This window comes from Shewanella sp. KT0246 (assembly GCF_019654955.1).
Lineage (GTDB): Bacteria > Pseudomonadota > Gammaproteobacteria > Enterobacterales > Shewanellaceae > Shewanella > Shewanella goraebulensis.
The window spans coordinates 115,344-167,106 of the sequence record NZ_BPEV01000005.1 but is presented as its reverse complement, the minus strand read 5'-3'; the positions used below and the strand labels follow the sequence as shown (position 1 = coordinate 167,106).

General features: G+C 39.8%; 43 protein-coding genes and 1 rRNA gene (1 of these 44 running past the window's edge). 13 read left to right on the top strand and 31 right to left on the bottom strand.

Going from position 1 to position 51,763, the window contains the following annotated elements:
- Positions 1 to 238 precede the first annotated feature (238 nt).
- Positions 239 to 354: ribosomal RNA gene (gene rrf / locus K5Q58_RS04210) — 5S ribosomal RNA — on the top strand.
- 941 nt (positions 355 to 1,295) lie between these two features.
- Entirely contained in the window at positions 1,296 to 3,797 is a 2,502-nt protein-coding gene (locus K5Q58_RS04205; protein ID WP_220752614.1) for a bifunctional diguanylate cyclase/phosphodiesterase, read from the top strand.
- A gap of 39 nt (positions 3,798 to 3,836) precedes the next feature.
- On the opposite strand, the gene K5Q58_RS04200 is transcribed toward K5Q58_RS04205, so the two are convergent.
- A complete protein-coding gene (locus K5Q58_RS04200; RefSeq protein ID WP_259651229.1) occupies positions 3,837 to 4,781 on the bottom strand; it encodes an alpha/beta fold hydrolase in 945 nt (314 codons plus the stop codon).
- 171 nt (positions 4,782 to 4,952) lie between these two features.
- Positions 4,953 to 6,782: a DUF885 family protein gene (locus K5Q58_RS04195; protein WP_220752612.1), complete on the bottom strand. Its 1,830-nt coding sequence runs from the start codon at positions 6,780 to 6,782 to the stop codon at positions 4,953 to 4,955.
- 223 nt (positions 6,783 to 7,005) lie between these two features.
- Here K5Q58_RS04195 and add point away from each other — a divergent pair, with 223 nt between their 5' ends.
- Positions 7,006 to 8,001 (top strand): adenosine deaminase, encoded by a 996-nt coding sequence (gene add, locus K5Q58_RS04190; protein ID WP_220752611.1) that lies wholly within the window; start codon positions 7,006 to 7,008, stop codon positions 7,999 to 8,001.
- A 100-nt stretch (positions 8,002 to 8,101) separates the two neighbouring features.
- Here the strand turns inward: add and hemN are convergent, their stop codons facing one another.
- The 5 genes from hemN to K5Q58_RS04165 form a co-directional block, all read right to left on the bottom strand.
- Positions 8,102 to 9,478, bottom strand: coding sequence for an oxygen-independent coproporphyrinogen III oxidase (hemN, locus tag K5Q58_RS04185; protein ID WP_259651228.1), 1,377 nt, complete (start codon positions 9,476 to 9,478; stop codon positions 8,102 to 8,104).
- A gap of 255 nt (positions 9,479 to 9,733) precedes the next feature.
- A complete protein-coding gene (locus tag K5Q58_RS04180; protein ID WP_220752609.1) occupies positions 9,734 to 10,195 on the bottom strand; it encodes a DUF2489 domain-containing protein in 462 nt (153 codons plus the stop codon).
- 85 nt (positions 10,196 to 10,280) lie between these two features.
- Positions 10,281 to 10,838: a Der GTPase-activating protein YihI gene (yihI, locus tag K5Q58_RS04175; RefSeq protein WP_220752608.1), complete on the bottom strand. Its 558-nt coding sequence runs from the start codon at positions 10,836 to 10,838 to the stop codon at positions 10,281 to 10,283.
- 56 nt (positions 10,839 to 10,894) lie between these two features.
- The gene (locus K5Q58_RS04170; protein WP_220752607.1) at positions 10,895 to 11,557 is read right to left on the bottom strand and encodes a methyltransferase domain-containing protein; all 663 of its coding nucleotides are present in this window, start codon (positions 11,555 to 11,557) and stop codon (positions 10,895 to 10,897) included.
- A gap of 810 nt (positions 11,558 to 12,367) precedes the next feature.
- Complete coding sequence (locus K5Q58_RS04165) at positions 12,368 to 12,988, bottom strand: cytochrome c (RefSeq protein WP_220752606.1); 621 nt, start codon at positions 12,986 to 12,988, stop codon at positions 12,368 to 12,370.
- 167 nt (positions 12,989 to 13,155) lie between these two features.
- Between K5Q58_RS04165 and yihA the strand changes: the two genes are divergently transcribed.
- Positions 13,156 to 13,818, top strand: coding sequence for a ribosome biogenesis GTP-binding protein YihA/YsxC (yihA, locus tag K5Q58_RS04160; protein WP_220752605.1), 663 nt, complete (start codon positions 13,156 to 13,158; stop codon positions 13,816 to 13,818).
- Between the two features lie 620 nt (positions 13,819 to 14,438).
- On the opposite strand, the gene polA is transcribed toward yihA, so the two are convergent.
- Positions 14,439 to 17,201 (bottom strand): DNA polymerase I, encoded by a 2,763-nt coding sequence (gene polA / locus K5Q58_RS04155; protein WP_220752604.1) that lies wholly within the window; start codon positions 17,199 to 17,201, stop codon positions 14,439 to 14,441.
- Positions 17,202 to 17,586: 385 nt separating this feature from the next.
- Between polA and elbB the strand changes: the two genes are divergently transcribed.
- Positions 17,587 to 18,243 carry an isoprenoid biosynthesis glyoxalase ElbB gene (gene elbB, locus K5Q58_RS04150; RefSeq protein WP_220752603.1) on the top strand — a complete coding sequence of 219 codons (657 nt, stop codon included), beginning with the start codon at positions 17,587 to 17,589 and terminating at the stop codon, positions 18,241 to 18,243.
- Positions 18,244 to 18,314: 71 nt separating this feature from the next.
- Here the strand turns inward: elbB and glpG are convergent, their stop codons facing one another.
- From glpG to K5Q58_RS04125, 5 genes are all read right to left on the bottom strand, one after another.
- Positions 18,315 to 19,154: a rhomboid family intramembrane serine protease GlpG gene (gene glpG / locus K5Q58_RS04145; RefSeq protein WP_220752602.1), complete on the bottom strand. Its 840-nt coding sequence runs from the start codon at positions 19,152 to 19,154 to the stop codon at positions 18,315 to 18,317.
- Complete coding sequence (gene glpE, locus K5Q58_RS04140) at positions 19,151 to 19,459, bottom strand: thiosulfate sulfurtransferase GlpE (RefSeq protein WP_220752601.1); 309 nt, start codon at positions 19,457 to 19,459, stop codon at positions 19,151 to 19,153. Before glpE ends, glpG begins: the two co-directional genes overlap by 4 nt.
- A 106-nt stretch (positions 19,460 to 19,565) precedes the next feature.
- Positions 19,566 to 20,591, bottom strand: coding sequence for an L-threonine 3-dehydrogenase (gene tdh, locus K5Q58_RS04135; RefSeq protein WP_065110303.1), 1,026 nt, complete (start codon positions 20,589 to 20,591; stop codon positions 19,566 to 19,568).
- Between the two features lie 34 nt (positions 20,592 to 20,625).
- Positions 20,626 to 21,819: a glycine C-acetyltransferase gene (locus tag K5Q58_RS04130; protein ID WP_220752600.1), complete on the bottom strand. Its 1,194-nt coding sequence runs from the start codon at positions 21,817 to 21,819 to the stop codon at positions 20,626 to 20,628.
- Positions 21,820 to 22,106: 287 nt separating this feature from the next.
- Positions 22,107 to 22,763 carry a TetR/AcrR family transcriptional regulator gene (locus K5Q58_RS04125; RefSeq protein ID WP_220752599.1) on the bottom strand — a complete coding sequence of 219 codons (657 nt, stop codon included), beginning with the start codon at positions 22,761 to 22,763 and terminating at the stop codon, positions 22,107 to 22,109.
- Between the two features lie 323 nt (positions 22,764 to 23,086).
- Between K5Q58_RS04125 and waaA the strand changes: the two genes are divergently transcribed.
- Complete coding sequence (gene waaA, locus K5Q58_RS04120) at positions 23,087 to 24,382, top strand: lipid IV(A) 3-deoxy-D-manno-octulosonic acid transferase (protein ID WP_220752598.1); 1,296 nt, start codon at positions 23,087 to 23,089, stop codon at positions 24,380 to 24,382.
- A gap of 10 nt (positions 24,383 to 24,392) precedes the next feature.
- On the opposite strand, the gene K5Q58_RS04115 is transcribed toward waaA, so the two are convergent.
- Positions 24,393 to 25,106: a 3-deoxy-D-manno-octulosonic acid kinase gene (locus K5Q58_RS04115; protein WP_220752597.1), complete on the bottom strand. Its 714-nt coding sequence runs from the start codon at positions 25,104 to 25,106 to the stop codon at positions 24,393 to 24,395.
- Positions 25,107 to 25,198: 92 nt separating this feature from the next.
- Between K5Q58_RS04115 and K5Q58_RS04110 the strand changes: the two genes are divergently transcribed.
- Positions 25,199 to 26,230, top strand: coding sequence for a glycosyltransferase family 9 protein (locus K5Q58_RS04110; RefSeq protein ID WP_220752596.1), 1,032 nt, complete (start codon positions 25,199 to 25,201; stop codon positions 26,228 to 26,230).
- 38 nt (positions 26,231 to 26,268) lie between these two features.
- Here the strand turns inward: K5Q58_RS04110 and K5Q58_RS04105 are convergent, their stop codons facing one another.
- From K5Q58_RS04105 to K5Q58_RS04090, 4 genes are all read right to left on the bottom strand, one after another.
- Entirely contained in the window at positions 26,269 to 27,120 is an 852-nt protein-coding gene (locus tag K5Q58_RS04105) for a glycosyltransferase family 8 protein (protein WP_220752595.1), read from the bottom strand.
- A gap of 243 nt (positions 27,121 to 27,363) precedes the next feature.
- The gene (locus K5Q58_RS04100; protein ID WP_220752594.1) at positions 27,364 to 28,212 is read right to left on the bottom strand and encodes a glycosyltransferase; all 849 of its coding nucleotides are present in this window, start codon (positions 28,210 to 28,212) and stop codon (positions 27,364 to 27,366) included.
- 26 nt (positions 28,213 to 28,238) lie between these two features.
- The gene (locus K5Q58_RS04095; RefSeq protein ID WP_220752593.1) at positions 28,239 to 29,345 is read right to left on the bottom strand and encodes a glycosyltransferase family 9 protein; all 1,107 of its coding nucleotides are present in this window, start codon (positions 29,343 to 29,345) and stop codon (positions 28,239 to 28,241) included.
- A 138-nt stretch (positions 29,346 to 29,483) separates the two neighbouring features.
- A complete protein-coding gene (locus K5Q58_RS04090; RefSeq protein WP_220752592.1) occupies positions 29,484 to 30,551 on the bottom strand; it encodes a CDP-glycerol glycerophosphotransferase family protein in 1,068 nt (355 codons plus the stop codon).
- A gap of 409 nt (positions 30,552 to 30,960) precedes the next feature.
- On the opposite strand from K5Q58_RS04090, the gene K5Q58_RS21080 reads away from it, so the two are divergent.
- Both K5Q58_RS21080 and K5Q58_RS04080 read left to right on the top strand, forming a co-directional pair.
- Positions 30,961 to 31,827, top strand: a complete 867-nt coding sequence (locus tag K5Q58_RS21080; RefSeq protein WP_259651227.1) for an adenylyltransferase/cytidyltransferase family protein — start codon at positions 30,961 to 30,963, stop codon at positions 31,825 to 31,827.
- 232 nt (positions 31,828 to 32,059) lie between these two features.
- Positions 32,060 to 32,812 carry a glycosyltransferase family 25 protein gene (locus tag K5Q58_RS04080; RefSeq protein WP_220752591.1) on the top strand — a complete coding sequence of 251 codons (753 nt, stop codon included), beginning with the start codon at positions 32,060 to 32,062 and terminating at the stop codon, positions 32,810 to 32,812.
- Positions 32,813 to 32,887: 75 nt separating this feature from the next.
- Here the strand turns inward: K5Q58_RS04080 and K5Q58_RS04075 are convergent, their stop codons facing one another.
- Both K5Q58_RS04075 and wecB read right to left on the bottom strand, forming a co-directional pair.
- On the bottom strand, positions 32,888 to 34,015 hold the full coding sequence (locus K5Q58_RS04075; protein ID WP_220752590.1) for a glycosyltransferase family 4 protein: 1,128 nt from the start codon (positions 34,013 to 34,015) through the stop codon (positions 32,888 to 32,890).
- A gap of 2 nt (positions 34,016 to 34,017) precedes the next feature.
- Positions 34,018 to 35,148 carry a non-hydrolyzing UDP-N-acetylglucosamine 2-epimerase gene (gene wecB / locus K5Q58_RS04070; protein ID WP_259651226.1) on the bottom strand — a complete coding sequence of 377 codons (1,131 nt, stop codon included), beginning with the start codon at positions 35,146 to 35,148 and terminating at the stop codon, positions 34,018 to 34,020.
- 252 nt (positions 35,149 to 35,400) lie between these two features.
- On the opposite strand from wecB, the gene coaD reads away from it, so the two are divergent.
- Positions 35,401 to 35,895, top strand: coding sequence for a pantetheine-phosphate adenylyltransferase (coaD, locus tag K5Q58_RS04065; protein WP_220752589.1), 495 nt, complete (start codon positions 35,401 to 35,403; stop codon positions 35,893 to 35,895).
- A gap of 83 nt (positions 35,896 to 35,978) precedes the next feature.
- On the opposite strand, the gene mutM is transcribed toward coaD, so the two are convergent.
- The 8 genes from mutM to K5Q58_RS04025 all read right to left on the bottom strand — a co-directional run bounded on the left by mutM (position 35,979) and on the right by K5Q58_RS04025 (position 43,136).
- On the bottom strand, positions 35,979 to 36,794 hold the full coding sequence (mutM, locus tag K5Q58_RS04060) for a bifunctional DNA-formamidopyrimidine glycosylase/DNA-(apurinic or apyrimidinic site) lyase (protein ID WP_220752588.1): 816 nt from the start codon (positions 36,792 to 36,794) through the stop codon (positions 35,979 to 35,981).
- A 42-nt stretch (positions 36,795 to 36,836) separates the two neighbouring features.
- Positions 36,837 to 37,292, bottom strand: coding sequence for a hypothetical protein (locus K5Q58_RS04055; protein WP_220752587.1), 456 nt, complete (start codon positions 37,290 to 37,292; stop codon positions 36,837 to 36,839).
- Positions 37,293 to 37,468: 176 nt separating this feature from the next.
- Positions 37,469 to 38,455 (bottom strand): GTP 3',8-cyclase MoaA, encoded by a 987-nt coding sequence (moaA, locus tag K5Q58_RS04050; protein ID WP_220752586.1) that lies wholly within the window; start codon positions 38,453 to 38,455, stop codon positions 37,469 to 37,471.
- 23 nt (positions 38,456 to 38,478) lie between these two features.
- Positions 38,479 to 40,293: a bifunctional molybdopterin-guanine dinucleotide biosynthesis adaptor protein MobB/molybdopterin molybdotransferase MoeA gene (locus K5Q58_RS04045; RefSeq protein ID WP_220752585.1), complete on the bottom strand. Its 1,815-nt coding sequence runs from the start codon at positions 40,291 to 40,293 to the stop codon at positions 38,479 to 38,481.
- A 39-nt stretch (positions 40,294 to 40,332) separates the two neighbouring features.
- Positions 40,333 to 40,917, bottom strand: a complete 585-nt coding sequence (gene mobA, locus K5Q58_RS04040) for a molybdenum cofactor guanylyltransferase MobA (protein ID WP_220752584.1) — start codon at positions 40,915 to 40,917, stop codon at positions 40,333 to 40,335.
- The gene (locus K5Q58_RS04035) at positions 40,901 to 41,611 is read right to left on the bottom strand and encodes an energy-coupling factor ABC transporter ATP-binding protein (RefSeq protein WP_220752627.1); all 711 of its coding nucleotides are present in this window, start codon (positions 41,609 to 41,611) and stop codon (positions 40,901 to 40,903) included. Before K5Q58_RS04035 ends, mobA begins: the two co-directional genes overlap by 17 nt.
- Positions 41,608 to 42,315, bottom strand: a complete 708-nt coding sequence (locus tag K5Q58_RS04030; RefSeq protein WP_220752583.1) for an ABC transporter permease — start codon at positions 42,313 to 42,315, stop codon at positions 41,608 to 41,610. Before K5Q58_RS04030 ends, K5Q58_RS04035 begins: the two co-directional genes overlap by 4 nt.
- Positions 42,315 to 43,136, bottom strand: a complete 822-nt coding sequence (locus K5Q58_RS04025) for a substrate-binding domain-containing protein (RefSeq protein WP_220752582.1) — start codon at positions 43,134 to 43,136, stop codon at positions 42,315 to 42,317. Before K5Q58_RS04025 ends, K5Q58_RS04030 begins: the two co-directional genes overlap by 1 nt.
- Before the next feature lie 300 nt (positions 43,137 to 43,436).
- Here K5Q58_RS04025 and K5Q58_RS04020 point away from each other — a divergent pair, with 300 nt between their 5' ends.
- On the top strand, positions 43,437 to 44,819 hold the full coding sequence (locus K5Q58_RS04020) for a sigma-54 dependent transcriptional regulator (protein WP_220752581.1): 1,383 nt from the start codon (positions 43,437 to 43,439) through the stop codon (positions 44,817 to 44,819).
- Between the two features lie 3 nt (positions 44,820 to 44,822).
- On the top strand, positions 44,823 to 46,952 hold the full coding sequence (locus K5Q58_RS04015) for a HAMP domain-containing sensor histidine kinase (protein WP_220752580.1): 2,130 nt from the start codon (positions 44,823 to 44,825) through the stop codon (positions 46,950 to 46,952).
- A gap of 890 nt (positions 46,953 to 47,842) precedes the next feature.
- On the opposite strand, the gene K5Q58_RS04010 is transcribed toward K5Q58_RS04015, so the two are convergent.
- The 3 genes from K5Q58_RS04010 to K5Q58_RS04000 form a co-directional block, all read right to left on the bottom strand.
- On the bottom strand, positions 47,843 to 48,298 hold the full coding sequence (locus tag K5Q58_RS04010) for a GNAT family N-acetyltransferase (protein ID WP_220752579.1): 456 nt from the start codon (positions 48,296 to 48,298) through the stop codon (positions 47,843 to 47,845).
- Between the two features lie 185 nt (positions 48,299 to 48,483).
- A complete protein-coding gene (locus tag K5Q58_RS04005) occupies positions 48,484 to 49,167 on the bottom strand; it encodes a 7-cyano-7-deazaguanine/7-aminomethyl-7-deazaguanine transporter (RefSeq protein WP_220752578.1) in 684 nt (227 codons plus the stop codon).
- Positions 49,168 to 49,453: 286 nt separating this feature from the next.
- Positions 49,454 to 50,812 carry an isochorismate synthase MenF gene (locus K5Q58_RS04000; RefSeq protein ID WP_374758475.1) on the bottom strand — a complete coding sequence of 453 codons (1,359 nt, stop codon included), beginning with the start codon at positions 50,810 to 50,812 and terminating at the stop codon, positions 49,454 to 49,456.
- 339 nt (positions 50,813 to 51,151) lie between these two features.
- Between K5Q58_RS04000 and K5Q58_RS03995 the strand changes: the two genes are divergently transcribed.
- On the top strand, positions 51,152 to 51,763 hold the 5' portion of the coding sequence (locus K5Q58_RS03995) for an HD-GYP domain-containing protein (RefSeq protein ID WP_220752577.1). Its footprint extends 567 nt past the window's final position; the window shows 612 of its 1,179 coding nt (coding positions 1–612); its start codon is at positions 51,152 to 51,154; the stop codon falls past the right edge of the window.

Below are 51,763 nucleotides of genomic sequence, written 5' to 3'. Positions count from 1 at the left end.
ATAGGCAGGGTGTGTAAGCGTTGTGAGGCGTTGAGCTAACCTGTACTAATGACTCGTGAGGCTTAACCATACAACCCAGATGAGTTTTTATCTGAGTTGATGGTAACTAGATTTATTACTTACTGTTAAAGGTAAGACTTAGTGAAGAATTTAAAGCACTTAATAAAGTAGAAAACTCAAAAAAACAAACAGCTTTCCGAATTTAGTTAATTGCGATAAGCGATTAACACCGAATTTGCTTGGTGACAATAGCATTGTGGTACCACCTGATCCCATCCCGAACTCAGTAGTGAAACGCAATAGCGCCGATGATAGTGTGGGGTCTCCCCATGTGAAAGTAGGTCATTGCCAAGCGCCTAATTTCTCTTTTTAGAGAGTCGAGAAAGCCCTGACTTAATAGTCAGGGCTTTTTTCGTATATAGCGAGTAAGAATTTAGTGCAGCGAAAGACAGTGTGATTGATATGCCCACGTGAAAGTCAGTCATTGCCTAGCGCCTAATTTCTCTTTTTAAGAGAGCAGATAGCCCGTTACTCACGTAACGGGCTTTTTTGTGTCTGTCATTTAAGATAAACATGTTCAGAAACGAAGCTAAAGCTCAAGTTTAGACACATCAACAGCTGATATTGTGATTGATATGCCCATGTAAAAGTAGGTTATTGTCTAGCGCCTAATTTCTCTTTTTAGAGAGTCGAGAAAGCCCTGACTTAATAGTCAGGGCTTTTTTCGTTTATAGCGAGTAAGAATTTAGTGCCGCGAAAGACAGTGTGATTGATATGCCCATGCAAAAGTAGGTCATAGCCTAGCGCCTAATTTCTCTTTTTATGAGCTCAGATAGCCCGTTACTCACGTAACGGACTTTTTTGTGCTTGAAATTTGAGAGGCTGGAGTGTCAGATTAGATAATTAGCAATGATTTAGTAGCCGATATGTGTTCTTACAAGGTTAAATAAGCAGTCCATTTCAAGTGTTTTACTTCTCTTAACGGAGAGTAGATAGCTCTTTACTCACGTTACAGTCCATTTAACGTTTGTAAAATATAATGAATTGACGATTTATATTTACTAGCCACATCATTTAGTAAATCTGCCAGTGTGAAAGTAAGCCAACTAATTGCTTAATTAAGGAATTGGAAGATCGTTATTCATGAAGCGATTTTGAAGGCTGTAATTTATAGATGTGATATTCATTAAAATGGATTATGTTTCCTGAGAAAAGCCTTTTATGGTTGTTGATTGTTGTGGTCTTTAGTATGTTACGTAAGCGGTATATTTTTATTAACAATTAGTGGTGTAATCTTGCCAAAGCGACCTTCTTTTTCACTATCTTTTTTAGTGCCTTTTTTCTTATGTTCACTGTACTTATTATTAGTTAGCGGTGAGTTTTATTATGAAAAAGAGGCACTGCGTTCTGAGCTAGCTGAAAATGAATCTGATCAAATTCAAAAAGATTTATTTAGAATGATTCATGTTGTTGAATCAGCTTTAGCAATTCAAGATATCTCTAGAATTGAGCAAGAAGTTTCTTTAATTTCTACAGACAGCAATATGATGGTATATGTCATATTGGATGCATCTAGCCGAATAAAGTTTGCTAATCACGTTATATGGCGTGAGAGTGATGCTAAGAATGTGATTGAAGGATACTCTGATGCGCGACATCAAGAGGTGGTTGCAGCTGAAGCAGCATTTTTCAATATCAATTATGATCGCCTTTCCATCCAAGCTTATTATCCCGTCAATACCGCAGCAAAATACAGTTACTCCAGTGCCGTTGATGTTATCTATCTCGAATATGATATTTCTTCATTAATTGCAGACGCTTCTGATCAGCTTCAAAAAAGGTTTATCTATATTTGGGGGATTGGCGGCATACTGGTTGTTTTTTTTTGTTGGGCTCTATATTGGCTACTCATAAGACCAATTAAACAACTCACTAAAAGAGCTAATAATGTACTTCAGTTTAAGCCTGATAAAACCAGAATCAATTGTTTAGTTGAAGAAGTATATTGCCTAGGCGAGTCACTACTTAAGGTTGAGAAACACCTTATAGAAAGTAATATGAAGGTTACTAACTCCGAGCAAAGATGGTTATATTCGATTAGCGGTAATAGTAGCGGGATCTGGGATTGGAATACTGAAACCAATGATGTGTTTATGTCTGATAACTGGAAAGAAATATTAGGCTACAGACCAAATGAAATAACTAATTGTTATGAATCTTGGGAGACGCGATTACACCCAGATGAAAAAAATACCGTGCTGAGAGAAATAGAAGACTGTTTAGCAGGAAATACTTCCCATTATGAAAGTGTTCATCAGTTACAAAACAAATCAAAAGAATTTATTTGGGTGCTAGATAGAGGGCAAATCATCCAGTGGGATGAGGAAGGAAAACCTATTAGGATGATTGGGTCTATTACAGATGTCACTCTAGAACTTAAGAATCAGAAAATCACCGTTGAAAGGCAAAGCCATGTAGGGGTGTCAGATATTATTGATAGAGAGGCTTTGGCAAATGAGCTATTTGATTTGCAAGCATATGCTCGTAAATCTAATCAATATAGCACTATGTTGCTGATTAATCTCAGTAATATTAAATTGGTAAATGAAGCCGTTGGTGAACAGCTAGGCGATCGATTATTGATGCAAATATCAGCAAGACTTGCCGGTGCATTTTCTGCTAGTTGTCTACTGAGCCGTTTAGGTGATGATGAATTTGTAATTGCTGCCAAGAATCTGGGTACGAGTCTAGAGCATGCCAATAAACGGGCTTTATCACTTGCCAGCGAAGTGCGTCAAGTTGTAGGTAGAAGTTTTACTTTATCAGGGCAAACTGTATCTGTGTTCACCAAAGTAGGTATGGTCGTATTTGACGGTAAAGAGTCTTTAGAGCCTAGTCAGTTATTGTCTCGTGCTGACAAAGCTCTCGGCAAAGCCATAGAAAGCCAAACTAATACTTGTGTTTTACATAGTTTACAGCTTGATGGGAGTCATCATGAACCTCAAAAACTTCAACAAGAATTGAAGAAAGCGATTAAACAGAAACAATTGTCGTTAGTGTATCAACCGGTAGTCGATATCGAGGGGAATACTGAAAGCGTTGAAGTATTAATGCGTTGGTATCACCCAGAGTTTGGTTTTATTAGTCCTAAACAATTTATCCCCGTAGCAGAATTATCAAACTCTATTTTTGAGTTAGAGTTATGGGTGTTAGACGAGGTTTGTTCATTCATAGAGAGTTTACAAAGAACGGAAATCAACTGTCCGTGCTTTTCAATTAACATATCCTCAAGACACTTCCATCAGGATATGTTTGTACAAGTTATACAAGCCAAAATTAAACAGCATAATATTAGCCCTGAGTTTATTCAGTTTGAGTTATCAGAAGATGTATTTTCGATTAATGCGGTTACAGCAAAAGATAAAATATTGACCTTACAACGTGAGGGAATCCGTATTGCCTTAGATAACTTTGGTTCTGGCCTATGCCCATTGCATCGACTGCATGGCATCCACTTTTCTCAAGTAAAATTTGCTGCTAATTATATTAAAGATATTACTACCTCTGAAGAGTCTCGGAATATATTTAAAGCGTTGATTAATCTAACTAATCAGCTTAAATATCCTGTGGTGGTAAAACAAATTGAAGATCGTCAACAACTCACGACCTTAACCCAATTAAAAAGTAATTTATTCCAAGGGTATGTTATTAGTCGTCCATTGACTCAACAAGATATCAGGCACTTGTTAGAGTCTGAATTGACCTTAAGTGTGGTTTGGAAAGTGCCTTTTAATTAAACGCTAGCCATTAACGAATGTCTTAGCATCAATATAAGCTTAATATTTATCTAAAAAACTAACTAAGGTTCGTAAAGCTTGATTACGGGCTTTATCAGCTTCAACAAATACCTCATGCTGACAGTTTGCTATTCGGCGGATCTGACAGTGTATATTTTCAGCTCTATTTTGTGCAGCATTATCTACAATTTCATCATCAAGTGCCTGTAAAACCATTATTGGTTTGATGCTTAATGCAGCAGCTTTTGTCGCTCTATCTGCTGCATCCATTGCTTCTAATAACCAACGGTTCGTTGGTGAACCTAACTGGATGTTTGGATTTTGATGAAAGACATCTAGGAATTGTTGATATCGACTAGGGCTGTTAGTGAGGTGATTTTTTTCAAACTCAACAGGCTCATAATCCGTTCCTCCTAAGACATAGTTGGGCTGTTTATGAGGTTGTTTGTCATTACATGTATCAAGTAAACCTGCTAATGAGCGGATAAAGGTTTTATTAAATGGTAGTTTTATTCCATACATTGGCGCTGAGAATACTGCAGCATTAAAGGTTGTTGGGTATTGCTCCATGTATAAGGTGCCAATAGTTCCGCCCATTGAATGCCCAACAAGGTATAAATTATCATGCTTGTTAGGGTTTACTATCTGTTCAACAAAGTCATTTAAGTCATCGATGTAGGTTTGAAATTTATCAATATGCCCTTGATGAGGATTCGTGGTAATTCTTGATGACAAACCCTGACCACGATGATCCAAAATATAAATGCTGTAACCATGCTGATATAGGTCAAACATCAACTCTTTATATTTAAGATAACTTTCAACTCGACCACTACTGATGACAATGGCTTTTGAGCTATCAGAGTGCTGAATGTAAGCATAAGCTAGTGAAACGTCATTTTTTTCGAGTGTAGATTGGGTAACTGATTGCCAGAATTTTTGTTGTTCATCATTATTTAGTTGTTGTTCTGACGAAAAAAGCACTATATACACCTCTAGTTTATGACGTATTAATTGAGATCGTATCTTGAAGACTGGGGCAGTGTAGCAAACTAATGAGACCAGTTTTAGATAAAGCGTTAGATGGAGTGATTTGATTGAGTAATGTTGACTGCAAACAATTTCAGTCAACATTACTGATAGAGATATTTATGATTAGGCGGCTTTTTGCTCTTCAATAAATTCATCGACTTTTTGTTCGAGAATGTCCATGGTCACTGAGCCATTTTGCAATAAAGCATCATGGAACAACCGAATATCAAACCTCTCACCTAGCTCTGACTCTGCTTTATCACGTAATCGTTTTATGGTCAGTTCGCCGATTTTGTATGATAGCGCTTGTCCTGGCCATGAGATATAACGGTCGATTTCAGTTGTGACATTGTGCATTGATAAAGCGGTGTTACTTGCCATAAATTCAATGGCTTCATCTCGACTCCAACCTTTAGTGTGCATTCCAGTATCGACGACTAGTCGCGCTGCTCGCCACATTTCATATGTTAACCGACCAAAGTTACTATAGGGATCTTGATAAAAGCCTGCTTCAAGTCCTAAATATTCAGAATATAATCCCCAACCTTCACCGAAAGCCGAAATATAGCTATAACGCCTGAAGTTGGGTAAATCGGTTAATTCTTTATTGATTGATATTTGCAAGTGATGCCCTGGTACAGCTTCGTGTAGAGTCAGTGCTTCCATTTCGTAAAGTGGGCGTTTATTTAATGCATAAGTGTTGACCCAGTAGTAACCCGCTTCATCATCACGATTGGAGCCTGAGTAACGACCAGTGGTGTATTTAGGGGCTATTTCAGCTGGAACTGGTTTAATTCCATAAGGAGTACGAGGAAGAGTGGCAAAGTATTGTGGCAAAACCGCATCCGCTTTTTTGGCGATATATGCGGCTTCTTTTAATAACTCTTCTGCTGTTTTCGGATAAAATTGCGGATCGGTTCTTAAAAAGTGCAAGAATTCTGCAAACGTACCTTTAAATTCCACATCAGCAATGACCTGTTCCATCTCGGCTCGAATACGGGCAACTTCTTGTAAGCCAAGTTGATGAACTTCATCTGCAGTCATATTCAAAGTGGTGTAGTACTCCACTCTATTTTGATAAAAAGCTTTGCCATTGGGCATATCTTTAGCTGCAATAGATGTGCGTGCATTAGGGATATATTCCTGAGTCATATAATCAAAAAACTGTTGATACAGTGGCAATACCTTCTCTTTGACGACTTTTTTCCCTTCGGCTGCTAACTCTGCTTTCTGCGCATCGGAAAAGTGTTCCGGAAAATCAGTAAAAGGCTTGTAATAGCCACTGTCTTCGACATCAACAATATAAGCACTAATGCTGTCTTCGAAGCCATTTAAGGTTACTTTTGCTGGAGTGATACCACTGCTTGAACCTTGTTGTAACCAAAAGGTTTGCTGGGCAAAATACTTGGGCAATGCATTCAGTTTTGCTAAATAGTTTTGGTAGTCTGCTTCACTATGAAGTCTGCCATTAGCTATCGACGCAATATAAGCATGAAAACCACTTTCTGCAGTTATTGGCAGATAGTGATCTTTATAAGTATACATATCAACATCGTTTTGTAGCTGATATTGCAAGATTTGAGCGTTGATTTTATCTGTTTTAGATAGCTTATCTATATCTAGTTGCTTTAAAGAGGACAATAACGTTTTTAGGCGTAAGTTTTTTTCCGCTAGGGTTTCCGGCGATAAGTCAGGTAGCAATGCGGCTTTAGCTTCGTCACCCAATGAATATGCCATCTGAGGTGAGTAATCTAAGTTAATTTGCCATGCGCTATCTATAATTGCTTTTAGGCTCATATCCTCAACGGTTGCACTTTGGGGTTGCTTTGGTGTGCTGGTATTTGTCTCAGCTTTTTGAGTTTCACCGAGATAATATTGAGCTTTTGAACCTGTTGTCATTTTACAGCCAGTCACAGCCAGCATGATTATCGCAGGCAAGATGAGCTTACGCATGATGAATTCCTTTATTGCCAATAAATTACAAATTAATTACTAGCTACAACATACCAATTCAACCTAAAGCACGCTAGCTGTATCAATGGAAATATTTGTTACCGATTATGCTATTCAGGCGATAAAAACGTCACCTTTTTGTGGATGCATGTTAAACTTCGACCTGCTAGGTGTTCATTATATAAAAAACACATTTAGCTCAAAAAATTAATAGGGGTAAATAATGATCAATACATCCATTCCATTAGTTGATTTACACCGTCATTTAGATGGCAATGTTAGAGTCAAAACCATTTGGGAACTCGGACATCAGCATGGAATTAAGCTGCCAGCAGACTCATTAGATGCACTGGCGCCTTTCGTTCAAATCCAAGGTAAAGAAAACAGCTTAGTGGCTTTTTTAAAAAAGCTTGATTGGATGGTTGCAGTATTGGCTGACTTAGATGCCGTTAAACGTGTTGCATATGAAAACGTAGCAGATGCTGCTATTTCAGGTTTAGATTATGCTGAATTACGCTTTAGCCCTTATTACATGGCAATGAACCATAATTTACCTATTGAAGGTGTCGTTGAAGCCGTAATTGATGGCGTTAAAGCTGGTATGAAAGAGCACGCGGTTAAAATTAACCTTATTGGGATTATGTCTCGCTCATTTGGCCAGGAAAAATGCCGCTTGGAACTTGAAGGTTTATTAGCTCACCGTGACGCGTTAGTGGGTATGGATTTGGCTGGTGATGAGTTAGGGTTCCCTGGTGATTTATTTAATGAGCATTTTAAACGTGTGCGCGATGCTGGTTTACATATTACAGCTCATGCAGGTGAAGCGGCAGGCTCTGAGAGCATGTGGCAGGCGATTCAAGAGTTAGGTGCAACACGTATTGGTCACGGTGTGAATGCAATTCATGACCCTAAAATGATGGAATATTTGGTAAAGCACGCTATTGGAATTGAGTCATGCCCAACCAGTAACTTACATACCTCAACAGTTGCTGATTACGCCTCACATCCATTTAATCAGTTTCTAGATGCTGGTGTGTTAATTGGCTTAAATACTGATGATCCTGGTGTGAGCAATATTGATATTCAGCATGAGTATCGCATTGCTAAGTCTGAACTTAAATTATCAGATGACCAAATTAGCCAAGTACAACGTAATGGCGTAGAAATGGCATTTTTATCAGATAGTGAGCGCAAGGCTTTATACGCATCAAAGTTATAAATGATTGGTTAAGTTGTTTATAAGCATAAAAAAACCGCTGAATATCAGCGGTTTTTTATTGGATGAAACTAATCATTTAGAAATGATTAGTTTCAGGCAGTTAAATCACACGAGAGAACTGTTGTTGACGCGCTTTTTGACGGTAATAAACATCAAAACACATACAAATATTACGAATTAACAAACGGCCTGTTGGGCTAATTGTTAGTTTACGGTCAGTAATATCAACAAGTTTGTCATCAATGAATGTTTGAAGCAGTTTTAAATCTTCAGCAAAGTATTCTTCAAAGTTAAGGTCAAATTGTTGTTCAATCTTAGTGAGATCTAAATCGAAATGACAAATCATCTGCTTGATAACAACGCGACGAATTTCATCATCACGATTTAAGCTACAACCCTTCCATAAGGCATGACCTGTTTCATCAATTGACTCATAGTAAGGACGAATGTCTTTTTGGTTTTGCGCGTAGCAATCACCAATTTGGCTGATTGAAGATACGCCTAAACCAAGTAAGTCACACTCTTCTTGGGTCGTGTAACCTTGGAAATTACGATGTAGCTTACCAGCATTTTGTAACTTCGATAGCTCATCATCTGGCTTAGCAAAGTGATCCATACCGATGAATTGATAACCAGCACCAGTAAGAGATTCAATAGTTTGGTGCAACATATCAAGCTTTTGTTGCGGAGAAGCCATATCTTCATCTTTAATTTTACGCTGAGCGGCAAAGCGCGATGGTAAGTGAGCGTAGTTAAAGATAGATAAACGATCTGGCGACAACTCAATCACACGCTTAATTGTTTCAGCAAATGTTTCAGGAGTTTGATGCGGTAAGCCGTAAATCAAATCGGCATTAGTCGATACAAAGCCCATATCTTTTGCTTTCGCCATTAAGTCGAAAATGAACTGTTCGTCTTGTTCGCGGTTAACAGCAACTTGAACTTTTTTATTAAAGTCCTGAACACCAATAGAAATACGGTTAAATCCAGCTTCTTTTAAGGTGTCAAGCATGGTTAGTTCGATTTCACGAGGGTCAACCTCAATCGAAAACTCACCTTCGTCAGCAAAGTTAAAGTGGCTTTTGATTAACTTAGATAAAGTTAAAATTTGCTCAGGGTTTAGGAAGGTTGGTGTACCGCCGCCCCAATGCATTTGAGTCACAGTGTAGTTTTTGAATAACGGAGCACGTTTTACAATTTCACTCGCAAGGTATTCAATGTACTGATCTGCTTTATGTGCATGACGAGTAATGACTTTATTACAGCCACAGTAATAACAAAGCTTGGCACAGAAAGGAATGTGAATATATAAAGACAGTTTGTCACTTTTACTGGTTTCAATCGCAGAAAGTAGGTTTTGCTCAGTGAAACTATCGTCAAACTCTAGCGCCGTTGGGTACGACGTATAGCGTGGACCACTGTAGTTATATTTTTCGATCATTGACTGATCCCAACTTATTTGTGTGGGCTGCTTCAAGGCACGTTCTCCGAGTAAATTAGCAATAGACGAAGTATGCAGTCATATTAGACAAAAAACCTTGAACTACGTTGTAAATTTGAAATTTGATGTTGCTAGAAAGGCGGTATTTAGTCTGAAAGCTGTGAAGTTTTGTGAAATTGTGGGATGGCTCACAGCCTTAGTTACTCACTTGGGGCAGAAACAAGTCTCATATTAACCTATTGATAATAATGAGACTTGTTATCAAATAGAAGTCTTAGTAGTTACTAAACTCTAATGCACGAAATGAAATTCTGTAATTTTTTTTGCATCATCCAGTAAGCCTTGTTCCAGCTTAGCTTCAGACTTCATCCGTGCTAAATCTAGCTTCATTCGCTGTTGTTTGGCTAATGCTTTACGTTCGTCTTTAATCGGATGTGCTTTGATGCAGTCGTAATGCTCAAAAATGCTTGGGAACTCAACAGCCATTTGTTCAGACATTGATAATGCTTCAAATAATTTAGCGATACGCATGACACCTTCTGAAGGCTCACATCGCTCCTCTAACATCGCTGCAGCAATATATTTTATATCATCCAGTATCTGCTGCTTTTTAGCTTTTGCTTCATTTAAGCGCTGTTGATTAGCTTCAGTGGTTCGCTGTTGCTGTTTCTTAACCTTTAATAGGAGATAACCTGCATAACAAGCTAAAAGTACTATAACGATGACGGCGAGGGCAATAACAAGGCTAGACACAAATTATCCTTAATCAGAGGTTTAAATATAGAGCATAAAACATAGAAAAATGGCACACCAAATTGGCATGCCATTTATTAATGATTTAAGACTGGTAGTCTTTTAATACATCTGCACCTGTTTCAAAGCGCTCGTATAAATCATCATCAGAAGCTGGCTTCTTGCCAGTATTAGCATTTTGTACTGGAAGTTCTTCGGCATCAGAAATGCCTAGTTTTTCCATTAATGCTTCCATTTTAGCAAGTTGACCATTCAACCATTTTTGATCGTCAGCTGAGAGGTCTTTACCTTCTTCTAAAAGGTCCAATAAATTATTGAATCTAGGATCGTCTTCTAGTTTCAGTAATTTTTGCTCATCAGTTAGCTTAGGCTGTTTAACTTTAGCTACAGGTGCAGCAGTCGTTTCGGCTGATTTAATCATTAATGGCACAGGCTTTTTGCTGCCATGACGAGGGTCATTACTTTTACTGGTCGTAACATGCGGTGATTGTTGCTCAATCAAGGCTTCATTATGACGACTACCAGACTTATGACCGTTGTCTTTCTTTCTGCTGCCTGTGACTTTACGATCAGCCTTTTTGACTCTTGGTGCTTGTGTAGGGCCGTTTTCGCCGCCCTTGCGCGATTTTTTACTACGAGCCATCAGTGATCTCATGTGGTTGTAAAAAGTTGGCTAGATAGATAATCATCCACCTTGCACTAAATAAGGATGCGCTTTATATCAGACTTTGATGTTTTTTGCATCAATACGAGCTCTTTTGCTGCAAATAATAGCTTAAAATCGCTGTTTTGTGCTAAATACTCAAAAGTTTGCTGTTGATAAAAGCTGACATGGGTCGGGTTGTTCTTAAAGTGCCATTTAGAAAAATGAGTTAAGTCGGTCAGTAGCGAGGTGCTTATTGCTAACCAACCATTATCTTTTAATAAACTTGATATCAATGACCATTCTTTGAAAGGTTGTTGAAAATGTTCTAAAACGCGATAACAACAAACAAAGTCATATTGCTGATTGAACACTTGTTGATCTGTCTTGATAAAGGGGTCGTATTGAAAAAGACGATGCCCAGCCGATTCAATTTTTTCTAAACTGCTCTTATCTAATACCCTACCAAAGTTAAGGCCTGTTAGCGGTCCATCTTGGTGCCAGCTGATTTGGCTCAGTAAAGGTTGAATGAATTGGACAAGTTGTTTTTGTTTGGTGGCTTTATTTGCACGACCATATCGCTGTAGTTGAGCGGCAGGTATCATATGTGATTGAGGGTTAGCGAATACCAGTTGGCATTGAGGACAGCTGTAGAAAGCTCTTTTTTTATCTTGAATAAAAAACTCAGCAGTATGACTGCACAACGGGCATTTAATCATTGAAGTCAGATGTGATCCAAACCAAGATGAAGATTATCAATCAATAACAGATTTCTTGAAAAGAAGAAATAAAAAAAGGTGGCAGTAAACTGCCACCTTACAAAATAGTGTTAATACACCAAATTTATATTCCAAGTATCCATACTTGCTATGTGACTATCCCGGTCAATATCCATCTTATTTTTAGAGCTTTCCGTGCATTTTTTATTGTTATCGGTCATCAATGACCATTTTTCTTAATCCTGTTGCCGTCCTGACCACAGCTTCCGTAGATGGTCTTCAATGACTCATCAATATCCTAGTTGTCTTCAATGACATTAGTAAACAATCCATGTTTAAAAGTACCTTCCAGTGATAACAAGCCTCCGCAAGTGCATCCTAAGCAATTAGCTTCCTATGCCGCTACTTTAATCCTTAAAGTAGGTTCCTTATGGGGTTTTATCTCTGTTGCGTAAGGGAGTGCTATTTAAGCGAGTCGACCAATTGGTCTGTTCCTTACAAATTCTATATGACCTGGATTTCAAGCTGAAATCACGACTCTTATTATTATTAGCGAGTGGTCTTATTTATATTATTGTTATTTATTAATTTTATTCTTATATCTTAAATGTAAACGTATCCGAAATCTGTAAGTTGGAATTAATATTTTTGTTCTTACAGCTGGGTTCATCTCGGTACGGGGCTATTTAACCCTAAATCCGTGATCTCTGTCAAGCATGAATGTTATAAAGTTTACGTAAACGTCAACTTTCGGTTGTAAAAAAGGGTGAATAATCACCCTTTTAGCTTCATTTAAATGTGAAGAAAAAATTACTTAAGGCTTGAAATATATTGAGATAACGCTTCAATATCACTGTCAGATAACTTTTTAGACACATCTTGCATCATGCCATTCAAATCATTGTTACGCTTTGTATCACGGAACATATTGAGTTGGATTTTGATATAATCAGCATGCTGACCACCAATAGCTGGGAAGCCTGCAAGCTCGCCACCTTTACCATCTGGTCCATGACATGCCATACAAGATGTAATACCACGAGCCATGTCACCACCTTTATAAAGGGCTTCACCTTCGGCAGGTACATTGGTAACATCTGCGACATTTAATGTTTGACTAGCATAATATGCAGAAACATCTTTAATATCTTGTTCTGATAAAGTCGCTGACATACCAATCATGGTAGGATCACTACGACCTTCTTTGCCGCCGCTTTTAGCCGCCGCTTGGAAATCATGTAATTGTTTTTCTAGATAAGATGCGTGCTGTCCGGCCAATTTAGGCCAAATAGGAGCAATGCTGTTACCGTCAACACCGTGACAGGCAGAACACATAACTGATTTAGTTTTACCCGCTTCCACATCACCTTCAGCGATTGCAGGCGTTGATATAGCGGCAAATACAGACAGCGCAAGAGCTAACTTTTTCATGGCGTTCCAACTTCTTATTTAATTTATTGTCCTGAGCTTACTAGGATGACCCGCAAGCGTGGTAAAATCTACAAACTGTGATCAGGCTAATATTTTACACGAAAATGTGGAAAAGTAAGCAAATCTTACATAATTAAGGTATTACCCCAAATTTATTGGAGCAAATCGTGTCAGAAACGCGTATAGATTTTCGAAAAACCAAGTTTTTAATAAGTGCGCCAGATATTGCACATCTTGATGAGTATTTACCTGGTGATACCGGAGTAGAAATTGCGTTTGCTGGCCGCTCTAATGCAGGTAAGTCAAGTGCATTGAACGCTTTGACTGAGCAAAAAGGCTTAGCAAGAACCAGTAAAACTCCGGGCCGTACCCAGTTAATCAATGTGTTTGAATTAGATGAAAACCGTCGTTTAGTGGATTTACCAGGCTATGGTTTTGCTAAAGTGCCATTAGCATTAAAAAATAAATGGCAAAAAGCCCTAGGTGAATATTTGCAGGAACGCGCTTGTTTAAGTGGTGTTGTGGTATTGATGGATATTCGTCATCCGTTAAAAGATTTAGACATGCAAATGATCGAATGGGCTGTTTTGAGCGAAATCCCAGTGTTAGCTTTATTAACTAAATCAGATAAGCTTGCGCAAAATGTGAAAATGAAAACCGTTAATGCTGTGCGTAAAGAGTTAGCTGAATTCGGGGATTGGGTAAAAGTAGAACCATTTTCTTCAACGAAGGGAACCGGAAAGCCGAAAGTATTGGGTATTCTTAATGAATGGTGCAACCCAAGCTGGCTAAAAGAAGCAGAGCAACAAGCTGAACAAGATCCAGAGTAAATTAATTGCGTGTTAGCTAGTACGTTACCTGTATTTAAGCCGCTAAGTTTATCTAGACGAACTTAGCGGTTTTTTTATGGCTTCTTGCTGAGAGGTTTATGCTGCGAACTGGTTTTTAATCAAAAAAAAACCGACGACATATTGTCATCGGTTAAAAAATTAGCTCTTTTGGGGAGAAGCTAAATTCAACAAGACTCAAGTGCCATCTACTCATCGACGACTCTCAATAAGAGAATAGTAATCGTTTTTCATTCAAATTTAAAGTATTTACTCTAAAATAAATTTCAGGCAAAAAAAAGCTCCAACATATTAAGATGCTGGAGCGCCATAATTCGGCTTGTCACTATTTCTAGTGAAATAAAAAGGTCTGAAAGATGGAACATCTTAACCTCTGTACCCTACGCAGATAATAATACGCCATTAGCCTTAAAATAAAAAACTGTTTTTTATAAAAATGAACAATAATGTGAAGTTTGCCACATTTGAAGCTGGTTTTTTCACCTTGTTGCTGTGTTTTAAGGCTAAAAACAACAATCCCGTAGTGGTAAAACTACGGGATTGTTTGTTAAGGGAGCTCAGGTCTTTCGGCTGAGCTGATTTGAAGCCGGTATAAATAGACGCTAATGGGCTTCATCCCAGTTGTCTCCAAGACCTGCTTCAGCTAGTAAGGTGACATCTAAACTCGCGGCCTGCGCCATCAATTCGCACACTTTGGCTTTAAGTGTCTCAGCTTGGTTTTCTGCGACTTCAAAGACTAATTCATCGTGAACCTGCATCATCATCGTAATTTCGCCTTGGGTATCATTCTTAATCCATTGATCAATGCTGATCATCGCTTTTTTGATGATATCGGCTGCCGTACCTTGCATAGGAGCATTAATTGCTGCGCGCTCAGCTGCTTGACGACGCATCGCATTTCTATCTTTGATATCTGGTAGGTATAAACGTCGGCCATACAGTGTTTCTACATATCCAACTTCAGCTGCTAAGGCTCTGGTATCTTCCATGTATTTAAGGACACCAGGATAACGAGCAAAATAGGTGTCGATATAGGTTTGTGCTTCTTTACGAGGAATATCTAATTGTTTAGCTAAGCCAAACGCTGACATACCGTAAATTAATCCAAAGTTAACCGCTTTTGCTCGGCGCCTTTGTTCTGTGGTGACTTCCTCAAAATGCACCCCAAACACCTCAGCGGCAGTTGCTTTATGAATATCTTTATTCTCAGCAAAGGCCGTTAATAACCCTTTATCTTGTGATAAATGGGCCATAATGCGTAACTCGATTTGAGAGTAATCGGCTGCAAGCACTTTGCGACCTTCTGGTGCGATAAAGGCTTGTCTGATCCTGCGACCTTCTTCTGTACGAATTGGAATATTCTGTAAGTTAGGCTCGCTTGATGATAATCGGCCTGTTGCAGCATTAGCTTGATGATAGCTGGTATGAACGCGACCCGTTTCTGAGTTGACCATTAAAGGTAGCTTGTCTGTATAAGTGCTTTTAAGCTTAGACAGGCTTCTGTGCTGTAAAATGAGCTTTGGTAATGGATAATCTAAGGCCAGTTCAATTAATACATCTTCAGCAGTTGATGGCGCGCCTTTTGGCGTTTTTTTGATGATCGGGTATCCGAGTTTCTCAAAGAATAGAGCCTGTAACTGCTTAGGAGAACTCAAGTTGAACTTCTCGCCCGCGATTTCGTAGGCTTTGGTTTCAAGCTCATCAATCTTTTGCGCTAATTCATCGCTTTGCTGGCTTAGCAACATGCTATCAATCAACACACCTTGACGTTCAATATCTGATAAAACTTGAATAAGTGGTAATTCAAGTTCATTGAATACCGATGCTAGAGAAGATTCTTTTTCAACTCTTGGCCATAGGTGTTCATGTAAGCGTAGAGTGATATCGGCATCTTCTGCGGCATACGGGCTAGCAATCGCTAAATCGATTTGGTTAAAGGTAAGTTGCTTTGCACCTTTACCGGCTATTTCTTCAAAACTGATATTTTTATGACCTAAATATTTAAGGGCTAATCCATCCATATCATGCCGTGAAGCGACTGAATTAAACACATAGGACTCAAGCATGGTATCAAAGCGCACACCTTTAAGGGTAATACCTGCATTGGCAAAGATGCTGATATCGTATTTAAGGTTTTGGCCAACTTTTTTGACGGTATCACTTTCAAGAATGGGTCTTAATTGCTCTAAAGCGTAATCAAGTGGTAGCTGCTCTGGCGCATCTAAATAGTCATGAGTTAATGGCAAGTAAGCAGCTTTTCCGACTTCTACTGCGAACGAAATACCCACCAATTTAGCTTCCATATAATTAAGGCTAGTAGTTTCAGTATCTACAGCAATTAATTCCGCCTTTGATAGTTTAGCAACCCATTTAGCTAGATCCGCTTCGGTGAGAATCGTTTCATATTCGGCTTCTAAAGCTGGAGCTAGTGGCGTAACATCCTCAGTATTTGAGGTTGATGTGGCTGCTGAAAAGCCAGATTTGTTGTCTAATACTTCAGCTAACCAACGTTTAAACTCCATTTCACCGAACAGCTTTATAAGCTCATCTCGATCTTGAGGTTTAATCTCAAGTGGTGCCCAATCATCATACCATTCAACATCGGTTTTGATGGTAGCAAGATCGTAAGACAACTGTAGCATCTCTTTATTATCTTCAATCTTTTTAGGCATTGTCTTAGAGCCACGGAAAGTGACATCTAATACACTGTTAGGATTTTCGATAAGTTTATCGACACCGCCTACTCCAGTAAGCATCGCTAAAGCTGTTTTTTCACCAACTCCAGGTAAGCCAGGAATGTTATCGGCTTTGTCACCCATCATGGCGAGTAGGTCAATAATGAGCTCTGGCCCGACACCAAATTTTTCTGTGACTTCATCAGGCCCCATGATGGTATCTGTCATGGTGTTGATTAGTGTAACGTGCTCGTCGACCAGTTGAGCCATATCTTTATCGCCAGTACTAATTAATGTCGCGCGACCTTCTTTACTGGCTTTTAGCGCAATTGTTCCAATGACGTCATCAGCCTCTACACCAGGAATGCAGATTAAGGGTAAACCCAACGCATGAATGATGGCATGTAGCGGCGCAATTTGTGAACGTAAATCATCCGGCATCGGCGGACGTTGGGCTTTATATTCGCTGTACATATCATTGCGGAATGTTTTGCCTTTGGCGTCAAAGACCACAGCAATATGACTGGGATTGTAACGGCTCATTAAACTGCGAAGCATGTTGACTACACCGTAAACAGCACCAGTTGCTTCGCCTTTTGAATTAGTCAAATGTGGTGGTGCATAAAATGCGCGATAAAGGTAAGAAGAACCATCCACAAGGACGAGTGGATTATTGGGGATTGTTGGCATAGTCTGTTTTCATTTTCAGTATTCTGAGATGGCCTTAGAATGCCACATACAAGGATTTTCGGCCACGGAAAATTAACTCTCAGGCTGTGGATAAGTCTGTGAGTGAATTAATATATCATCTAAGGGTGTTTTAATTACGACTGGGAATAAAACTCTTAACTTATTGATTAGTTTTGTTTTTTAATAATTTTGTGAGTTAAATAGTAGTTTTAAAAAATATTCCGATTATGTGGACTTTTTTAATATTCTTATTGATTTACTCGATTATTTGGTACAGTTTTTAAGCCGTGAAATAAATTCGAGAAACTAAGTTAGCACGTTTTTTAATCAGATCAATAGATTTGTTTAAAAAAAGTTAAATTAATCACTTTTCCAAGGAACAGAAATGAAAAATATTGCAGTGCTTCTCAGTGGGTGTGGGGTTTACGATGGTGCAGAAGTTCATGAATCGGTATTAACACTACTTGCACTATCTAAAGCTGGGGTGAATTATCAATGTTTTGCACCAGATATAGAACAAATGCACGTTGTTAATCACCTTAATGGCGAAGTTAGCACTGGTGCAACACGTAATGTATTGCAAGAGTCAGCACGTATTGCTCGTGGAGAAGTACTTAATACAACTGAGCTAGATATAGACCAGTTCGATGCTTTGATAGTACCTGGCGGTTTTGGCGCTGCTAAAAACTTATGTGATTTTGCGGTAGCGGGAAGTGGCTGCAAATTAAACGCTGACGTAGAGAGTTTCATTCAAGAGTTTGTATTAGCGAAAAAGCCTATCGGTTTCATGTGTATTGCACCAGTAATGATGCCCGTACTTTATCCAAAAGGAATTAAAGGGACAATTGGAAACGATAGCGGCACTGCGCAAGCCTATACCGAAATGGGAGGCGAACATTGTGATGCGACCGTTGAAGAAATCGTGGTCGATATAGATAATCTTGTGGTATCCACACCGGCTTATATGCTGGCGAATTCGATTGCTGAGGCGCAGGTCGGCATTGAAAAGCTGGTCAACCAAGTTTTAAAAATGATTCGCTAGCTTTTATACTTTTATATAATGCGGTTTTAAGTCTGAGTAAGGCTTTCTGATAGAAAGCCTTTTAAAATAACCTAATTATTCTTCTGCTTACTATCAAATGCCCCTTGGGCTAACCCAACTAGCAATCCACCAATATGAGCACCGTTTGCTATCGGCATGCCGAGTAAATCAGTAAAACCGAGCACTAACCAAATGAGCATAAACGTCATGTAGCTATTCGGGATACCGATGCCAGATTCTGGGGCGCGTTGACCCATAATCCATGTGTAACCAACCACAGCGTAAACTACACCCGATAGCCCGCCGAAATTGGGACCTGTCATCATGTATTGCACTAGGCTTGGTAAACTACCTGCAACGATCAGTAAGAAAACCAGTGGCCGAGTGCCGAGTTTGGTTTCAATTTTACCGCCTAAATACCACCACCAAAGTAGGTTAAATAGGAGATGCATTGCAGAGAAATGCATTAAGCTTGGGGTGAATACTCGCCATATCTGGCTAAAGTCGCTGTTTGGTACAGCACCAAAAAATGATAAATGGCTGAAAACTTGATTCGCAAAACCAAGGTTCATCGCTGCAAAAACAGCGACACACACAAAAAAGGTAACTAAAGTGAGTGGCCCTGCTCCAGTAATGAACTGCTGAATTAGCCCTAAGGAAGAGGAACCGTAATCTAGCTTAGTTTGAGTGGAGCCATTGTCCCATGAGGCTTCTAGATATTTTTTCTGATACGGGTTTTGCTTAAACTGTTCAAACTCATATTTAGCTTGTTCGGCTTTATCTTCTTGATACACGACCAATGCTACACCATGTTCATTTACGATAGGCACGCACTCAATATCCAACCCTTTCAAGTAGTCGATAAACGCCTGTGCTGCGCGAGCGTGAGGTAGTTGGCCGATTTCAATCATGAGTGTGCAGCGCTCCATGCAGTAAAGCCACCATCTAGGCTATATACGTCATCAAAACCTTGCTCAATCAAGTAACCTGCAGCGCCTTGACTACTTATTCCATGATAGCAAACTACAACGAGTGGGTTATCCATGTCAGCATCTGCCATAACGTGAGCGATATTTTCATTGGTAAGGTGAATAGAGCCCTCAATATGACCGGCTGCATAACTGGCAGCATCGCGAATATCGACGATTTGGACATCATCAGAATCTGCTGTCATGTGGATAAGTTCATTGATTGAAAGGTGCTTGAAAGTGCTCATGCTATACCGCTGTAGTTGAAGTGAGATAAGAGTGAATAACTAAAGTATCTAATAAGGGGCTGTATTGATACAACCCCTTTATTATTGCGGTAATTTACGATGGAAGTTAATCCCAGTTTAAAATGACCTTACCTGACTGGCCTGAACGCATAGCATCAAAACCTTGTTGGAAGTCATCAATTGAGAAGTGATGGGTAATGATAGGTGATAAATCTAAACCAGACTGGATTAGACTTGCCATTTTGTACCATGTCTCAAACATTTCACGACCGTAAATACCTTTAAGGATAAGCCCTTTAAAGATAACCTTACTCCAATCAATGGCCATGTCGCCACCAGGAATACCTAACATGGCAATTTTGCCACCGTGGTTCATGGTATCGAGCATAGAGTGAAATGCTGAAGGCACGCCTGACATTTCTAACCCGACATCAAACCCTTCGGTCATGCCTAAGTCATTCATGACATCTTTTAAGTCTTCTTTAGCCACGTTAACCGCACGAGTTGCGCCCATTTTACGGGCCAAATCTAGACGGTATTCGTTGACATCAGTAATCACCACATGACGGGCGCCAACATGCTTACATACAGCAGCAGCCATAATACCGATAGGGCCTGCACCCGTGATCAATACATCTTCACCGACCACATCAAATGACAGTGCGGTGTGTACTGCATTGCCAAATGGGTCAAATACTGAAGCTAAGTCATCTGAGATATCATCAGGAATTTTAAAGGCATTAAATGCTGGAATGACAAGGTACTCAGCAAACGCGCCATCACGGTTCACACCAACACCAGAAGTGTTACGACATAAATGGGTACGACCACCGCGGCAGTTACGACAATGACCACAGGTAATATGGCCTTCACCAGACACGCGGTCACCTACGGTAAAACCACGAACTTCTTGGCCCATATCGACAACTTCACCGACATATTCATGGCCGACAACCATAGGCACAGGAATGGTGTTTTGTGACCACTCGTCCCAGTTATAGATATGCACGTCAGTACCGCAAATGGCGGTTTTACGAATTTTAATTAATAGGTCGTTATGACCCATTTCTGGCTTAGGTGCATCAACCATCCAGATGCCTTCTTCAGGCTTTAACTTGCTTAATGCTTTCATTGTTTCGACCTTACATTCAATCTTAGCTTCGACCTTAAATAATGCCCATTTCTTTACCAATACGGATAAAGGCTTCAATCGCTTTATCGATTTGAGGACGTGTATGTGCGGCTGACATTTGCGTACGGATACGCGCTTGGCCTTTTGGCACAACAGGGAACGAGAAGCCAACAACATAGATGTTTTCAGCTAAGAGACGGTTTGAGAAGTCACCCGCTAATTTTGCATCGCCAATCATCACAGGGATAATGGCATGATCAGCACCAGCTAGAGTAAAGCCTGCTTTGGTCATTTCTTCACGGAAATAACGGCTGTTTTCCCATACCGCTTCACGTAGTGCATGACCAGATTTCAGCATTTCGAGCACATGAATTGATGCACTCACAATTGAAGGTGCTAATGAATTTGAGAATAAGTAAGGACGAGATCGCTGACGTAACCAGTCGATGACTTCTTTTTTACCAGAAGTGAATCCACCAGATGCGCCACCTAATGCTTTACCTAGTGTGCCTGTAATAATGTCTACACGGTCCATTACTTGGCAAAACTCGTGAGTGCCACGGCCGTTTTCACCGACAAAACCAACAGCGTGAGAGTCGTCAACCATCACTAGTGCGCCGTATTTGTCTGCTAAGTCACATACGCCTTGTAGGTTAGCGATGACGCCATCCATTGAGAACACACCGTCAGTGGCTATAAGAATGTCACGTGCGCCAGCTTCTTTAGCGGCTTTTAACTGAGTTTCAAGTTCGCTCATGTCATTGTTGGCATAACGGAAGCGCTTAGCCTTACATAAACGCACACCGTCAATGATTGAAGCATGGTTTAGAGAATCAGATACGATGGCATCTTCAGGGCCAAGTAGTGTTTCAAATAGACCTGCGTTGGCATCAAAACAAGAAGAATACAAAATAGTATCTTCCATGCCTAAAAATTCACTAAGGCTATTTTCTAATTGCTTGTGGATATTTTGCGTACCACAAATGAAACGAACTGATGCCATACCAAAGCCGTGGCTGTTCAATCCGTTTTGTGCAGCATTAATTAATTCAGGGTGATTTGCGAGACCTAAATAGTTGTTGGCACAGAAGTTAATGACTTCTTCACTATTTACGTTAATGGCTGTTTTTTGGGCAGAAGTGATGACGCGTTCACTCTTATATAAGCCTTCAGCTTTAACATCGACAAGTTGTTGATTTATGCGGTCGTAAAATGAGGTAGAGGCCACCTGATTTCTCCTAAATATAGTTTTAATATGGAAATCGCTTGGCGGCATTCTAACCTTAATCTTAATGGCTCTACAGTGTTTTTTTTAACCTGAATAGCGACATCAAAATGATTAGGGCTAGAGCTGTTTTCACATTAGATATACTAATCCATAACAAGCGAAGGCTAATTATAGGTTTATGAATGACTTAGTGTGTTAACAAAACAGAAGGCCGCCTTTTTATGACTCTATTTTAGTCCTAAAAAGGCAGTTTGTATGTGCTGGTGGCTGAGCAATAAATTAAGACATTACGCTGCTGCATTACGCTCTTGTGAAGCAACTTCGAGATAATGTTGTTCAAGGCGAGTAAAAGTCGCTTCAGAGCCTGGGGCTGAGTATGCCTTAAATATCATCAGCACTCGCAATAAACCTTCATAAAGAGTGGCTTTGGTGATGGTTGAAGTACTTGATTGGGTCAATTGGTAGCTAATCCAAAAGCTCACCATCATTTTAATGGTATCAGCTAACGCGGTAACTTTACTGTCTTCGATTTCAAGAAAACCGTCGCTAATTAATTTTCTTAATACATTGCTTGAACGACTAAGCACTTGCTCTTGGGCTTTTAAATAGCGCGCTTTTAGCGCTTCGTCACGACTAAGAATGTCAGCAAGATTGGCGTACATAAATCTAAATTGCCACAAGGTATAAAACATCGCATCGAAATAACCCATCAACAGCTCAATATCGACACTGGTATCTTCGTATGGTTTAAAGCCTGACTCTAAATGACTTTCGTATAAGGCAAAAATCGAGTTGATAATATCTTCTTTATTACGGAAGTGATAATAAAGGTTGCCCGGACTAATGTTGAGGTGCGCAGCAATATGATTAGTGGTGATATTACGTTCACCATGTTCGTTAAAGAGTTCAAGACTGGCAAAAACTATTTTATCGCGGGTTTTCATATCGATTCCAATTATCAATTGCTAAATACAGGAGTCTCGACGACTCAATACGACGCTTAGCGCATATCCTTATGAATGTTATCTCAAACCACATTAATATCTGGTCAGTTCAGAAGAGACATAATCACATCGGCTAGTTTAATTAAATAATATTTAATCGCCCGAATGAGTTCTGCATCAATTGTTTGAATGTAGAATTTTTTAGTGGTTATTCAACCAAGCTCACTGAGCTGAGTTTATGTTGAATGATCACATATTTATGTGGTTTGGGTTTATGTTAACATTGTGTTTATCCGACAAGCAAAACTGATTAAGACTCTTTCATGACTCGTGGCCTATATTCTTTCATACTCTATCTTCTTTCTCCGCTTGTGGTGATGTATTTGGCTTTTCGGAGTATTAAAAGTCCAGATTATCGTTACCGCTGGGGCGAGCGTTTTGGTGTTACGAGACTCTCGCAATCAGATGTGCTGATCCACAGTGTTTCTATGGGAGAAACCTTAGCAGCAATTCCGCTGATTAAAAATCTAATGGCTGCCTATCCTGACTCAACGTTCACGATAACGACGACTAGCCCAACAGGCTCAGCAGAAGTGGCCAAAGCATTTAGTGAACAACTAGGTAAGCGAGTCCAACATTGTTATTTACCGTTTGATTTTAGTGTTTGCGTGAAGCGTTTTTTGGGGCAAGTTCAGCCGAAGTTATTCATCATTATGGAAACTGAGCTTTGGCCTAATTTGGTTCACTACGGCAAACTTAGCAAAGCTCGAATAGTGCTGGCAAATGCTCGATTGTCAGCTAAGTCTGCAGCCAAATATGAAAAACAGTCGAAACTAAGCACACCTATGTTAACTTCGCTTGACGCTATTGCTGTTCAGACGAAGTTGGAAGCTGAACGGTTTGAGTCTTTGGGTGTCAATCCTGAAAAGTTAGTAGTATGTGGCAGTTTAAAATTTGATTTACAGATCGATGAAAGTAAACATCAACAAGCTAAAACTTTACGTCAACAATGGCAAAAAGTAGATGTACCTGTTTGGGTTGCTGGCAGTGTTCACCCCGGTGAGTTTGAAATAATGCTTAAGGCTCATGAGCAAGTCTTAGCCGAATATCCGCAAGCGTTGTTGATTATGGCGCCAAGGCACCCAGAGCAGTTTAATGTCGCAGCGGTAGCAACAACTCAGCATGGTCTTTCATTATCAAGACGCAGTATGAATGAGGCGGTAACCGAGCAAACTCAAGTTCTACTTGGCGATACGATGGGAGAGTTGCTGATGCTATATGGCGCAGCCGATTATGCTTTCATCGGAGGGACATTAATTGAAAATGGCGGCCATAACCCGCTTGAGCCTGCCGCAATGGGTCTGCCTGTAAGTGTGGGTCCCCACCATTGGGATTTTTCTGAAATTACAGCGTTATTGGACCAAGCTGGTGGACTCAGCGTGGTAGAAGGGGCGGACTCGTTAGCCAAACAATTACTGTTAATGTTTGCTGATAAGCAGCAACACCAGCTTGCTGCTCAAGCATGTTTGACAGTCGTTAGCCAAAATAAAGGCGCGTTAGCTCAGCAATTACAGCTTATTGAATCTCAGCTGCAACTGAGCAATTGTAAAGAGAGCTAGGTTAGCTCTTTTAACTCATATGTTGATTGTAACCGGCCAAAAGTTGTTGCCAGTTTTGATCGTTAAATTTCAAATTTGGTAATTTAGTTTGCTCTTTGTTAAATGAGCGCAATAAACGACTTAAGTTTGCTTGCTGCCAACTTGAATGAGGCTTTTTGAGTTCGCCTCTGTCAAAATCAATCAGGTAGAACTGTTGATTAGCAAACAAGATGTTTTTGGCGTTGAGATCTGCGTGATAAACACCGCGAGCGTGAAATTGCGCAATCGTTTTACCGAGCGTTTGCCATTGCTCAGCTGTTAGCTCCAATTTTGTCAGCAGCGCCACTAAATCATCTGCACCGTTAACTAATTCAATTAATAAATCTGCACGATACCAGATACCAAAACGTTCAACGTTGGCGCTAATCGGTCTGGGGACTGGGAAGCCTTCTTGGTGAAGTGTTTCCAAAATAGCGAGTTCTGCAATTGCTCTGGTTCGCTCAAAACCTGTAAAGATATAGGCATCTTTACTGAACATTTCGATTAATCCGCCACGCCAATAATGTCTTAAGACCCATTGCTGGGTTTGGTATTGGACAAACCAAGTTGTGTAGCGCCCTTTAGATTGGCCAACAATGGCATCGTTTATTTGCCAATACTCTGGGCTAAAATGAGCAGATGTAAGGTCTTTAGCGAGATCATCGCACCAAGCGATAATACCTTTGTTGGTTGATTTTATTTGCATAAGTGGATTACAAAGCTTTGATTTGTCGGTGGCTATAAAGCTTATTCTACATTAAGATCGAACTCTTGTACTTACTCTGGTTAATTGCGCCCATGAAAGCTGACTATGCATCAATGACATCCCTCTGTTTACTTCGCTTATCTGCCATAGGTGATGTTTGCCATGCGGTGGCGATGGTGCAAGCTATTCAAAAACAATACCCACAATTACACATCACTTGGGTTATCGGTAAAGTTGAATATCAGCTGTTAAAACACTTACCCAACGTGCAATTCGTTATATTCGATAAATCCCAAGGTTGGCGTAGTTATGCCGCATTAAGAAAGAGCTTATCAGGGCAGAAGTTTGATGTGTTATTGCATATGCAGGTTGCACTAAGAGCGACCATAGCATCCTTAATGATTTCGGCTAGGGTTCGTATCGGTTTTGATAAAGCACGTGCTAAAGAAGGGCAATGGTTAGTGACTAATAAAGCTGTAGAGCCACTAGCAACACCTCATGTGCTGGAAGGTTTTATGGGGTTTGCCAAAGCCATCGGTGTGAAAGACTTATCGCCGAAGTGGAACATTCCAGTAACAGAGTCAGATAGTGAGTTTGCAAATGAGCTGATTGCTGAAATTGAAAAAGTGTTAGTCATTTGCCCTGCAGCAAGTAAAGCTGAACGTAATTGGTTACCAGAGCGATATGCTGCAGTGGCTGATCATGCCGTATCAAAAGGCTATCGGGTCATATTGTGTGGCGGCCCTAGTCAGCTTGAAGTTGATTTAGCCGCATCAATTAACCATTTTTCCTCGCAATCTATAGAAAACAAGGTGGGGCAAACCACACTGACTCAATTATTAGCAGTGTTAAATAGGGCTTCTGTTGTGATTGCTCCTGATACTGGCCCTGCTCATATGGCCGTTACTCAAGGCACCCCAGTGATAGGGTTATACGCACATTCTAACCCTGGGCGAACTGGGCCATATATGTCCTTAATGCAAGTGGTGAGCGTTTATGATGAGGTTATTCGTCAGCAATTCCCTAACATGACGATCCCTTGGGGGAAACGGGCCAAAGGGGATGACTTGATGAGCTTGATAAGCGTTGAGAAAGTCATTCAGCAGTTTGATAGTATGACTTAGCAATCTAATGATTGCTAAGTTTCGATTTTAAATTAAATTTATAGCCACTTTCTACCAATTGTAGGTTTACCAATTAAGTTTAAAATGATTTGGGGTATATAGCTTTTTTTAGCAAGGTTTTTAGTAAATAAATTCCATGCATCCAATTTCATTTGACGCTTCTCTTCTGTAGAGACATTATCCGAATATAATTGACAATAGTCATCCACATAACGAATTTCTCTACTTGGACACTTAATACGATATCCTCGGCCTGCGTAATGAATAAAGTCGGCTTTCTTATAGCCTTCTTGGCCCAAAAACTCCATACGGTTAAATTCGGGATCAACGCACTGGTTTGAAATTTTATGTTTTTGTATGATGTAATTAACGTAAGTCTGATCGTAAAACTTTACGTGGTTACAGACTTTTTGCATTCCATCTAAGGTAGCTAATTCAAATAATTTACAAGGCTTAGAAATTAAAAACATGCCAAAATTATAATAACTAAGCTGACCGTTTATTTTATTCCACTCATCTACTTCACCTAACGCTGCAGATATTTGGCTTATGGGTAAATTACGATCAAGGTGTTGACCTTCGTCGAACATGTATACGGTATCAAGGTCTTGATATTCATCAAAAATATCGCGTGCATGGGGCGTTACCAAGATATCAGCATCAAGGTATAGCACTCGGTCGTAGTTTTTTAAAATTTCTGCCGTAAATAATTTTTCAGGCCAAGCCGGGCTCGCAGAGTACAGCGGATCCTCAATATTAATTTTGTAATGCAATTGATCTGAAATAATAAGATCAGCACCGACTTTATCTGCGTATATTTTAAAGCTTTCTAGTGCAGCTTTATACATTGGGTTATCCCCAATGGCGAGAGTGAAAATAGCCTTTTTCATACACACCTTGTAAATTTAATAGGGTTAAAACATTGAGTGATAAAAGGTAACTAGCAGGTCTTGCTGCTTGGGTTTAACTTGTGGTTTGAGAATTAATGTATTGTTATATGACCTGAGTGAAATTTAATGACAATGGTCTCATTGTTTCGCTCTATTACTTAGGTCAAAGCGTCATGTTGCTTGTTAACCTCTATTAAATTACTGCAATCAATTGGTGTAGTTAACTTAACAGAGGTCTGAGCATTAATATTTATGTTGAGGATGAAAAAGCCCAAAAACTGCGCTTAAAAAAGGAATTGGCAGTTTAGTTTTTCTGTGTTGCTTAAGCATGTACCAATGCCATGACTGCTGCTTAAACTCAAGCTTGGCTTGTTCCGATAACTCGTTAGAAAAAAAGTCACAATAATCAATAATATATTTTAGTTCACGCATAGGTATTTTTTCGCGATACCCCCTGCCTGCGTAATGAATGAAGCTCGCTTCTTTATAGCCTTCTAAGCCAAGCAGAGGCATTCTATTAAATGATTTATCGATACACTGGTACTTAATTTTTTCTCGAAAAATAAGATAGTTTATGTAAGTTTGGTCGTAAAACTTTACCTCGTTACATACCTTTTGCATCTCTTCTGCACTAGCATTGATAAATAAGTTTGATTGTTTAGAAACTAAGATCATACCAGAGTTAAAGTACACCATTGCATCATCAAGAGTAGGCCAGTCTACTTCACCTAAAATACTACTTATTTTGTTAGCATGTTCAGAGCGATCTTTATAAGCCCCTTCATTGAACATATACACAGTCTCTAAAGAATTATATTGTTCAAATATATTTTCCGCCCAAGGTGTAACAATCATATCGGCGTCGATATATAGCACTCTATCGTATTCTTTTAATAACTCGGCTATATATAACTTTTCAGACCAAGCAGGACTTGCATCGTAGTATTTATTTTTAACGTTAAGCTGATAATGTAGCTCGTTTGAAACAATCAAATCAGCGCCTACTTTGTCAGCGTAGGAGCTGAAACTATCGATGGCGGCGCGATACATTGGGTTATCGCCTATGGCGAGAGTAAATATTGCTTTTTTCATCTTGATCTGTTTTTAACCCTTAATATTTAGTGAACCATTGTTAGATATTGCTGGTAAACGGTTTCAACACTAATATCTGACACATGGCCCTTACCTTCAACGGCATATAAAACGTGAGACTGTTTGCTCGCTGGCGGAGCCCAATAGGGTTTTTTCTGGCGCATCATGGCTAAAAGCGGACGTTTAGCTGCAAATGCAAAGTGCAAAATTGCGGTATCGACTGTTATTACAAAGTCAGATAATGCAATCAATGAAGGTAATTCAAAGAAGTGCTTATCAACAGTAAACACCACTAATTGGATATTATTTTCTTGTGAAAATGCGTGCGCTGCAGTTTTCACTGCTTCGAAGTTTTCTGGTGTCACATTGATGATATATCTATGACCCTTGTCAGTTTGTTCAAGCGAATTTATCAAAGAGAATAGCTGAGTTAATTGCCAGTCTTTTTTAGTATTTGTTGATAGGTGATTCAAAAAGAAGAGTTTACCATTTGTCGTTGGAAATTTGTCAGCTAGCCATCCTTTTGAGTCAGTTGTCGTTTGGTCCGGGACAACTAAATTTGGCATCATTTGCTCTTTTGAAAGTTGCAAACCAAAAATACTCTTCATTACTTTCATAAAGCGATCTGTAATGTGGTGATTAGCCGGCAATGAGTCCGTATCGAGCTGATACACCTTATCGCTATTTCGAAATAGCACGAAGTTAAGTAACCCTTTATACGGCGCTTTGGAAACACTGGATACGACAAAGGCTTTAGGGGATATTTTTCTGGCAATATCAGAAAATTGATTTGCTTTACTGCCCGGCGAATGACAAACAATGATGTCGTAATTTCTTTGATTAGCTTGCTTAATTTGAGAGTATCGAGCACTCACAGAGTCAGTACAACCATAACTTTGATTAAACACTCCTTCAGCTTCCATCCACTGCTGTAAAATCTTACTGCGTGACAAACGCCATGCATCGGTATTACAACGGTTGTCATCTAACCAGATATCAATTTCTATATGAGGGTACTGAAGCTTGAGAGCAATAAGAAAAGTTTTAAAATAGAGAAAATCACCTAATGCAAATGGTGATATAAATAGCAAGCGTTTGCTATTTGATAACTGTTCAGAAGAGATGATAGACATATGTAGGTTTAATGCTTTAAAAGTAATAATAAAGCATAACCTGAAAGTCAAATGATTAAAATCGTATAATCAAAATAGTGATAAATTGAAGCACCATATACTTTCATTTCAGTTTGTTATGACTCGAAATAAAATATTTTAGGCGTTTAGCTCTAAATAATCGACAATTCTACTTGATGCTAAACCGTCGGTCGGGCCCACATGATCCGAAGTGTATTTTAGACGGTTTTCTTTAAACTCATCTGGTTGATTCAATTGCTGAGGGATTGCAGAAAGTAATGAGCGGTAATCATTTACGTGATAACCAATATCAGAATATAAAACGTTGTCTTTACCAAATCGCTTATCGAAACGATATTTGAAAATGCCACGATAAGACCATTTCAATTTGAAAAAATTACACACCACTACAGGCTTACCTAATGCCGCAAATTCAAATAAAGTGCTTGATGCTTCACTGAGCAAAATATCTGCATTTTTCATAAATGGTAGTAAGGAAATATCTTGTTCTTTAGCGACATATACATTGCCGTATTTAGACCATTCGGCGAGCTTTTCTCGTTGTTTTTTATATTGCTCTCTGACTTGAGTTAGCGAGTGAGGTTTAATTAAAATATTGTAGTCAGTGAAATCTGTTGGCCAGTTATCTGGAAAGCATTCTAATGAACTTGGGTTAAAGGTTGGCGCATACAAGATGGTTTGTTTATCTGGACTCAAACCTAAAGTGGATAAATCAAACCCTGTTTCAGTTTGGTTAAACATTGGATCTAGCTTAGAGAACCCCACCTGGATAAAAGTATCATTAGGATAATACTCTTTGATTTTATTTAATCTCAGCTCACCTTCAATAAATCTAACCGTCATTGGAGTTTTTGATTTGTGATAATAACTAGGTTTAGGGCCGACGCCATGACCTAATTGTGCAGTTTTAGAATATTGATGAACTTCATCAAGGAAGTCACACTCATTACCAAAGAATATCCAATCAGGTTTTAGTGATATATAAGTTTGCTTAGCTTCATGTTTATCTTTTACCCAGAGGCAATCTACATTGAGATCATTAATGGTGTTTGAGAATGCTTTTTGATCATTTTTATTGCTATAACAAATTAACTTAACGTTATGATTTCGTTTTTTAAGCTGTTCGATGATTGGAACATATTGGGGTAAGTAATATACGTTCAATGTGTCAAACACGATTAGCATAGCATTCTCTTTAAAAAGTATTTCTATTGGGAGCTTCAAAGCCGATAAAATCAAAGCGGCCTTTATTATTTTGGTCGAAAAAAGGAGTCATTAATGAGGTGAGGATCACATTGAACCTCACTTAATCAGTGTTTAGCACTCTAGTTATTATCCATTATGTAACAATCTTTCTGAAAGTTAAAGAATTGCTGAAGTTTCCAAATTTAAAGATGGTTTAATATAAACTACTGTTATGGAAAGTTAAGCTGTCAAAAAATCATTTAGCTCAATGATATAAGACAATCGAAAGAAATTACTTAATTGATAGCAGCTTGTCTAAACGAACATAAGCAGAGTTTAAGGCTCTTTATAGACGCTTAAACCGAATTCAATTAAAATATCCCCCTCACTCTAAGAAGACACTTTTACTATGCCTCAATCTACCCTGAGAACTTTCGATTACCCTGCAAGTTTGATAAAAAGCTATCAGCATTGGAACCTACTGCTAAGACCAGGACAACCTACACTTGGTTCAATGGTATTGGTCTGTAAGGAAAGTGTTCATCATTACTCTGGTATTTCAAACGCGGCTTCAGATGAGCAGAAACTAATCATTTCAGATATTGAAAAGGTATTAAAGTACCGTTTTGATTGTAATAAAGTAAATTATTTAATGTTGATGATGGTGGATCCTGCCGTTCACTTTCATATTATCCCTCGCTATGAGTTTCCAGTTGATTTTTGCGGAAAAGAGTTTGTTGACAGTCATTGGCCTAAAGCGCCAAGTTTGGCCGACGAGCTGCAGCTAGAAGCCATTTATCGTGATGAGTTGCTTAAAACATTGAAGAGTGATTTTTGCAATGTGGCAGAAGCTGTTGTTACTGAAGCTAAAAAACCGTATAGAAGAATGTATACTTCAGGTTGCTTTGATATCTTTCACCAAGGGCATTTAAACATCCTTAAGAAAACCAAAGAACTTTGTGATTATTTAATCGTTGGTGTTTCCACTGATGAACTTATTATTAAGTCGAAAGGGCGCCCTCCGATTATTCCTTTTGAAGAAAGGATTTCAATTTTAGAGGCCAATCGATTTGTTGATGAGGTTATTCCGCAAGTTGATAAAAATAAGCAAGACATTGTTGACCAATACAATATAGATGCTATTTCAGTTGGTTCAGACTGGAAAGGAAAGTACCCCAAAGTCACATGTGAAATGGAGTATTTTGATTATACTCCCAATGTGAGTTCAACCGTGTTAAAGCAAAAGTTAAATATAACACCAAAATCAGTTACTTAAACTAATAGGTAGTATTCATTCAAACCAATATGCTTAATCATTAGATGGGGTTGATATTAATATTAATGGTTAACCGTATTGTTGGGCTTGCATGGCTGAGAACGTGATATTTTCGAGTTTTAGATTTTTACTTACAACATAAATTTAAATGACTAAAGTCCCATGATCTCGAACGTCATGGATTATATCGGCAAATGATAAAATGACGCCATGGATGGAAAACAGAGACATTATGCAGTTTAAAGTGTTCGTTATTAATTTAGATAAAAGCACGGATAGAATGGCTTTTATGCGGCAACAATTGACTCAGTTAAACATTGAGTATGAAAGAGTGCCAGCAGTGTATGGTAAAGAATTATCTGATTCAGAAATAAGTCGAATTTTCGACCAAAAAACTAACTTGGCAAAATATGACAAAGTGCTTAATGTTGGTGAGTTAGGTTGTTATTTGAGCCATGTTAATTGCTGGAATAAGATGGTTGATAATCACATTGACTATGCGTTGATACTTGAAGATGACTCAATACTCGATAAAGGTATGAGTGACTTAATTGATAGTGTTGGGAAGCTGCAACAAAAGTGGGACTACATCAAGCTGTGCCATGGTCGTAAGCAAAAAGAAGTGATTGATCCGATTGCGCTTAATGACCAGTTCTCATTAGGCACTTGTTTGAAACTGCCATCCTCAACAAGAGGACAGTTTGTTTCATTAACGGGTGCTAAAAAATTATTAGCAACAGCAATGCCTATAGCAAGGCCTGTGGATATTGATATCCAATATTGGTTTGAAAAAAAATTGGACTGCTTTGTCGTTAGACCATTTCCAGTATTAGAAGCCGATTTTGAGAGTGAAATAGGTTCTTTAGAAAACAGAAGTTTTGCTAAAAAACGTCCACTAAAGCGTATTTGGCAGAAAATTTCATTTGAAATAAAAGTCAGATTAAATAGCCGCAAACTGCCCCAAATTTCTAACTTAAGCAATTAAGCAATTAAGCAATTAAGCAATTAAGCAATTAAGCAATTAAACAATTAAGCAAAGAGCATACTTTGGTATGCTCTTTTAGTCTGTGAGATCTTCAATTAAGCCAACCCATTGCTGCTGCCAATGTTCGAATGAGCATACATGCTTAATGGATTGATGGCCTTGAAATGCAAGCTTTCTACTGCCTTCGATATCGAGAATAGCTTGCTCAAGCACTTTTTTAAACTCAGTGGCATCTGGCATTATTAAATGTCCGTTATGGCCATTTAATATTAAATTAGAAAGACCACCAACATTACTGCTAATCACTAAACACCCAGCAGCCATAGCCTCAATCATTGAAAGTGATGTGCCTTCTGAGCCTAGTGTTGGGATAACAGCAAAATGATGTGTTTGATGCACTTCGAAACTCTGCTCGGGTTTGTACTGAGTGACTTGTACTTGTTGGTGATTTTTAAATGTTGCTTTTAGTTCAGCCTCTAAAGGTCCTTCTCCTGCAAATGTCACCACTAAGTTTGGGTAAGTATTAACTAATTGCTCAATGACAGGGATTATCATGGCAATGCCACGGTAATCAACAAAGCGTCTAGCAATGATGAGCTTTATAGAATAGGAGTTTTGTTCAATTTGCCATTTATCATCAAAGGCATTTTCTGACACTTGCTGGTGAAAAAAGTTATAAATAACTTTGACCTTGATATTTTTGACATCAAACCAGGTGCGGTACCAATTAATAAAATTATGATCAACGCAAACTAATGCATTACTTTTATTGGTATAAGTTAAATATTTAATATGATTGGCTAAAGATGATACTAATTGCATAAGTGCAGTTTGCGAAGCTCTTGGTTTATCCCAAGATACACCGTGCTGAACAGCAATGGTCTTTAGGCTTTTAATGTTAACGGCATAGGAATCCGTTGCGAAAATGACAATGTCATCACCGTTGGCTTGCGTTTCAACCCATTTAGCTAATGCGTATTTTTTAGAGTTACCCCTATACCAACCAGTATTAATGCCATGAATAGTATGAGTCTCTTTTATGACCGTAAACGGTTTTTGGGCAGGCTGAACTATGTGTGTTTGCCAACCCTTTACTTCAAATGTTTCAATTAAACTGAGAATATAATTCTCAATCCCACCAATGATATTCACTTCACCGTGATGGTTAAACATCGCCCTGTAAATAATATAAATAGATTTCATGGTTACAACCTATAAGTTGTTGCGATGATATGTTTTATTCTCTGACAAGCTTGGCCGTCTCCGTATGGATTGGAGAGTTCTTCAAAAGATGAAGCGTCTTTGAGCAATGTTTCAACAGCGGAAGTAATACTTTGTTGGTTGGTACCCACCAGTTTGACTGTGCCTGCTTTGACGGCTTCTGGGCGTTCTGTTTTATCTCTTAATACCAATACGGGTTTATGCAGTGAAGGAGCTTCCTCTTGAATTCCACCTGAGTCCGTTAAAATAATATCGGCTCTGTCCATTAAAAATACAAAGTCCTGATAATTTAATGGATTAATTAAGTGAAAATTCTCAATACCAGAAAGGTGTCTGTTGACTGGCTCTTGGACTTGAGGGTTTAAATGAACCGGATAAATTAACACGACATCAGGATTGTTTTGGGCGATCTCTTTTAAAGCTAAGCAAATGTTCTCGAAACCTTGACCAAAGTTCTCTCTGCGGTGACCAGTGATCAATATGAGTTTCTTATTCTTTATCGTCTCGATAAGTTTTGACAAGGTGGCGGCTTGGTAGTTTGCGTCTTTAATATGCTTCACTGTTGTGTGTAAGGCATCAATCACAGTATTTCCTGTTACAAAGATTTGCTCTGTAGGCACGTTTTCTTGTTGTAAGTTGTCTGCAGCGCTTTGGGTTGGAGCGAAATGCAGTCTAGTTAAAGTAGAGGTGAGTTTTCTATTGGCCTCTTCTGGCCAAGGGGAGTGAATATCACCGGTTCTTAATCCTGCTTCAACGTGTCCAATATCAACTTTTTTATAAAATGCAGCTAAGGCGGCTGCAAATGATGTCGTGGTATCACCGTGTACAAGTACTAATTGTGGTTTAAAGTCTTCAATCACTACACTGACTTTTTCGATAATGGTGCTTGTTAGCCATTCTAATGTCTGGCCTTGCTTCATTAAGTCTAAGTCGTAGTCAGGTTTTATTTCAAAAATTTCAAGAACTTGATCTAGCATTTTTCTATGCTGAGCGGTGACACAAACTCTTACTTCAAAGCGTGGATCAGCTAAAAGACTTTTAGCTAGAGGGCACATTTTTATAGCTTCAGGGCGAGTACCAAAAACTAAAAGAGCTTTTAAAGGAGGGTTATTCAAAATTATGGCCGAGGAGTCTAACAAGTTATGCGATTTTACCTTGTAACGACGTCTTTAGCTAATACGTGACATAAGAAATATTCGGACTGTGTTACCTGTATCCTGCATATTTAATTTTGCTGTAATCTAAGTCCCTGTAGTATTATTCAGCCAACTCTTAGTTTCATGAGTATTGTATCTTAGTTAAGAAATGAATCTTAATTGAGTGTATTACTTTCTATCAATAAATCACACTTAAAGTGAATAAGCCAAATGCATAGACGCGCGATTTATCCGGGTACTTTTGATCCTGTCACAAATGGACATGCTGATTTGATTGAGCGAGCGGCGAAATTGTTTCGCCATGTGATTATCGGCATTGCTTCAAACCCTTCAAAACAGCCTCTTTTTACACTTGAAGAACGTGTAGCTCAAGTAAACTTGGTTACTGCTCATCTTGATAATGTTGAAGTCGTGGGGTTTACCGGCTTACTGGTTGATTTTGCTAAAGAGCAAAACGCCAGTGTATTAGTCAGGGGACTTCGTGCTGTGTCTGATTTTGAGTATGAATTTCAGTTGGCCAATATGAATCGTCGCTTAAGTCCTGATCTAGAAAGTGTCTTTTTGACTCCGGCTGAAGAGAATTCGTTTATCTCATCAACCTTAGTGAAAGAAGTTGCGCTGCACGGTGGAGATGTGAGCCAGTTTGTTCATACTGATGTTGCCAGCTCTGTCATTCAAAAAATTAAAAACAACAAAACAAAATAGTCTCTTAGTTCTTAAAAAGCCTCAACGAGAAAATCAAGTTGAGGCTTTTTTGTTTTACTTTTTCTAAAGGTATGGTTACAAGGTTATCGTGTTTGGCACTGCCCACAAAATACGGTGGTGCGCTGGCCGAGCTTTATTTCGCTGAGCAAATTACCGCACTCGGTACAAGTTTCACCACCGCGGCCATAAACATGGAGCTTTTGAGCGAAGTAGCCAGGTTTACCGTCGGCATTGGTAAAATCTTTCAACGTGGTGCCACCTTGCTTAATCGCTTGGGCAAGGATCTGTTTTACTTCACTCACTAATATCGTCAGTCTTTCTATATCGATATTTCCTGCCGCTGCTTGTGGATGAATACCTGCTGCAAATAGCGCCTCATTGGCATAAATGTTCCCAACGCCAACGACGATATGGTTGTCCATAAGGCATAGCTTAATGGCTTTTTTCTTGTTGGCTAATGCTGCTTGTAACTGCTGTGGGTTAAAGTCATCGCTTAGGGGTTCAGGGCCGAGTTTTATCAGCAACGGATGAGCCTCTTCTGGTAGCTCGTACCAAAGCCAAGCGCCAAACCTGCGAGGGTCGTTATATCTCAGTACTCGACCATTTTCTAACACTAGGTCGATATGGTCGTGCTTTTCAACGGGCGTATTGGCAGGCAATATACGTAAGCTTCCTGACATGCCTAAATGTACTATCGTAATGCCCGCATCGGTATCGATAAGGAGATACTTCGCACGGCGACGAACTTGTTTAATCGTTTGGCCAATGATGTTTTTACAGATGTCAGGCACCGGCCAGCGTAGAGAGGCATTTCTAATGACGAGATCTCGAACAGTCTGATCCACAAGGTGTGGAGATATACCTTGTTTGGTGACTTCAACTTCGGGTAATTCAGGCATAAGTATCCATGTCAGTGACGTTTAAATATGGTTTTTATTAGGTTATCTACTAGAGATAACGGGTATTAGATCACTTCGTAAACTTGGCGGAATTTGATACCAGTTCTCAGCTGCCGACCGCAATAAGCCTTGCTGTGGATAGTATTGCCAATGTTGAGCTTGTGGCTGGTGGTTAATTGCAATGCTCAATGGTAACGGGGACGGCAACAATTTAAGCTCATCTTCGGTCATATTAATGGTTGAAATTACCAGTTCAGACCAAGCTGTCGCTAAAGGCTGACAGTTCAATACCGTTTCCTCACAACTCCATTTTTTATCTGATTTATTAAGCCAAATACCACTAAATTGTAATTGGGTTAATTGGTTTTGAACATCAAATAATGCGTGGGCATCCTCAGGCATTTGGTTGGTTTTGGAATCAATGAAGGTCAGCACTGCGACCATGAATACGCAGGCTATGATGAGGATGTTATTCCATTTTTTTCGAGATAGCGCCATAAACTAATGCATTATGATTGTGATTTCTATTGTAAGACATAGTGTATAGCAAAATGGTGTTGAGCAAAAAGTGATTAGTTTAGCGAGTGCAATGTTAGTTTTAATGAGCATTAAAGATAATAAAAAAGGTGATGCATTATTCGGCATCACCTTTCGTTAACTGAGGTTGACGTTCACTAGCCGCCAGTTGAGTTCATAAAACGTAAGATTTGCACGTCATCATCCGTGCCAAAATAATGTTCTTTGGGTTTGTGTTGTATGCCTTCTAATATAGCATCTTTAAGTTTGCCAATATCGCCAGGAAATTCACGGACGATTGATTTCAAATCAACGGAGTTCTCATTACCTAAGCATAACAATAAACGACCTTCTACTGTCACGCGAACGCGATTACATTCGTGGCAAAAGTTGTTACTGTGAGGTGAAATGAAACCGATATGGATATCACTGTCGGCCATCTTGTAATAACGAGCTGGGCCACCGGTACGTTTACTTGAAGGGATTAATGGGTAAGCATCTTCAATGATACCTCTGACTTCTTCGCTTGAGCAGTGACGGCTGCGTTTACGCTCGTCCATGACACCTAATGGCATTTCTTCAATAAAGGCGATGTCGAGTTCTCGCTCACGGCAGAAATTGATTAAATCAATGACTTCATGATCGTTTTTACCACGTAAAATTACCGCATTGATTTTAATGTGCTTAAAGCCTGCAGCTTTTGCGGCATCAATTCCCGCAATCACACGTTCGACTTTGCCATTGCGAGTCATTTCGGTAAATAGATCAGGGTTTAAGGTATCTAAACTGATGTTTAGGCGCTTAAGGCCTGCATCATGCATTGGCTGAGCCAGTTTACTTAAGCGTGAACCATTAGTGGTCATCGATAAGTCATCTAAGCCCGGTAGTTGACCGAGTAACTCAATTAATTTATCGCAGTCGGTTCTAACTAATGGCTCACCGCCAGTTAAGCGAATTTTCTTCACGCCTAACTCGGTAAAAGCCTGTGCAATCCATGCAAGTTCTTCAAGGCTTAATACCTGTTCTCTAGGTAAAAAGCTTGGATCTTCACTCATACAATAAACACAGCGAAAATCACAACGGTCAGTGACCGATAAACGTAAGTACTCTACTTTTCGGTTAAACTTGTCGACTATTAAACTCATGAATTAGCACATCTTTTAGTTAGTTATAACAGTTCAGCAAAAGGCTGAATGTAGACTTGTTGGCCTGGCATAACTGAATCTTCGGCTTCGCCGATAACAATCAGACAGTTTGCTTTGACCATTGAGTTCAACATCCCTGAACCTTGCGCCCCTGTTGAGGCAACATGTAAACGTCCATCATTGTTTAGATAATATTGACCACGAACAAATTCAGTTCGTCCAGTTCTACTGCGCAAGATACTATCGGTAACCGCCGGCAAATACTGTGGCGTATAGTTGATTTCGCCAGCAAGCTTACGAATGGCAGGTTGCACGAACTGTAAAAATGACACCATTACCGCCACTGGGTTACCTGGTAAACCAAAGAACAAGCTGTCATTTACTTTACCGAATGCCAAAGGTCGTCCTGGGCGCATGTTAATGCGCCAGAAGTTAATCTCGCCAATCTTCGCGAGTACTGTTTTGATGTAGTCAGCATTTCCTACTGATACGCCACCTGAGCTGATAACAATATCGGCATCAACACTTGCTTGAGATAAAGCTGTTGTTAATGCGGCTTCGCTATCTTCAATAATGCCTAGGTCGATGACTTTACAGCCTAACTTTTGCGCCATTGATTTAATGGTGTAACGGTTAGAGTCGTAAATACAGTTCGCTTTTAATGGCTCACCTGGTTGGCTGACTTCATCGCCCGTTGAAAATACAGCGATAGTCGGCTGTTTAACCACATTGGCTTTTGGTAGCCCTAATGAGGCTAATAAACCTTGTTCAGCGGCATGTAGGCGGTGACCTTTTGCTAGAGCAAGTGCATCTTTTGCAATATCTTCACCGGCTAAACGAACATGTTGACCTGCAAGAATTTTACCTTGTAGCTGTACTTGGCCATCTTGCTCGATTACCAGTTCGCGAGCTTCTACTGTGTCTGCACCTTGTGGCACAGTTGCGCCTGTCATAATACGCACCGCTTCGCCAGCAGCTAAGGTGCCTGGGTATTCGTGACCCGCTAGGACTTCCCCCATTAACTTAAGCGGAGCAACAGGATTACTAGGACTATTATCTTTGCTATAAGCAAATGCATAGCCGTCCATTGCCGAGTTCGTTTGTTGCGGTACATTCACTGGCGAAATAGCATCAGCGGCCAAAACACGATTTGATGCGTCATCAATCGAAACGTGCTCGCTGTCAGTTAGTGGTGTAACCATCGCCATTAATTGCTCTAAACCTTGAGCAACCGATAAGAATTTTTGCTCATCAGAAACAGGCGTGGCTTTAGTTGGGATTGGTAACTCAACATCAGGAGCTTGCCAGTTTGTTTGATACTCAATAACAAAGTCTGCGATTTGGCCGACATTGTTTAAATCTAAGCGAGTGAGTTCTGCTGGTGTTTCGGTGTCATCACAGCAAGCGATAGCGACGATATTATCATCGTGGGTATGAATAAGTGGCTTACCATGTGCTGCTCGGTGTAATTCAATTTTTGGTAATTCGAGCTTTTTAAAACCTTCGACCAAAACGATGTCCACTTTATCAGCTTCAATTTGTGCTAATAAATGCGGTAGCTGCGGATCACCCTCAACAGCATCTTCGGTCATTAATGCCCAGCGAACATGCGAGGCAACCAACATTTGCTTCGCACCAGCTTTACGCATTTCGTAGCTGTCTTTACCAGGGATATCAACATCGAAATTATGATGAGCGTGCTTAATGACAGCTAAACGAACACCACGGCGATTAAGCTCAGGGATCAATTGCTTTAATAAGGTGGTTTTACCGGTGCCACTGTAGGCACAGAATCCGAGAACTGGAATATTAAGCGGATTGGAAAACGGTATACTCATAAAGACCTCATTGTTGACTTATCGCTGTGTTGCCACAGGTTATTTGGCATTCTCGATGACAAGTTTTTGTTCAAGTGTATTCACATTTACAAATGCATTCGGTTGGTCGGCAAAACTGGTGACGACGTATTTGTGTTGTTCATACCAAAGGAAAATTTTACGGTCGCCAGCATCAAGAAAAGCTTGCATTGAATCTTTCAAATGCGGCTTTAATAACATGACGACAGGCTGTTGGTGCTCACCATCGCTGGCAACCACAATGTCAGCGTCGGCATCTTTTAGAGATGCATGCATACGCTCACATAAATCGTTAGGTAGCATAGGGCTATCACAAGGCACTACAAGTAGTAAGTCAGCCTGGGTATTCCCCATGGCTGTGACCATTCCCGCTAATGGGCCTAAATAACCGCTTTCTTTATCGCTTATCACATTAAACCCAAGAGCAGAATACTGCTCTTGATTGCGGTTAGCATTAATCATAATACGATCAACTTGAGGCTTTACACGTTCGATGGTGTGGGCGATCATCGGTTTGCCGCTGAGTTCTACTAAGCCCTTGTCGATACCACCCATTCTTCTGGCCATACCGCCAGCTAAAATCACCGCATCAATTTGCACTGACATAGTGAAACTCCTGAGACTGCTCAAAGCGAGGTATATGGTTACTTTCAACAACTTTTTGCTCTGAAATATGCCAGTGTTTTTGGCACAAAGCTGTTAACCCACAGGTTTGGTGGCTACTAATTAGTAAGCCTGTACCTTGTTGTTTTAAAATATTAATCATGGCTAAAACTAGCTTTTGAGACTGTTTATCCATGTTAGAAATAGGTTCATCAAGCATGAGCAACTTAGGTTGGGATATCCATGCTCTAGCAAGAGCTAAGCGTTGCCTTTCTCCGCCAGATAAATCAGTAGCATCACTTTTTAGTAGTGAGCCAAGTTGTGCCATTTCAATTGCTTGGTTAATTCTGGCTTGCTGTTCTTGTGGGCTATAATGGCCTTTCGGCAGAGCATAGCGTAAGTTGTATTCAACCGAACCATCAAACAGGTAAGCATGTTGATGTAAATATACCGCTTTGCCAAGTAATGAATTTGACTGCCACCACTTTTTAGGCGCAAACCCTGTGGCGGTCACTTCACCAGAACTGGGTTTAATGATGCCCGCGATTAATTTCATCAAAGTTGACTTGCCGCTGCCGTTATCCCCTTGAAGATAAATCACGTCACCTTCGCAAAAAGATAAGCCATCAAACTTAAATAGCTCGCGTTCTTTAAAGTTAATACGGATATCTTTTGCAATGAGTTTAGCGGTCATTATTGACTCCTAGGCATGGCTTTACCACGCAAAGAGCCGATAGCGAAGTTAATCACAATGGCTAAAATTAATAATACTAGACCTAAAGCAATCGCTTGGGCAAAGTCACCTTTACTGGTCTCAAGTGCAATAGCTGTGGGAATATTTCGAGTATGGTGCAAAATATTACCGCCGACCATCATCGAACAGCCCACTTCAGTAAGGATACGGCTAAATGCAGCGATAACAGCAAGTAATAATGGTACGCGTAATTCACGACAAACAGTCCATATCGCACGTTGCCATGAAGCTCCTAATGTACGTGATGTTTCATAAGCACGTTTATCAATGCTGCTAAAAGCGGCTTGTGATAAAGCAATTAATACCGGAGCGCAAATCATCATTTGCCCAAGGATCATACCTTGTTGGGTAAACAGCCAGCGTAAGTCACCTAAAGGCCCATTTCGGGTCAGTAACAAGTAGGCAAGTAAACCTATAACGACGGTAGGGATAGATTGTAATGTTTGGACGATATTAGTGACAAACCAACGTCCAGGAAATTGGTAAGAGGCGAGTAAAAATCCAAGCATGATCGACGGAATTAATGTGATGATTAATGCCGCAAAAGAAACCGAAAAAGAAACACTTATGATAGACCATACGTCTGGGTCTAAAGAAAGCAGCAAGCTAAAAGCTTGCTGCATTAGGGCTAACCAGCCTTCATTCATTACTTATATGTTGCCTTAAACAATTGTTCTCCCTGAACTTTAAAATCGTTAATCATCTGCTGAGCTTGCGGGCTAATAAACCAATCGCTCAATGCTTTCGCTCCTTGATGATTTAACTCAGGATATTTTTCTGCATTAATTAGCATGATTTGATAAGGGTTGGCTAATGCAGCACCACCTTCAAAAGTAATTGCTAAATCTAATTTAGATTTGTAAGCAACAAACGTACCACGATCAGTTAATGTGTACGCTTGTTTTTCATCTGCCATCAGTAAAGTCTTACCCATGCCTTGACCAATAGAAGTATAGCCTGAAAAATCTGGTGTTACAGAAGCTTCTTTCCAAATTGCGAGCTCTTTCATGTTGGTGCCAGAATTATCTCCGCGAGAGATGAAAGTGCTTTTATTTGTTGCAACTTTTTTAAACGCTTCAACCACATCTTTACTGCCTGACATTTTGGCTGGGTCATCTTTAGGACCTAAAACAACGAAGTCATTTTCCATAATTCCACGAGGGGTTGTACCGTAACCTTCATTGACAAATTTAGCTTCAGCAGCAGGAGCATGAGTCATCACAACGTCTACATCTCCTTGACGTGCAAGCTTTAATGCTTTGCCCGTGCCGGTTGCAATCACTTGTACTTTGTAACCCGATTCCGCTTCAAACGTTGGCAAAATAGCGCGTAAAAGACCAGAATTATCTGTGCTGGTGGTTGTGGCTAACTTGATGACTTCGGTTGCTTCAACGGTATCACTTACCATTGTGCTTCCCATAAGTGCCATACCGATTACTGCGGTTAACCCTGATTTAAAATTAAACATTCTAGCTCCTTGAAAATACTAAACTGCAAAGGCACCAAGCCGTGCCAATTAATGTATTTCGAAAATGAGGGTAAATATATACCCGTTACAATTGGGTAAAGGCAATTAGTGTGCCAATTTGTTGCAAGAATATGCTGATCACGACAAAAATGGAATTGTGATCAAGGTCTCATGATGAATCAAAGGTTTACAGACAAATTGTCCCACAGTTCAAATTCTGTAGGGCAAACTGACCCACTAGTGATTTTTTAGTGGTACGATAATGTTAAATCTAGTCAAAATGTCCAAAGTAGAAGCCCTATGAACAATAATGAATCAAATTCAAAACCGTTACCTACTGCTGTTTCGGTATTGATTGTTGATGATGAGCCAGGAATGCGCAGCTTCCTTAAAAAGGCACTATCAAAGAAGTTTGCGTTAGTCGAAACGGCATCCACTATTGAGGAAGCTGAAAAGCTTCGTAGCCGCGGCCATTTTGACTTATTAATTGTCGATATTCGTTTACCTGATCGTTCAGGGATTGAATGGCATGAAGCGTTAAATGAAAAAGAGCGCCGCTCTGACATTATTTTCATGACCGGTTATGCGGATATGGATGTGGCGATTAAAGCGCTGCGAGCTGGCGCCTCAGATTTTATCATGAAACCGTTTCATTTAGAGCAAATGATGACTTCGGTTGACCGCTGTATTGAACGCCGCTTATTAAAGCGTGAAAATTTTATGCTCCGTCGAGAGCTGTCTAGTGGCCATTCAACCACTATGATAGGTAATAGTGATTCGATGATAGAAGTGAAGCAGGTTATTGAACGAGTAGCGCCAACAAATGCAGTGGTATTGATTGAAGGTGAATCTGGTACAGGTAAAGAGCTTGTCGCACGCCAATTGCATCAGCTAAGCGGGCGTACAGGACCATTTGTGCCAGTTAACTGTGGAGCAATAGCCCCTGAGTTACTAGGCAGTGAGCTATTTGGTCACACAGCCGGTGCTTTCACTGGTGCAAAAGGTAATCGTGAAGGTTTGTTCCACTTTGCCACTGGCGGTACGATCTTTTTAGATGAGATTGGTGAAATGCCAATGAAAATGCAAACGGCATTGTTGCGAGTGCTTGAGCAAAAAGCAATCAGACCTGTTGGTAGTGAGAAAGAAGTCGCTATCGATGTCAGAGTCGTTGCTGCAACTAACCGCACTTTATCGGAAGAAGTGGCCGAAGGTAATTTCCGTAGCGATTTATATTACCGCTTAAATGTCCTGAATATTTTAATTCCGCCGCTACGTACTCGCCCTGAAGATGTGATTGAGTTAACCCATCACTTTACCTGGCAACTGGCTCGTGAGCTTGGGGTAAAAGAAGTCGTATGGAGTCATGAAGACTTACAAGTACTGCAACAACATGAGTGGCCAGGCAATATACGTGAACTACGAAACATGATTGAGCGTTGTATTCTATTGGGTAAGCCACCAGCAGAATATTGGAAGAAAAATGAACAAACTGAATTAGTGGCACAAGCGGGCTATCCACTAAGTTGGCCACTTAAGGAAGTTGAAAAGCAGCATGTTATGAGTGTTGTTGATGCCCATAGCGGCAATAAGTCCGCAGCTGCAAGGGATCTTGGTGTTTCTCGTAAAACACTGGATCGAAAATATAAAGAATGGTTCGAAATCGAATCGGATAAGGAAGACTAAATCGTGTCAGCTTTTAGTCAGTTTTTCGGAGTCAGTTGGCAGCAAATGCAGGCCAAGGTGCGTTATCGCATTTTGATTTTAACCTTGCTACCCATTTTACTTACCCTAATTAGTCTAGTCTTTATCACTATTTACTGGAATATCAGTTACACGGGCAAGCAGCTGTTTATGAAAGTGAAAGCTGATTTGACTGTGGCCACTAATACTTTAGAGCAGGTGCAAAAGCAGCAAGAAATTCAGTTGTATAATGTCAGTGAATCTTGGGACTTTCAAAATGCTTTCTTAGAGGTCGATAAAGGTAATAAGAGCGAATTAGTCGCGCTCAATCGATACCTTAAACAGCAAAAAGATATTCTCCAGCTAGACGTTTTACGTTTAATTAGGCTAGAAGAAGCCAATGCCGATCCCGATTTACGTCAGATGTTGCCTAGAGTTGAAAATAAGGCCTTTTCAGGCTTAATGGTGTTATCTGCTAAACGATTAGACAGGCTAGATCCGAATTTGGCTGAACTGGCAAGGGTTCCATTGTCTGCAACTATGCGTGCAGAAGAGCCTACAAAGCTTGCGGAAACTAGGGGCATGTTAAGCCGGACACTGCTGCCAATTCCAGATAAAACAGGTCAAGTTAGCTGGTATTTAGACGGTGCAACTTTGTTTAATCGTGACACCGCTATTGTCGACCATATTCGCGACCTTGTTTACGACAAAGGCACGCTTCCGGAGCGTTCAATTGGTACTGTCACCATATTTTTAGACAACGCGCGCATTAGTACTAACGTGCCGATGGATATGTTTGCACCACGAAAAGATCTTCAATCTCGTGCATTAGGAACATTGGTTTCAGAAGAAGTTCGCCAGAAAGTGCTGATTGACGGAACCCCATGGGTTGATCGCGCTTTTGTGCTTAATGATTGGTTTATTTCGGGTTATTCGCCGTTAGTTGACATCCGTGGCAATCGTATTGGGATGATCTACACCGGCTTCTCTGAAGCGCCATTCATTCATACCTATATCTTAAACATCATCGAATTAGGCACTATTTTAATGTTAGTGCTGCTTGTTTCTGGCTTTCTAGTTTATCGTGGCGCAAACAGTTTATTGGAACCGATTGAACGTATTCACCATGTGGTAAAGGCTGTTCAGTCTGGGCGTGATTTGCGCATTGGAGAGCTTGGACTAGATAGAGACAATGAGCTTTCTAATCTGGCTGAACAATTTGATCATATGCTGGATTTATTGCAGCGCCGTAACTTGCAGATCCAGTCTGCAGCCGAGCAGCTTGAAGTCAAAGTTGAAGAACGGACACGAAGCTTGCAAGATAAAACTGAAGAGTTACAGCGTAACGTTGCCTTATTGAATGAAACCCGTCAACAGCTGGTTACTAACGAAAAACTGACCGCATTAGGTGAGTTAACTGCTGGTATTGCCCATGAGATTAATAACCCTACTGCAGTGATTTTGGGGAACATGGAGTTGATGAAGTATGAGCTAGGCCCCAATGCAAATGTAGTTGAAGAAGAAATTGAGCTAGTGATCCAGCAGGTGGGCAGAATAAGCACGATTATTCGTAGTTTATTGCAATATAGCCGCCCTGGTGAATTCAATGCCCCGCTTGAAATGCATCAAGTTGAGTCAATGATTGAAGAAGTATTGGTACTTGTCCGTCATTCAATTGAAAAGCAAAAAGTTGAGCTTATTCAGCAAATCAATACCACTGCAGAAGTGCAGGTTAACCGTCCACAGGTCATTCAAGTGTTGATTAATCTCGTGGTCAACGCTGCGCATGCTATTGAGAGTAAAGGTAGAATTTGGATCAGGGCTGACGACTGGATTGAGAGTGGAAAAATTGTTGGTGTTAAAGTTGAAGTAGAAGATGAAGGGGTAGGTATTGCGCCAGAACGCTTAAGCCGCATTTTTGACCCTTTTTATACCACACGTAAAGACGGTACAGGTTTAGGACTATCGCTTAGCTACGGTATTATTAAACGTATAGGTGGCACGATAGAGGTGAAATCCACTCTTGGTAAAGGCACTGTATTTACCATTGGTATTTATCATAAGGCTAAAGAAGAGCAGGCTGATAATCCTTATGATGGATTACACTTTGGCGCAGTTGACGACACGATAGTTTAGGGCCAGTTGATCTTTCAAGGTTATTTTTGCGGCGAATTGTTGGCCACTTATACAAGGCAGAGACTTTGTGGTGTAGTTATCCTACATAAAAAGTCGATAACGCAGTAAAAATCGCCAACAAACCTTGCCCAAAGGATTCGACAAAAAGTGTTTTACTCTTTGTTGGATGAATCTTTTTAAATGAAGAGTTGCTTAGATGACTAGGCATCAATCCACCCACCTTAATTAAAACGCTTTTTATTCGAACAAAACTTAACCAGCAAAGACCAACAGACCCTAGCTCGTATTAAATTTTAGACAAAAAAAAGCCGGGTGATGAACCCGGCCACAAAGAGTGTGTGAGCAATGTCGTGCTTGCATACTCAGAGGGTTAATAGGAGATGAAGCTATTAACTAAACTGAGCTTTGGAACGCATATAAATAGTAATCATTCTCATTATCGTTTGCAATCATTTATTGATGTTTATTAACAACTTTACATTCCCTTTACACCTGCAGTTTAAATGTTTAATTAGCAACAAAGACTAAAATTACAGTTAAAACATGACGTTAAGTGGGATTTAATCAAGTGTTGGGCATTTAAAAATAAAAATATGAGTTAAATTTGAGTTGATGATTTGGGTAGCAATAAATTTAAGTTATTAAATTTTAGGCAAAAAAATGCCAGGTGATGAGCCTGGCCTTCAAAGAGTGTTTGAGCAATGATGTGCTAATTCTCAGAGGGGTTAATAGGAGATGAAGCTATTAATCTTAACTGAGTTTTGGAACGCAACTAAATAGTAATCATTATCATTTGCGTTTGCAAGTTAATTAGTCAATTAATTTCAACATTATTGTTAATCGGTATAACAAGTAACTACACTCTTTGTTTTTTTGGTAAGCACCTATTTTTACAGTGTTTTTTGTAAAAAAAGTTTGTTTTGAGCTATGTTGTCATGATGCTCAACCTGAGTAATCTGATATTGATTTGCAACTAACATGTTTAGCATCGCTTTAAATTGGTTGCGGGTTTTTACCTCAAGGCGACGGAATCCTTGTTTAGTAGCCCATTTCTCTTGGTACTCAAGCATCGACTTGGCTAAACCTAATTGACGAAAGTCAGCCTCAACACCACCTAACCAACTGTAAAAACAGTCTTCATCAGTCTGGTAACCCAATTTAAAACCAGCTAAATCACCTTCAACATAGGCAAATAAGATCAAGCATGGCTTGTTTGCTAGACGCTGTTGTAACGATTCAATAGATTGAGCGTGGTCTAGTTCATGGATGCGAGCAGTTAACGCTGCTAATTGTTCAGCAACTTCTGCTGTGAGCTCTGTGTGAGCTTGAATTTGGATATTTAACATTTTATTTTCCACTGGGCTGTCAACTAAACAAAGGCATGCGTGAATATAAGCAGGCTTAATTTGCTAACAGCAAAAAACACTGGCGCATTATAACTCATCGTACCAGTGTGGTGGCGGCATTGGTTAAAAAATGCCGCGCTGATCAAATTAACAGCAAAAACGGCTAGCTAAAAAGGTTTAGTTGCTTAGACCTTTCGTGCTTGATTAGGGTTAACAGCACCAGACTCTGTTGGAGTCGCGATTAACTTGTCGCTTAAGATTTTCAGTAACACCCCGTATGCTGGCAAAAACAAACCTAAGCTGACGATGAGCTTAAATGCGTAATCGACCATTGCGATTTCTGGCCAGTGCTGCGCCATAAAGGTATCTGTTGAGGCGTAAAATGCGACACTGAAAAAGACGATAGTATCAACAAGGTTGCCAAACAAGGTTGAGGCAGCAGGAGCAATCCACCATGCTTTTGCTTTACGCATCTTGGCAAACACTGTGATGTCCATCAGTTGGCCAACAAGATAAGCCACAAAACTGGCGAAAGCGATACGGAATACAAACTGATTCCATTCAGCTAACGACGATGTGCCCTGAAAAGCCCCTTGATGGAAAATGACGCCCATAACATAGGAAATCAGTAAAGCGGGAAGCATGGCTTTGAAAATAATACTGCGAGCAGCCTTTTGGCCAAAAATACGCACAGTAAGATCTGTTGCTAAATATACAAATGGAAAGCTGAAAGCCCCCCAAGTGGTGTGATAGCCAAATATTTGAAAAGGGAGTTGTACCAAGTAGTTACTGGCACAAATAATAATAATATGAAAACTGACCAGAAACATCAGTGCTCGACGACATTGCGCCTGAGATAGTTTTAACATCTTGTAGCCTTTTTATTGGGTTAGACGGGGTGAGGGAACCCGTATTTGAATGAGGTTGGCAGTATTATTTTATTGATTATCGCTAACGTATCGGTTTTTATCCAAGTTGCAGTAAAAATCGTCAGCTACGCCAAGGAGGACGCATTATAGAGAGCAAATAAGAAGATGCAACCATCAATTGTGATTTTGGGACTTGTTTTGAATAAAGAGGCTTATAGCATGCAACGATAAAAGCGATACGGCAGTGCAAACTTACTTAATTAGTAGGTTAAGCAAACAATGAGAGTTATAGCTCAACCAATATCGATAATATTGTCGTGAGTTTATTTTCAAGCTCTTGCCATTCGGCAAGTGGATCAGAACCTGCAACAATGCCGGCACCTGCAAAGAGGTTTATTCGACCAGGCTCGATTAATGCGCTGCGAATAGCGACTGAAAATTCACTTTCATATTTATTTAAGTAACCACAAGCGCCAGCATACCAGCCGCGGTTATAGCCTTCGCGCTGACGAATAAAGCTTAATGCAGACTCTTTAGGTAGGCCGCCAACTGCGGGTGTTGGGTGCAGAGCTTGGAGTAACTGAAAGTCATTTACCCCTGCTTTCAACTCAGCACGAATTGAACGATGTAAATGCTGGATATGTGTTAGTTTGAAAATTTTAGCTGACTCATCAGCACCAACATAGTGACTTAGCGGAGTTAATACGTCGACAATTTGTTGTCTGACTAACTGGTTTTCATGACTATTTTTAGTGTCTTCCAGCAATTGAGTCGCCAAAAAATCATCTTCTTCCTGGTTTAATCCGCGTACAGTTGTCCCAGCTAGTGCTTCTGTAAACAGCTCTTTTTGTCTGCGTAAATACAAACGCTCTGGTGAACAAGAAATGAAGGTTCTTTCAGGGCTAAACTGAAAACCAAATTGGAAGCTATTCGGATTGCGACCTTGCCAACACGCCAGCACCATCCAAGGATCAACGACATCATTGATTTCAAGTTGCGTTTGACGAGAAAGCACCACTTTTGGAGTGGTTTGATTAAACTTTGGCTGAGTTACCTGTTCCACTAACTCTTTCCAACGTTGATAGTTAGGTAAATCACTACGACCCATTAACGGCAACTTGTTAGGTGGAGATAGTGGTTTTGCAGGTTTTAATTGTTTAATAGCTTCAATTGCTGCTTCGCACTCTGTCTGTTGATCAGTATCTTCAAAATTGAGATTGACCAGCAATTTGACAATATTTCCATGACGACGCAGTTCAATACGAGGTAGTACAAAGCGAGTGCGACCAAAATCAGGCCAGCATTCTACGGTACGGTCGAAAGCGACACCGCCATAATAGCGAATGTCTTGATTACTGCTTTTACCACGTTGAGATTGGTAAATTGATGCTAATAACTCATCATCAATCTCTTGTTCTTGCTTAAAATCTTTACATGCGCCGATAGCAGCTACTTCTTCTTGTTTCTCACGGCCATGCCAATAAATACGTGGGTACTGAGTTTGCGCACCAAGCCATGAAAGTAATGGAATTGACTTTGCTTCCACTGAGATTTGCACTATGTGTTCTTTGGCATGGGCCAACTTCATAGCGTTTAGCTTGTCGATTAACTGGCTAAATTGCTCAGAAAAAATGTGGCTAGGCAACAAGGACTCCAATAGTTGATAACTCAAATAGGCTAAATGAGGAAGAGTAGTATGATTATGTAAATTATGCCCTAAGTTAGTGAAGGGTTCAAAAACTGTCAATCTTAAGCCGTTAATGCTGTGATCTTAAAGGCTAATATAATCACTTTTTTACTGTGAGAATGATAATCAATCCCGCTAACTGGCTGAATTTAATCACAGTTACATATTGGTACATTTTATTTGGAGTATTTAGTTGAGACGAGATAAAATGGGTATAGTAAATTTACATATTCAACATATTAAGTCATAAGTATTAGCAATTATTGTTAGTTGATGTCTTCGGAGAGTTACCCTTACATGAGCCAAATTGATCAGCCACAAGATGTTATTCGCATACCTGTCAGCCGTTTAGGTTTAGGCATGTTTGTGGTCGCTATCGATCGTAAAGAAAGCAAAGTGGCTATTAGTAATGCGGGGCAAATCAAGCATCGTGACTCGATTGGTAAACTACAAAACGCGGGCATTAAATCTGTTTGGGTTGATGTGGAACGTTCATCTGATAGCTGTGGCTTAAAGAACAAAAGTTCAGCGCCGTTAGTACGTAAGCCGGTCATCACTCGCGAAACGAAGCAAACCCAAGCGAAAAAAATCCTTTCAGAAGCTAAAACCCTAGTACGTAAAGTCCTGTCGGAAACTTACGAGGGCAAAGCGGTTGAAGTGGCACCGTTTGAAGATATTGCTGACAAAATGATTGAATCAGTGATGGATGATGCTGATGCACTTAAGTGTGTATCGGCACTAAGAACCAAAGATGCTTATTTACTTGAGCATTCTGTAAATGTCGCATTTTTGCTGGTCACTTTTGGTAAGCATCTTGAGCTGGATAAGGCATTACTGAAAGAAATGGCAGTAGGTGGGATTTTGCATGATATTGGCAAAATTCAAGTGGATAATAAAATCCTCCACAAG

Excerpts from the sequence above, each read along its gene's own strand:
- elbB (WP_220752603.1), top strand. The coding sequence starts at position 17,587 with ATGAAAAATATTGCAGTGCTTCTCAGTGGGTGTGGGGTTTACGATGGT.
- K5Q58_RS04115 (WP_220752597.1), bottom strand. The coding sequence starts at position 25,106 with ATGCAAATAAAATCAACCAACAAAGGTATTATCGCTTGGTGCGATGAT.
- waaA (WP_220752598.1), top strand. The coding sequence starts at position 23,087 with ATGACTCGTGGCCTATATTCTTTCATACTCTATCTTCTTTCTCCGCTT.
- K5Q58_RS04010 (WP_220752579.1), bottom strand. The coding sequence starts at position 48,298 with ATGTTAAATATCCAAATTCAAGCTCACACAGAGCTCACAGCAGAAGTT.
- mutM (WP_220752588.1), bottom strand. The coding sequence starts at position 36,794 with ATGCCTGAATTACCCGAAGTTGAAGTCACCAAACAAGGTATATCTCCA.
- K5Q58_RS04100 (WP_220752594.1), bottom strand. The coding sequence starts at position 28,212 with ATGAAAAAAGCAATATTTACTCTCGCCATAGGCGATAACCCAATGTAT.
- K5Q58_RS04005 (WP_220752578.1), bottom strand. The coding sequence starts at position 49,167 with ATGTTAAAACTATCTCAGGCGCAATGTCGTCGAGCACTGATGTTTCTG.
- moaA (WP_220752586.1), bottom strand. The coding sequence starts at position 38,455 with ATGAGTTTAATAGTCGACAAGTTTAACCGAAAAGTAGAGTACTTACGT.
- K5Q58_RS04055 (WP_220752587.1), bottom strand. The coding sequence starts at position 37,292 with ATGGCGCTATCTCGAAAAAAATGGAATAACATCCTCATCATAGCCTGC.
- K5Q58_RS04030 (WP_220752583.1), bottom strand. The coding sequence starts at position 42,315 with ATGAATGAAGGCTGGTTAGCCCTAATGCAGCAAGCTTTTAGCTTGCTG.
- coaD (WP_220752589.1), top strand. The coding sequence starts at position 35,401 with ATGCATAGACGCGCGATTTATCCGGGTACTTTTGATCCTGTCACAAAT.
- K5Q58_RS21080 (WP_259651227.1), top strand. The coding sequence starts at position 30,961 with ATGCCTCAATCTACCCTGAGAACTTTCGATTACCCTGCAAGTTTGATA.
- K5Q58_RS04020 (WP_220752581.1), top strand. The coding sequence starts at position 43,437 with ATGAACAATAATGAATCAAATTCAAAACCGTTACCTACTGCTGTTTCG.
- yihI (WP_220752608.1), bottom strand. The coding sequence starts at position 10,838 with ATGGCTCGTAGTAAAAAATCGCGCAAGGGCGGCGAAAACGGCCCTACA.
- K5Q58_RS04125 (WP_220752599.1), bottom strand. The coding sequence starts at position 22,763 with ATGAAAACCCGCGATAAAATAGTTTTTGCCAGTCTTGAACTCTTTAAC.
- K5Q58_RS04110 (WP_220752596.1), top strand. The coding sequence starts at position 25,199 with ATGAAAGCTGACTATGCATCAATGACATCCCTCTGTTTACTTCGCTTA.
- K5Q58_RS04045 (WP_220752585.1), bottom strand. The coding sequence starts at position 40,293 with ATGAGTATACCGTTTTCCAATCCGCTTAATATTCCAGTTCTCGGATTC.
- K5Q58_RS04025 (WP_220752582.1), bottom strand. The coding sequence starts at position 43,136 with ATGTTTAATTTTAAATCAGGGTTAACCGCAGTAATCGGTATGGCACTT.
- K5Q58_RS04090 (WP_220752592.1), bottom strand. The coding sequence starts at position 30,551 with ATGCTAATCGTGTTTGACACATTGAACGTATATTACTTACCCCAATAT.
- K5Q58_RS04080 (WP_220752591.1), top strand. The coding sequence starts at position 32,060 with ATGCAGTTTAAAGTGTTCGTTATTAATTTAGATAAAAGCACGGATAGA.
- K5Q58_RS04170 (WP_220752607.1), bottom strand. The coding sequence starts at position 11,557 with ATGATTAAATGCCCGTTGTGCAGTCATACTGCTGAGTTTTTTATTCAA.
- K5Q58_RS04075 (WP_220752590.1), bottom strand. The coding sequence starts at position 34,015 with ATGAAATCTATTTATATTATTTACAGGGCGATGTTTAACCATCACGGT.
- polA (WP_220752604.1), bottom strand. The coding sequence starts at position 17,201 with ATGCCAACAATCCCCAATAATCCACTCGTCCTTGTGGATGGTTCTTCT.
- add (WP_220752611.1), top strand. The coding sequence starts at position 7,006 with ATGATCAATACATCCATTCCATTAGTTGATTTACACCGTCATTTAGAT.
- glpE (WP_220752601.1), bottom strand. The coding sequence starts at position 19,459 with ATGAGCACTTTCAAGCACCTTTCAATCAATGAACTTATCCACATGACA.
- mobA (WP_220752584.1), bottom strand. The coding sequence starts at position 40,917 with ATGTCAGTGCAAATTGATGCGGTGATTTTAGCTGGCGGTATGGCCAGA.
- K5Q58_RS04195 (WP_220752612.1), bottom strand. The coding sequence starts at position 6,782 with ATGCGTAAGCTCATCTTGCCTGCGATAATCATGCTGGCTGTGACTGGC.
- K5Q58_RS04095 (WP_220752593.1), bottom strand. The coding sequence starts at position 29,345 with ATGTCTATCATCTCTTCTGAACAGTTATCAAATAGCAAACGCTTGCTA.
- tdh (WP_065110303.1), bottom strand. The coding sequence starts at position 20,591 with ATGAAAGCATTAAGCAAGTTAAAGCCTGAAGAAGGCATCTGGATGGTT.
- K5Q58_RS04165 (WP_220752606.1), bottom strand. The coding sequence starts at position 12,988 with ATGAAAAAGTTAGCTCTTGCGCTGTCTGTATTTGCCGCTATATCAACG.
- glpG (WP_220752602.1), bottom strand. The coding sequence starts at position 19,154 with ATGATTGAAATCGGCCAACTACCTCACGCTCGCGCAGCACAGGCGTTT.
- K5Q58_RS04105 (WP_220752595.1), bottom strand. The coding sequence starts at position 27,120 with ATGAAAAAGGCTATTTTCACTCTCGCCATTGGGGATAACCCAATGTAT.